The sequence below is a fragment of the Cytobacillus praedii genome, assembly GCF_001439605.1.
Classification (GTDB): Bacteria; Bacillota; Bacilli; order Bacillales; family Cytobacillaceae; genus Cytobacillus; species Cytobacillus praedii.
In genome coordinates this window covers 57,381-115,051 of the sequence record NZ_LMBX01000011.1, presented here as the reverse complement: position 1 = coordinate 115,051, position 57,671 = coordinate 57,381, and the positions used below count along the sequence as shown (strand labels likewise).

Below are 57,671 nucleotides of genomic sequence, written 5' to 3'. Positions count from 1 at the left end.
AGCTTTTTGATAAATGATTGTTCCAGAAACCAAAACAATGAGAATAATGAATATACTTGTAATAATTATCTTTTTCACAACAGTCACTCTTCTTATGTACGATAAATTGAAAATACAGCTTTATTTTGATCTTCTTTATCAAGCGCTAACCCAAACATTAAATCCTTTTCTTTTAATGTTCGATTTAACACATCAACCACTTTATAAAGATCTGGGCTTAACTGAATCTTCACTGTCGATATTACTTCAATTTTACTTTCCATAATGGAAATCCTCCTCATTGGCAACAAAATTTGCAACTTATATGTTTGATTCATACGGATAAACTATATGTACGTAACTGTTCAAGCCTTTAAAATAGTATAACAGCTAAATGATTTGCATTAAATATCAACTTAAAATTTTCTTCTAATCCATTTACGTCTTTTGGCTGCGCTAACATTAGCGCAGCATTTTTTTAGATCCATTCTGAAATTACTGGGATAATTTCATTAATCCCGCTTCTTTCAACTGGTACTTCTGGAATCGACTGTAAAAAGGCTTTCCCATACTTGGTGGTCACTAGCCTTCGATCAAAGATAAATATAAGCCCGCGGTCATTTTTGGTCCTAATTAATCTGCCGAAGCCTTGTTTAAAACGAATAATCGCTTCTGGCAATGAATAATCAGAAAATGGATTGCCGCCGTTTTGTTTAATTAGGTCGCATTTCGCCTCTGTTAACGGATCATCCGGAGGTGAAAAAGGCAAGCGAACAATAATTAAACAAGTTAAATCCTCTCCAGGAATATCTACGCCTTCCCAGAAGCTGCTTGTTCCTAAAAGGATTGCTTTATCGAACTTTTGAAAGTTTCTAGTTAATCTTGATCTGCTTCCACTTGAAATTCCTTGGGCAATAATCGCATAGTCATTTAGAAATCCTGATTCCTTTATAAGTTCGTACGTTTTTCTGAGCATTTCATGTGAGGTAAATAAAATAAGCATTCTCCCTTTTGTTACCTCTGCAATGGAAATTATATGTTCAGTAATCGAAGCTACGTATTCTTCAAGCGGAACAGCATTTACCTCAGGAAGATCATCTGGAATTATAAGCTTTACCTGTTCCTTATAGTCAAATGGTGATTGGATTTGTTGTGCTGAACAATCTGATGGCGGCAATCCAAGCTCAGTTAACATATAATTAAACGAATTTTTCACAGATAAAGTTGCAGAAGTTATGATCGCACACTTCTTTTTTTCAAAGAATTGTTCTTTTAAATAATTTTCAGCGGTAACTGGCTGTGCGTACACTGTCGTTGCATTTTGCATAGCACGCTCATCCGTTTCAATCCATGTTACAAAATCTTCAGATGGGTGTAAGAAGATTTTTTTTACAACTAAAGAGAGTTCCCTTAATTCCTCTACTAGTGACGTCAATTCTTCCATTGATGACTTTTCCCTTGCTGATAGTGATTCTTGAACTGTTTTGATGAAATCAAGTCTAGCTGAAATCATTAGAACGAAATCTTTAATGAAAAAGACAAATCGCTCTGCAGAAATTTCAACCGCTCTCCAATCTAAATTTTCTTCATCGAGGGTCAATCGGCAGCTAATTCGGTTATATCCTTTTTTCGATTTCTTTCTCTTTTTTGCATAATGGCTAACCACTTTAAAGAGTTCATCAACTTCTAGGCTTAATTCGGACATCATTTGGTTTACTTCAAAAGAATGAATAAGTTCATGCTTGTTTACCCATTCCTTTTCCAAAATTTGTTCTAACTTATGCAGCAATTGCTTTTGCTCTATTAGACCGATTTGACTCAGAAGCAAGCGAGTAGATAAATAATCAAAAGTAAAACCGAAGTGTTTTCCAGCTACTTTCATAAAATGATGCCCTTCATCTATTACAGCATGTGTATAATCAGGCAATAATTGATGATCTGTTACAAGATCGGTTAACAGTAAGGAATGATTTGTAATGACAATATCTGCATGCAAAGCTTCTTTTCTTGCTCGCATATAAAAATCCCTAGAGAGCCAGGATTTATTTTTCAAAAAGACAGTTTCATCATTTTTTATTTTATTCCAATAGAGCAGTCCCCCACTGGATAAATTTAATTCATCAATATCCCCATATTTCGTCTCTGTCAGCCAGACTAGAATCTGCATTTTTGTAAGAATCGTATCGTAATTATCTTCTTGATCCTTTAATGTTTGCTCAAACTTGGCAAGACTTATGTAATGGCTTCTGCCTTTTAACAGCACTGCTTTTATTGGAAAAGGAAGCATTTTCGCTAGTCTAGGAATATCATTTGAAAGCAATTGTTCCTGAAGGTGGGTCGTAAATGTACTAATTACTATTGTTTGGCTGCTTTCTTTCGCATAAATGGCAGAGGGAATTAAATAAGCAAGGGACTTTCCCACTCCAGTGCCTGCTTCAATCATCGCATGCTTCTCCTGATTAAATGCATCATATACAGAATCCATCATATTGAATTGGCCTATGCGGGTTTCAAATGCAGGAAAAGCTTTGCTAAATAGCTCCTCTTTCTCTTCTCTTGTCGCCGGATAATTAATTTGCTGAACTTCATTATTTTCTGCTTGAAAAACTCCTTTTTTAAGCGCAATACCATGATGAATTTCGAGAATATCTGGAATAGTTTCGATCGACGATTCCTTTTTTAGAATAATATTGTCAATAAGAAGGTCTAAATCACTTTTTAAGCCGCTAGAAAGCTTATGAAGCTGCTTTACCGTATTTAACGGCAGCTGTTCTAGTCTTTCCAAAAGACGCAATAGTAGCTCTGCTGTAACGTATGCATCGCTATCTGCTTGATGTGGACGTTCATGGTTTAACCCTTCTCTTATTGCAAGTTCAGATAATTGAAAGCTATCTGCGGTTGGCATAAGTACTCTCGACATTTCCACTGTATCCAATATTGGGCCATAAAATCCGTTATACCCTGCCTCAATTAATTCCTCTTGTAAAAATGAAAGGTCAAAAAGTACATTATGGGCAACAAAATATGCTCCTTCTAATAGGGTTAATACTTTAGGGGCAATTTCTGAAAAATCAGGTGCATTCTCAACCATGTGATCATTTAAACCTGTTAATTCTTCTATAAATGGCGGAATTGATTTTCCAGGATTGACAAAAGAAGAATATTCTTCGGTAATTTTCCCATTTTTAATGACAACTGCTGCAAATTGTATGATTTTATCGCCCTTCTTCGGAGCGTTCCCAGTTGTTTCTAAATCTATTACAACATATTTATTACCCATCTTAAACACCTCTAACATTCAGTCAATCAAACGGTATCACAAAAATGGAAAAAGAAAAAGGCATAAACCCTTCTAATTATATTTTTAGCTATATTTACCTGTATCCATACCTTAATAAGTGACGACTGCGCGACAAGCATAAGTCTAACCGTCCGTTTATTAACCTTATGGATAGTCTGGCTTGGACCAAGAGTCTCTACGAACCAAGGCTAGACAAGAAAAGCTGACCAGAGGTATCCAGTCAGCTATCGATCATCACATTTAATAAACCGTTTTTTCCGGTTCATGATTGATCATATTTTTGATTCGATTCTTTTCATCCATGATAGCAACCTTTGGTTCATGATTCGAAATATTTTCCTCAGCAATCATTGCGTAGGAAATAATAATAACAATATCCCCCTCTTGAACAAGGCGTGCTGCTGCTCCGTTCACACAAATAACACCAGAGCCTCTTTCCCCAGGGATTATATATGTTTCAAATCTTGCCCCATTATTATTGTTAACAATTTGTACTTTTTCATTAGGAACCATACCAACTGCATCCAGGATGTCTGTATCAATCGTAATGCTTCCTACATAATTTAAATTTGCCTCTGTGACAACGGCACGATGAATTTTGCCGTTCATCATGGTGCGGAACATGATGTTTCCCCCTATTTTTCATTAATTTCTAAAATGATATTATCAATTAAACGCGCTTTGGAAAACTTAACTGCCATCGCAATAATAAATTTCCCTTTTAATTCAGTTACTTCTTTCAGCATGGGATAGGAATAAATCTCGATATAATCTATCTGGGCATTGGTTTTCTCAGTAATCATTTCTGTTATGAAAGAGATCACTTTTTGCGGACTTCTTTCACCTTCAATAATAATCTCTTTTGCTCTTAAAAGGCTTTGGTAAAGAATCGGAGCCTGCTCTCTTTCCTTTGTTAGCAATTTTACATTTCTAGAACTCTTCGCCAGTCCATCTTTTTCTCTGACTGTTTCAACAGGAATAATTTCAATCGGAAAGTGAAAATCAGTTACTAGCCCTTCAACGACAGCAACCTGCTGAGCATCCTTCATTCCAAAATAAGCCTTTTCAGGTTGTACAACATGAAAGAGCTTCGTTAACACGGTCGCGACACCATCAAAATGACCAGGTCGAGATTTCCCGCATAATACATTCGTTCTTTCCTTAACTGTCACCGTAACTGATGATGGACGTGGATACATTTCCTCCACCGACGGAAAAAAGATGTAATCAACCTTTTGCTTTTGGGCTAACTCTTTATCTCTATCGAAATCCCTTGGATAAGAGCTGAGATCCTCCGTTGGACCAAATTGAAGCGGGTTAACAAAAATGCTGATGACAACCAAATCATTTTCTTCTCGCGCTTTTTCCATCAAAGTTAAGTGGCCTTCATGTAAAAAGCCCATTGTTGGGACATATCCTATGGAAAGTCCTTCTTTTTTTGCATGTAATATTGCGTTTTGCATTTCCTCGATTGTTGTTATAACTCTCATGCTTTCCCTCCGTACAAACTAAGCAATTCTTCTGCCTTCATCGTAAAGCTGTGCTGATCGCTCGGGAATATCCCTTGTTTCACTTCATTGACATAGGTCTTTATCCCCTGTTCAATATCATCGTTCAGCTGCACGTACGGCTTAACAAATTTTGCTACCCGTTCCACTCCATACGTAAGCACATCATGATAGACAAGAACTTGTCCATCTGTGTGTACACCCGCACCAATTCCAATCGTCGGGATCTTGATGTATGAGGAAATTTCTTTTGCCAATTGCTTTGGAACACATTCTAGTACAAGTGCAAAAGCTCCAGCCTCTTCACATTTTTTTGCATCCTCGATTAACTTTTTCGCTGCTTCAGCATTTTTGCCCTGGACTTTGTATCCTCCTAAAACACCGACTGATTGTGGAGTAAGTCCTAAATGGCCCACAACTGGTATGCCTGCTTTCGTTAATGCTTGGATACTATCGATAACCTCATCTGCCCCTTCAATCTTTACCGCATGTGCACCAGTTTCTTGAATTAGCCTCGCACCATTTAGGAGCGTATCTTTCATCGAAAGATGATAACTCATAAAAGGGAGATCGACAACAATAAAGGTCTCCTTTGCTCCCCGCTTCACTGCTTTTGCATGGTGGACCATATCATCCATTGTTACAGGAATTGTGGAGTCATACCCTAAGACAACCATTCCTAATGAATCTCCGACTAATATCATGTCAACCCCAGACTTCTCCGCCTGTTTCGCTGATGGATAGTCATAAGCTGTTAACATGACAATTTTTTCACCGTTTTCTTTCATTTTCACGAAATCGGTCGTTTGCTTCATTTCTTGTCCTCCTTTTTGAGGAAGAGGGTGATATAAAGCAGGAGCTATTTTTAAAAAATAAAAATCCCTCTGAAAACACCAGAAGGATTGTGAATGTAGCTCATGATTTGCGTTTCATCCCTCTGTCCCGGTCCAATATGGATCTAGGCAGAAATCTTTAATTTATTTGACAACAAATTGGTGCAGTTCAACAAGAGGATACTGCCCGAGAAAAACAATTTCGTTTTTCAAATAAAGTATATCAAATCAAGGAATCACCTGACTACAAAAATATTATTTTTCCAATTCAATGTCTGCAGAATAGACATGATGAATGGTTCCGTTAGAATCTTCGATCATTAGAACTCCATCATCCGTTATTCCTAAAGCCCGTCCAGATATGCTTCCTGTTATCGTTCTTGCGGTAATATTTTTCCCTATGCTGATAGCGTAGCTTTCCCAAAGGAGCTTAATAGGATAGAAGCCCTGATCTAAATAGATGGAATACAGCTTTTCTAATTTTACAAGAAGAACTTTTATTAGTTCTGCCCGTTCCAGCTTCTTCCCATATTCTATCGCTAGAGAAGTTGCTATCGGTTGCAATTCTTCAGGATAGTCTTCCTCCTGCTGATTTACATTGATTCCAATGCCAATAATTATCGCCTGAATGCGATCTGCATCTGCCTGCATCTCTGTTAAAATACCCGTTACTTTTTTTCCATTTAGCAAAATATCATTTGGCCACTTGATTTCTGGCGTCAATCCAGTCATTTCTTCTATCGCCTGTACAACTGCTACAGCTGTAATTAAAGTTAACTGTGGTGCCTTTGCAGGAGGAAGATTCGGGCGTAAAATAACACTCATCCAAATTCCCGTATATTTAGGAGAATGCCACTTTCGATCCATCCGTCCTCTTCCCGAAAGCTGCTCTTCTGCAATAATAACCGTTCCTTCTGGTGCCCCCTCAAAAACATGGCGCTGGGCTACTTTTTGGGTGGAGTCGACGACATCCTCCGAATGAATATGTCTGCCCATGAATTCCGTTTTTAACCCAAGTCTTATTTCATCAGCAGTTACTCTCTCAGGAGTCTTAATAATCTTATAGCCTTTTCTTCTTACAGCTTCAAGTTCAAAGCCTTCTTTTCGCAGCTCTTCGATATGCTTCCAGACTGCCGTCCTTGAGCACCCTACTAAATCGGCTAGCGCTTGTCCCGATAAAAACTCTTCCTGATTATTTGAAAATGCATCGAGGAGCTTTTTTCTTAGTTCTGATTGCACGCGATTAGCCACTCCCTTATGGATTGATTGTGATTGCTAACTTTGCGATGAATCACTGCCTTTTCAACCCTTTCTAATTTTTCCTTTATCCAAGGACCTTGCTTCTTCTGAAACCAAAGCTGTAAATCATTTCCTGTAACATTAAGCTCGCTTCGCTGTTTAATAGGCAATGCTTCATATTGTTGATATAAATCATCGATTTGGTAATTTATTTCCTGATTATGTAATAAGTTATAGATTTTTTCTGTTGAAAGAATGGTTTCCATACCCGCCTCGTAAAGGAAATCAACGGTCCAATCCATTTTCACTCTTATCTTGAGCCATTTAACAATTTGAACAACTTTTTTGATCTTCTTTATAGGCAGCTTCCAAGCTTTCAAAAAAGAATTGATTTCACTCTCATTAATTCTAAGCTGATAAATAAGAAATGCCCACATTTCTTCAATAATCAAATTCGCAGTATCGTATTTGTACATACGAGTTAACCCTTCTGAATATTGTGCCATTCCTGGTAAATACGTGTATAGTCCTGTTGCATGCAGCATTTCTAATGCATTACGGCGATTTTTTCCGGCTAAGAGCTTTTCAAATTCAATCAGCTTTCTTTCTGTTGAAATATGCTTGAGCAAATGAGCATATTGAATAAGAGCTTCTCCTGTTGTTGTTTCTATACCAAAATTAAGCTGACTAAAGAAGCGAACAGCACGCATCATTCTTAATGCATCCTCGCTGAAGCGCTCTTCTGCCTTCCCAACTGTTTGAATAACTTTATTTTCTATTGCCTGTCTCCCATAGAAAGGATCAATTAACTGCCCTGTTCTATCCATTGCAATCGCATTCATTGTAAAATCTCTTCTCTTTAAATCTTCTCTCAGCGATCGAATGAATTGTACCTCGGATGGTCTGCGGCAATCCTCATATTCTGATTCTGTTCGAAAGGTTGTTACCTCATACGTCCTACCGCCATATAGGACAACAATCGTTCCATGCTCTACACCGACATCAATCGTTTTCGGAAAAATGGCTTGGATCTCCTGAGGAGTTGCTGATGTCGCGATATCAACGTCATCTATCTCCCTTCCGAGTAATACATCTCTGACAGAGCCTCCAACAAAATAAGCTTCATATCCCTCGTCTTCAATTTTAGTTAGTAAGGGAATGGCAGATAAAAATGGCTCTTTCATATGTCCTCCCTATTCTTCAAAAGTTCATAATAGATATCTTCATATTGCGCTACAATAAGTCCTGAACGAAAATTAATATAAGCAGAATTTACTGCTTCCTTAGAAAATTTTTGATGAAGACTTTCATTATTGAGCAAAGAAACGCCTTTTAGAGCGATTCCTTCAATATCCCCTAATTCACATAAATAGCCGTTCTTTTCATCCTTAATTACTTCTGGAATTCCGCCAATATTCGTCCCTATACACGGGACACCACAAGCCATGGCTTCTAACGCCACTAGTCCAAAGCTTTCCTTTTCAGATAGTAAGAGCATTAGATCACTGATAGAATATAATTCCTCAAGGTTATCTTGCTTTCCTAAAAAGATCACTTGATCTGTAATCCCTAATTGACTAACTAACTTACAAATGACAGTCATTTCTGGACCATCTCCGACTAGAAGAAGCTTGGCAGGAATTTGTTCCGCCATTCTTGAAAAAGCCCTCACTACATCTTGAACCCTTTTTACCGCACGAAAGTTTGAAACATGGATGACGACCTTTTCTCCTTCACTAATCCCAAACTCTTCTTTTAAATAGGAAGAATTAGTTAATCTATACACACGTTCATCAATAAAATTGTAAACAACCTCGATTGCTTTATTCGGTTTGACGACATCATATGTTTGATCAATTAAAGCATTGGATACCGCCGTTACAGCATCTGACTTTTCGATTCCAAACCGGATCGCATCCGTTAAAGTTGAATCATAACCTAGAACTGTAATATCTGTTCCATGAAGAGTCGTTACTATTTTGATATCTCGATCACACATTTGTTTCGCTAAGATTGCACAAACGGCATGTGGAATGGCATAGTGCACATGCAGAAGATCCAGTTTTTCTCGATTAATTACTTCCGCCATCTTACTTGCCAAGGCGATATCATATGGCGGGTACTGAAAAACGGAATATTGATTGACTTCTACCTGATGATAATAAATATTCGGATTCATTTTATTTAAACGGAAAGGGACACTTGAAGAAATGAAATGTATTTCATGCCCTCTTTCCGCAAGCATCTTCCCTAACTCTGTTGCGATTGCACCTGATCCGCCAACAGTCGGGTAACAGGTAATGCCAATTTTTAATTTTTTCTCTTTCATTGTTCTTCTCCAAATAAATCATAATTCATAATTAGCGGTTTCTTTTGCTTGAAACCTTCCGCATATGTAATACCCACTTGGCCGCCAAACAGCCTTTCCCTTGCTTGAATCATATCAACATATCCGTTTACTAACGGCGTATTAAAGGATTGGTCTGTTTTTGTAAATTGGCTTTTATACGCTTGTAAGCTCGCTATCTTCTTTTCCAAATAGGAGGAAACATCGATAACAAAGTCAGGTTCATGAAATCCATTGATCATATAAAAAAATAGATTTTGCACCTTATGTGGAGGAAACCCCTCCTCTGAATCGTAGTTTTTTATGCCTGCAGAAAATACTGCCTCCTCAACCAAGCGTGCACAGCCGCCGTGATCTGGATGGCGATCTTTATAATATGGAGCAAACACTATTGCTGGACGATATTTACGAATTACATGAACAACTTTTCTTATGTATTCCTGATTATAAAAAAGGCCCCTGTCTGGTAAATCAAGTGTTTCTCTTGTAACAACTCCTAGAATTTCTGCTGCCTCTTTTGCTTCCATTTGCCTAATCGCAACTGTCCCATTAGATGAAAGCTCCGCTTTTGTTAAATCGCATATCCCAATGTTCTTTCCATTATCTGCATATTTCGCAATGGAACCACCCATGCCAATTTCAACATCATCTGCATGTGCTCCGAATGCAAGTATATCAAGCTTGATCTGCTCCATTTGTTTCACCACTTCTTCCATTCACAATCGTTCTCCAAGCTAAATCCCCGCGTTCAAGTCCTTTAATTAATATTTCTGCTGTGCCAAGATTAGTCGCAAGCGGGACAGAATATACATCACATAGCCGAATTAACGCACTAATATCAGGGTCATGCGGCTGAGAAGTTAATGGATCACGAAAAAAAATAACTATATCCATTCTATTATTCGCTACCATTGCACCAATTTCTTGGTCGCCTCCATACGGACCTGATTGAAAGCGATGAACGTCCAGTCCTGCCTCATTGATTATTCTTAATCCAGTCGTTCCTGTAGCAAAAAGATGATGCTTAGACAATATATCTTTATAGGCTGTCGTAAAGCTTACGAGGTGGTCTTTCTTCTTATCATGAGCAATTAAAGCTATATTCATCGTTTTGCCCTCCATCATTCAATTATGTTTTCTAGCCCATATATGAGCGTATCGATGTTCAACACTGTATCCACAGCCAGCTTTACACCTGACATAAACGAAGCACGATTATATGAGTCATGACGGATGGTCAGCGTCTGCCCTGCAGATCCAAACATCACTTGCTGATGAGCTATTAACCCTGGTAAACGGACAGAATGAATGCGCATCCCATCATAATCAGCACCTCTTGCGCCAGCTACAGTTTCCTTTTCATTTGGGTGTCCTTGATGCTTGGCCTCTCTTACTTCCGCGATCATTTCAGCAGTTTTCACCGCTGTTCCAGATGGAGCATCTAGTTTTTCATCATGATGTAATTCAATGATTTCCACATCGTTAAAATACTTACCTGCCAATTGAGCAAATTTCATCATAAGGACTGCTCCGATTGCAAAATTAGGAGCGATAATGCAGCCAAGTCCCTTTTCTTTGCATATGTCTTCAAGCTCATTTAAGTTCTCTTTTGTAAAGCCAGTAGTTCCAACCACAGGCCTTACCCCGTATGAAAGAGCTGTTTTTGTATGGAGCATGCCGAATTCTGGAGTTGTTAAGTCAATAAGAACATCCGCTTCCACTTTTTGAAAACATTCTTCAATATTCGAAAAAACAGGAATATCCAGCCCTGTAAAGCCATCAAAATCACTCAAAAGACCACCATCATTTTTATGATCAACAACAGCGACTAAATGAAAATAATCTGTGTGCTTTACAAGACTTACCGCCTCTCTCCCCATACGTCCGCGAGGACCAGCAATGACAATCTTAGTATCCATCATAAAATTTTCTCCTCTACTCTTCAATTCTCGTCCAGCGGTCCTTATCACGGGTGTTAAATTTGTTCATAACTAGGTCATGTGCTTTTTCCAGATCAATATTTAAAGAATTGGCTAAGCAAATGAGCACAAATAGCATATCACCCATTTCTTCTTCAATCGCTTTGTCTTGTTCAGAAGATTTCTTTGGTTTTTCACCATATTGATGATTGACCTCCCTTGCAAGCTCACCAAGCTCCTCTGTCATTCTTGCCAGCATCGCAAGCGGGCTAAAATACCCCTCTTTAAATTGACTAATGTATTCATCAACTTCAGTTTGAAGATCCTTTATTGTTTTCTCTGACAATTAATCCACTCTCCAGTTAAATACTTTGAAAAACGATAAAATTACCTTCTTTTATGTTAGCTAATCAACGGTTCTTTTACAAACATTTTTGCCCTTACTTGATTCCTTTAATGAACAAACTTGACTTTCCTATTCCTTAACATGCACAATTATCTAAGTGAAATTTTGGTAGTGGAGGGTTTATATGAAAATTGGACTTAAATTTAAAAATATTATTTTTATCCTTCTTGGATCGATAATTTTTTCATTTGGCATTGTACATTTTAATATGCAAAATAATTTGGCTGAAGGCGGATTTACGGGAATTACATTACTCTTATATTTCCTTTTCAAGTGGGATCCTTCCTACACGAACTTAATCTTAAACATTCCACTTTTTTTTATTGGATGGAAGCTACTAGGAAGGAACGCCTTTTTGTACACCATAATTGGTACTGTCAGCGTTTCTGTTTTCTTATGGATTTTCCAGCGTTATCAAATTAACATGCCTCTGAACGAGGATTTAACTTTAGCCGCTTTATTTGCTGGCGTTTTCATTGGAGTTGGGCTTGGAATTATCTTCCGCTTTGGCGGAACAACTGGCGGAGTTGATATTATCGCTCGATTAGTGAATAAATATGCTGGGGTAAGCATGGGAAAAACAATGTTTATGTTCGATGCTGTTGTTATTACTCTCTCTTTAATTTTCTACTTATCCTATCAAGAAGCCATGTATACGCTTGTTTGCGTTTTTGTCGGTGCAAGAGTGATTGATTTCATGCAGGAAGGAGCCTATTCTGCTAGAGGTGCGATGATCATTTCTGATCTCAATGAAGAAATTGCCGCTAAAATTATGAATGAAATGGAAAGAGGCGTAACTGTTTTAAAGGGTCACGGCTCATTTACAAAAAAAGAACGGGAAGTTCTATATTGTGTTGTAGGGAAAAATGAAATTGTCCGGCTGAAGAATGTCATTACATCCGTTGACCCGCATGCATTTGTCTCCGTTAGCGTCGTACATGACGTTCTTGGAGAAGGGTTCACATTAGATGAAAACAAAAAACCACTCGAACATTAATCTTTTGAAAATAGAAAAGAGAAGGCTGGTACAGCCCCAACAGCATAAATGAAGCTAAGATGGAAGGTTGTTCTTACCCTTCTAGCCAGCTGCTCTCTTATGACCTCAAGGGCAAGGAAGTCCCAGCTAGAAAAAAACCAGCCAATTGGCTGGTTTTAATCATTTCTTTGCATACCAGTATAAATAAGTATTAAACGAAGCAGTTCCATCACCGCAACTGCTGCTGCAGCTACATAAGTAAGTGCTGCCGCGTTTAGAACCTTTTTAGTCTCTCTTTCTTCATCATTTCGAATAACTCCAAGTGACACCACTTGATCCATCGCCCGATTGGATGCATTGAATTCGACCGGTAAGGTAATAAGCTGAAAGACAACAGCAGCAGCCATAAAGATAATCCCTAATAAAACAAAACCGCTATAGCCTGCTAGAAAACCAATCATAATTAAAATCCAGGAAAAGTTTGATCCCAGATTTGCTACTGGAACCAGCGCATGACGGAACCTTAAAAATGCATAGTCCTCTTGGTCCTGTATAGCATGACCAACTTCATGTGCTGCAATAGCTGCAGCTGCAACCGAATGTCCGTGATAATTTGCTGAGGAAAGACGGATTGTTTTTGAACGTGGGTCATAATGATCTGTTAAATGCCCTCTTGTCTCTTCTATTCCTACTTGAAATAAACCATTTGCATCTAAGATCTTTCTAGCTACCTCAGCACCCCTCATATGGGATGAAGATGAAACTTTTGAATATTTTGCATAGGAGCCCTTTACTCTAAATTGTGCCCAAAGAGGCACTAAAATAATGATAGCGAAGTAAATAAGGTATCCACCCATAATTAACCTCCCATTTCCGCTAATTCTAGTTGTTTTTTTATATTGTACACTGGCTGAAATATGAAGTCACTATTTTTGCCCTCTTGAACGGTTTTTTTCCTTTTGCTGGTCCCCTTTATACTTTCTCCAGCCAACATAAGACAATGTAAGTATAATTATGCTTCCTGTTGAAATAATCACCCACCACAGTGATGGATCTGCTTCATCATCAGACATTTCATCAAATAAAAGCTGTAAATCTGCTTGCAGTGCTTCAAGTTCCTGCTGTGTCCCTTCATCAGCTAACACTTGAGGTCGGTAACGGTCAATAAAATCAATACGACTATCTAATCTTTGAATACGTTCCCCAGTTACATTAATTTTCATACTTGGATAAATAACATCATATAAAGACAAAAAAGTATTAAATTTCGTTTGAAAATGTTCTTTATCTCCGTTGTAAGCTGCCTCTTTCATTTCTCCAAAAACAGTCATAATCGGGGTTTCCATTTCTGTCCACAGAGGCTGACTTTGAGAGGTAATGGCATCCATAACGAGTCTAAACTTTGTTACACGATTGATTTTCTCATTATGATTAATTGTTGCGTTAGCTGTAGCTTGTACCGCTTCGTCATGAGAAACGGTAACTATCCGCATCTCATCAGAAGTCAATACGCTGACTTGTCCTGATGTCGCACGGAATTGATCTGAAAAATAATCTAGCAGCTTTTTGGCATCCTCATATCGATGAAGCTTGACCATTTGCAGTGCTTCATCTGATAATTGTTCCAATCTATCAATAGATGAGGTTTCTTCCGCATATCCTGTTATAGGCAATAGAAGAAAAATCATGATCGCAATGATTATTCTGGATTTCATACTTGTCCCCCCTCAAATTACTATTAAATATGTATGAGAGATGGGACAAGGATAGACCAGAAATCCATTTTCGATTGTTTAAATTCTATCATCTATTAGTATTGGCAGTTATTTAATTTCTAGCTGAAAACGATTTTTTCTAACCGCCAAAAAGTAAGTGATCCCTAAAGAAAAAACACTTAGCCAAAAAGTAAAATACCCAATTTGTGGGGTATATAAGTCCAAAATCGTGTAGCGTGGGAGCATAAAAAATACATAATCAATGACGTCATTATGCAGTGTCCAAATACCTGTAACAATGAGATGCCACGTTTTAATACGGTAAAATGGCGCATATAACATTCCCTGTACAGCCATTGCCCCATGTGAGAATATAAGCATTAATGCGATCCAATCAAGCTCTCCTGTCACTTGAAGAACTAATAAATTCATTACAACAGCCCAAATGCCATATTTAATTAATGTAACGATGGCTAACGCTTCAAAAATTGGCCAATTTTTCCCTAAAATAAAAGCGATTAATACAAATACGAAGAATAAGCTAGCGGTGGGACTGTCTGGTACAAAAGGCAAAAATATTGGAGGTGTATCAACCAGCTGCCATTTATACCAAATATATCCGTAAATCGTCCCCGCAATATTGATCACTAACAGCAGCCATAATACCGCTTTATTTCCTAAAACAGGATAAATCCACTTCATGATTGTCCTCTTCTCTATTAATTGTTAAACTTCTTCATTATTTTACCATAGAGACCTAGACAATATATGCACACAAAATAAAAAAGCTGACGAATCAACGTCAGCCTTGTTATTTATTCACTTACGATACCTGAAATAAACTCAGCCAATTTGTCAAACTCTTCATCCGTACCTTTGAAAAGTCCAGCTGGCATCGCGCCTTTACCGTTCGTAACAATTTCTTTAATTTCTTCAGGTGTTAGACCAGTGTCAACAAGAGCAGGTGCTCCCCCGCCTCCTTGAAGGTCTCCACCATGACAAGTTAAGCAAGTATTCGCTTCCATAATCTTGTAGCCTTCTGCTTCTGTATCGATTTCAACTTCCGCTACAATTTTCCCTTGGTTAGCAGCAGCTTCCCAGTCATGGGTTGCAACGGACTGCCAAGTTAAAAATGTAATTGCAGCTACAGCCAATAACATAAATCCAGTAGCCAATGGCCGCTTTGATGGACGGCGTTCTGGTCCACGGTCGATAAATGGTGCAAGAAGCAATGCTCCGAAAGCAAGACCTGGAATGACTAAGGCACCTACAATATTAAAAGGACCTGATGCGTAAGTATACTTTAATAGTTGGTATAAGAATAAGAAATACCAGTCTGGCAATGGAATATATGCTGTATCACTTGGATCCGCGATTTTTTCAAGTGGCGGCTCATGTGCAATTGTTAAACATAAAAATCCGATTAGGAAAACGGCACCTATCATCCATTCTTTTAATAGGAAGTTAGGCCAGAATGCTTCCGTTTTGCCAGGGTATTCCGAATAGTCTTTCGGAATGTTCGGTTTTCGTTCAGCAGAAACACGAGAGTCTCCTACGAATTTCATACCTTTACCACGATGCATTGGGCGATTCCCCCTCCTTTATCTAAAAATCCTTTTTTTGTTCATCTCATCTTACAATGGTCCTGAAATACCTTGCTTACGAATCATTACAAAGTGAGCAGCCATTAATGCGAACAATGCTGCTGGCAAGAAGAATACGTGAATCGCAAAGAAACGAGTAATTGTTTGCGCTCCGACGATATCCGGTGATCCAGCAATAAGGGTTTTTAGATATACCCCAATTAACGGAACAGATTCAATAATTTGCATTGTAACTTTTGTTGCAAATAATGCTTTCATATCCCAAGGCAGTAAGTAGCCTGTTAAACCAAGAGCCAGCATAACGAAGAAAATTAATACACCGACAACCCAGTTCAATTCACGCGGTTTCTTGTAAGCACCTTGGAAGAATACGCGTAACGTATGTAAGAACATCATTACGATGACTAAACTAGCACCCCAGTGATGCATTCCGCGGACAATTTGTCCAAATGCCACATGGTTTTGCAAGTAATACACGGACTCCCATGCATTTTTAATATCTGGAACATAATACATTGTTAAGAACATTCCAGATAAAATTTGAATAACGGTAACAAAGAATGTTAATCCGCCGAAGCAATAAACGAAAGCAGAAAAGTGATGGGCAGGGTTTACATGCTCAGGCACTTCATGATCTGCAATATCGCGCCATAAAGGCGTAATATCTAAACGTTCATCCACCCAATCATAAATTTTGTTTAACAAGGATTACGCCCCCTTCTTTGGCTCTGCTTTACCTAAGTGCAGGTAACCATCTTTTTCAATGTAAGGATATACATCAAGTGGTGCAATAGGTGGTGTACCTGGAACGTTTGTACCATCTTTCGTATAAAGTCCTCCATGACACGGGCAGTAGAAATGTTCAGGTTTTGTTTTATCCCCTTCCCAGTTAACCACACACCCTAAATGCTTACAAACAGGTGAAAGTGCGACAATTTCTCCTTTGTCGTCCTTATAAACCCACGCAGTTCCAGTTTCTTCAGAATTGTACCATGCATCCTGCTGCTCAAATGTAAAGTCAACACGAGTTGGCACTTCTGTAATATCAGCAACTTTTTGCGGAGTCGGAATGTAATTACCGCCAGCTTTTGCCTGCAATACTGGATCAATTGCAAAACGAACCATTGGCATCAACATTCCAGCAGCCATGAAACCGCCTACACCAGTTAGTGTATAGCTTAGGAATTGACGTCTTGAAACACGATTTTTGCTCATACCTTTCCCCCCTCTATTATGAAGTTAAGTCCAACGGACAATATTCAACACAATATAAAACTAGGACATAACAATGATATATCAATCTTAATTGAAGGTCAATATATCGTTTGACGAAAACATGTCAACTGTGTGACTAAAATTGCCATTTACTCGCCTGACTGCCATTTTTGCAGAAACAATTGGAGCAGCTGCTTTACTTGATCATCAAGAATCGTATTTTTATATTGTTCATCCATATGCTCTAGTGGAAGGGAAGGGAGCCAAATCAACCCACCCTCGAATTGACTTTCAATTGTTTTCCAGCTGCTATCAGATGTTAAATAGAAGACGTGCTTAAACCCTTTTGACAACAGCTCTTTCTCCCATAGCTTTATATCATTTACAAGCTTATCCTCAGTGAATGATTTTAAATAAGAAAAACCAGGGAGCATAACCAGTCTACCTCTGAACTGTCTTTCAAGCTGAATGCTTAATAAAGAAATAAACTCCGACATTGCAGCCGTTTGCTTGATATCGTCTCCTAACGATACAGGAAATAAAGGCAGGACAGCTGTATCTACATATTCCTTTGATTTTATGTACATATCAATATCCTGAGAAATCCACTTCATCCATTTCACTCCATATCTTTAATTTGTCCAAAAGAATAATCTGACATTCAATAATTCTACATAATCATAACACTATAACCTACTAACTAAAAGGCTGTTTCTCACACTTGTAAAGCAAAAAATAAAAGCTTGCCACTATAGCAAGCTAATGAAAGTCTTTCTTGAGTCTGTTTAATTTTTCAGTTAGCAGTAAAAAGGTCTGTTTGTCATGATTATCAAGTGCTTCATCGATTTTTTTCAAAAGATGATCCCTCTGAAACCTTTCTAAACAGTTGTCTAAAAATCGTTCCGCAATGATCCGATCTTTTTCATTAATTCGAAGCTTCTTTGGCATGAAAGGATTTTCTTCGAGAACAGCAGCATATTGATGGATTTTGTTTGATGCATGAAAGTTTAATTGAATAAAGATTTCTTCCTCACGGTTCAGTCGGATATCATGGAATGATTTCTCCGCGTCTGTAGTCATGACATTTTCCTTATAAAAACGAAAAGGAACTTCATCGACACAATGAGTAGACATGACTAAACCCTTTGGGCAATATTGCGCTTGCTCAACAAAATGGACCTTTTCCATTAACTGGTCGTGGCTCATTAAATAGTTTAATATCCATACGCATTCTCGCCTTTTTAATTGATAATGATTGAGAAACCAGCGAATAAAATCTTTCTTCTCGTTGACAGAAACAGGGGCTGACATGATTAGAATCCCTCCTCTGCAAAATGAAATGCTTAAAGCGCCTTTGGAACATCAGACTGCCGATTGCACCTGTGGTGATTAAGTTAAGGAGCTTTCCTTAGTGCTCACCCCGAAAAGCCAAGATAAGCCTCTTGTGCTAGACGTTTACTTTACTCCTAATAAAAACACATCCTAGATTATTCCGAGAGTCTTTGTACTATATCTTGATATTCTATGTTGTTTGGTTCTAATTTTATCAGTGTATTAAAAATTTCGGCAGCCTCTGCCCTTTTTCCTTCTTCAATTAGAAAATATCCATAGTCTGAAAGAAAATCTGGCTGCTCCTTAAAAAAAGTATATGCACTATTGTATTTGTTTAATGCCTGTGAATATTCTTCAAGATGCTGATATGCGATTGCAGCATCCCATAATAGACGCGGCTCTTCTTCTTCTTGATCGTTCATCATTTCAGTAATTTCTAAAATATCCTCATACCGTTCCTGTTTAAGGAACAGCTTCGTCAACGTGGCAGCAGCTTCCGTATATTCTGGATCTAAAGCTAACGACTCCCTAAATAAGCTTTCTGCTTCCTCTTCCTTGCCAAGCTTTAGTGCAAGCTTACCGCCATTAAAATAAAGCTCTTTATTATATTCATCCTGTTTGATCCCCATCTTAATCGCTTGATAGCTATTTTCAAGCTCTTCTTCCCGTTCATAGGCTTTTGACAGATTTAAATATAAAGAATGATACTCTGGATCCAGCTCTTTTAACTCATTAAACTTTTCGATTGCGGTCCGATTAAAGCCTGCTTGCAATGCAGTGAAAGCATAGCTAAATAAAGTATTAATTTCTATTTTTTCATCCAATGCCTTTTCATAATAAGGCAGAGCTTCCTCAAATGCTCCGCCTACACTCAAGACCTCAGCCATCCTTTGATTGACATTCACACCTGCAATTACATCTTCTTTAAGCAATACCAATTCGTATGCCCTTGTAGCTTCAAGAAATTTCCCTTGCTCAGCATATAACTCTCCAAGTGCAAAATCGATAATGATTTCATCTGGCAAGATGGACTTTGCCTTCTGCAGCTTTTGTTCACTTACCTCATTTAGCCCTTCCATTTGATAAAGATCTGCCAACAGGAGCAATGATTGCGGAAAGCTTGGATCATCCTCCTGTACTCTTTCAAGAACGAGGATGGCTTCATCTTCCTGGCCAAGATCAATATGTGCTTCTGCTAGGAGGACAAGCAGCTCACCCTCTTCCGGATAAGCTTCAAGTAATCTCTCGAACAAAGCCTTTGCTTCTTCTACAAAACCAAATTGAAAAAGCTCTTCTGCAAGGACAAACCTTTCCTCATGCGATCCCTGAAGCAAAATTTGTTTCTGTTGCTTCATCGCTTCTTCATGCTGACCGTTCTCTATTAGTTCAATAATTTTATCTACTTTTTCCATAATTATTTCCTTTCAGGGACGTTTGTCTAACTTGTAGTATATTAAATAGTAAAATAGGATGGTGTGTCTATTTTAACATGTTCACCAAAGCCTGGACGAAAATCTATATAATCCTGTGCTCGAATGACTTCTCCCTTATGGACAGAATGAACGAGCATATGTCTATGATAATGAAAGAGCTCGGCTTCTTCAATATTTCTGATTTCCCTGCTCTTTAAGTATAAGTTATATGATAGCTCTAGGCCTTGATGAATACTTGATTTCTTAGGGAAAATCCCTATTTTTTTTAGAATTGGGTAAGGGACTGGTTCATTTTCTGCTATTTCTTCATTAATAGAAGGCATTTTTTCCTTTTCCATTACTCGCTTCCATTTGATTTTTGCCTCGTTTCTTTCTTTTTCATCAGAATTTACAAAAATCGGAATCAACGGACTATTGTATGGAAACATCGCCTCCCGCAGCCACCCCCAAGGAAGAGCAGCTAACTCGTCCACATGGTGTATATCCACAAAAATAGCAGGCACCTTTTCACGCTTGCATTTCCTTAATAATGCTGGCGTTAGTAATCGGGAAGGGATTCTGACACCAATAATATAGTCAATTGGACTATTTAATAATCGTGTATGAACTCGTTTAATTTCTTTCGACAACTCATGCTCATGATTTACCTTAGCCACTGTTATAAAGGTTGTACAGCCTTTTAGAATAAACTCATTAATAAAGTAATGTTTTAACTCTTGGAAAGTCAAATCTAACGGGAACTCTTTATTCAAAAGAGTTGATGTGGGGGTCATAATAAATGAAGATGCATTCATTCGAATAAAACGATACCGTTTATAATCTGGTCTAATCGATAGAATCTTCCCTTTTTCAATAAGCAATGAAGCCTTAGTCATCCTGCGTTCTTTTAATATAGTAGCATTTTCAATGATATATGTCATAAAACCCCCCTCTTATACGGTCTTATGACAAGCTATGTATTTATTAAATTAAATATGACAAAAACTATGAGCTCTCGCTCCCAGCGGACCAGTTATTGTTAGCCAACACACAAAAAGAGCTGCATAGCAGCTCAAACTAGGCAAATAACTATATTAAACTTTGCAAATGCGTAAAAAATGAAGGGTAAGATACATAGATAGCCTCTTCATTTTCTAGATATACATCCTCTTTACATATAGCCGCTGCAACTGATAACATCATCCCAATCCGATGATCCCCATAACTGGAAACTGTGCCGCCAGTTAAATCTGTTTTCCCATAAATTATCATTCCGTCTTCGGTTGCTTCGATATTAGCTCCAAGCTTTGTTAATTCAGCAACAACGGTATCAATTCGATTCGTTTCCTTCACTTTTAACTCATGTGCGTCTTTGATGACTGTTACTCCTTCAGCTTGAGTTGCTAATAATGCTAAGATCGGAATTTCATCAATCAATTTTGGAATGATCTCACCTTCTATAGTAGTGCCCTTTAATGCAGAAGTTTGAATAACGATGTCTCCACTTGGTTCAAACTCATTCTCTGTCAGCTGTGTAATCGTTATCTTTGCGCCCATTTTCTTCATAATATCAATAATGCCCGTTCTGGTTGGATTCAGACCTACATTAGTTAATTTAATTTCACTTCCTGGTACAATTGCGCCCGCTACTAAAAAGAAAGCTGCCGATGAAATGTCACCTGGAACATGGATAGCTGTACCAGTTAGTTTCTGCCCCCCTTTTATACGGATCGTTGTTTCGTTTTTCTCCACTTCTCCACCGAATTGTTTGATCATTCGTTCCGTATGATCTCTTGTTTTCACTGGTTCAATTACAGTCGTTGTTCCGCTAGCTTGTAAACCAGCAAAAAGCAGGGAGGATTTAACCTGGGCACTTGCTACAGGAAGCTCGTATTCTATTCCTTCTAAATTCCCGCCCATAATGGATAAAGGCGTGAATTCACCATGCTTTCTTCCATTAATGGCTGCTCCAAATAACTGCAATGGCTTAGTTACCCTTGTCATCGGTCTTTTTCCAATTGATTGATCACCAATTAAAACAGAGTGAAATGGACGTCCGGCTAATATCCCTAATAATAGGCGTATCGTCGTGCCTGAGTTTCCTACATCCAGTACCTCTGAAGGCTCGCATAGCCCTTCAAAACCATTGCCATGGATAATCACCTTTTCTTCCTGCCGCTCAATCATGACACCCATTTTTTTAAAACAATCGATTGTACTTAAACAATCCTCGCCTAATAAAAAATTTGTAACAATCGTTTCTCCTTGCGCTATTGCTCCAAACATGATCGACCGATGGGAAATCGATTTATCTCCAGGAATAGCTAGTTCCCCATTCAAGCTTTTCAGATTGGTTTGCAGTTTTATTGGCATTTTCATCATCCTTTCCTAAAGTATATCAAATCTAACACATTCAAAATTATGTACTATAGGCCAACCGAAGTCTCATAGCTTGTATGTAAATGAATACACGCTTCCGCACGTTCCCGATCCTCTTCAGTTTGAAAGCTAATTACTAGTACACCGTATATTTCTTCTCTAGTTTCAAGAATACGTATATTTGTAATACTTATTTCCTCTTTGGCCAGAATCCCTGTTATTTCGGAAATGATACCTGGATAATCAGGAACATCGACAAAAAGATCGTAAAAAGCTGGGATCGCTCCCTTTTGTTTTTGTGGTAATTCATCTCTAAACTGCTTTGCCTTAAAAAAATAGTCATAGATTTCTTCACTATTTTCGGTTTCCAGCATTTTTGCTACTTTTTGCATTTCTTCCTGCCAGTTTTCTAAAAGACCGAGAAGAACCCCTTTATTATGTAATAAAATATCTCTCCACATTTCAGGACTGCTAGACGCAATCCTTGTCACATCACGGAAACCGCCGGCTGCTAAACGAGGCACAAGCTTCCTCGTTTCACTTATTTTCTCTGCTTGATGCACAAGAGAAGCTGCAATTACGTGTGGAAAATGACTGATTACACCTGTTAAATAATCATGCTCATCTGGAGATAATGTGATAAATTTCGCTTTCGTCCCTGAAAGCCAGCACTGCAGCTGCTGTACTTGTTCAGCAAGAATATGATCTTCAGGTGTTAATAAGTAAAAGGCATTTTCAAACAGGATCGACTTTGCAGCAGTGATTCCGCTTTTATGAGATCCAGCCATCGGGTGTCCGCCAATGAATGCAATCCCTTTATCTGTCAGCAATTTTGACTGCTTAACAATTTCTTTTTTCGTACTGCCAGCATCTGAGATAATTACATGATCCTTTAGCTCCATATTCCCCAATACCCGCATAATTCTTTCCGTCTCTTTGACAGGTGTGGCGATTAATATAAGATCAGCTTCATTCGCACCATCTTCGATTGAAGGTGCAATTTCATCAATAACAGAAAGCATTTTAGCAAGCTTAGCCTGTTCAGAATGAACATCAAAGCCAATTATAATCGCGTCCTCATGATGCTTCTTTATACATAATGCGAGGGAACCCCCGATTAGTCCTAATCCAATTATAAATACGCGGCCATTCAAGTTCCACACCACCTTTTAGTAAAACTGCTTAAAACGCCTTCGAAACAATTAATCTTCGGATTGTTCCTTCGAAGATTATTCTAAGGAGATTTCCTTAGTGATCACCACCGACAAGCATAAGACGAATCTTCCGGAAAGACAGCCATTTACCTTTGTAGAGGATCTATCTGCTTGTGGCTTGAGGGTCGGCAAAAACGCAACGTCCTCCTAAATGCTTCAATTTAAGTGATGCCATAGGACACTGGCGAAGCTTTCCTTGTCCTAACGTATTGTCGTCCTATATGTCGGGGGCAGGCGCTGCAGCTAGACATAAATAATAAATTCAGAGGCTATATACAGCCTCTGAAAAGTTACACTTTTATCAATTTTACTGAGCTTTCGCACTCTCCAAGCATGATGCTTTATACGTTAAATAGTCTCCCATTACTTTCATGACACCCTCATTTTGCTCCTTTGAACCGACAGTTACACGAACGGATGTCGGGAAACCTAGAGCCCTGCCAGAGCGTACAATGTATCCTCTTTCAAGTAAATATTGAAACACTTCATGTCCATCTGTTTTGAAGTCAATTAAAATGAAATTGCCTTGTGAAGGATAGCACTCTAGCTTGTTTTCCTTACAGAAATAGTAGAAAAGTTCCAGTCCTTCCCGATTCTTCTGCTTACATTGCGCAACATATGACTGATCATTGATCGCAGCAACCGCCGCAGCTTGTGCTGCACGATTCACATTAAATGGTTCTCTAACTGGTTCTAAGGCAGAAATAGTAGTTGGCTTACTTATCCCATATCCTATGCGCAAGCTCGCTAGCCCATAAATTTTCGAGAATGTACGAAGAATAATCAAGTTAGGAAAATGCTGCAATAAAGAAATGGATTCACCATAATCTGAAGCATCCACATATTCACAGTAAGCTTCATCAAGAACTACCAGAACATCTTTCGGAACTTTTTCTAAAAAAGACAGCAAATGATGCTCAGGAATATAATGACCTGTAGGATTATTAGGGTTACAAATCCAAACAACAGAGGTGTCTTCATCTATAGCCGCTAGCATGTTGTCAAGATCATGTTCACCATTTACTAACGGAACTTCTCGTATTTCTGCTCCTTCAACAATGGCATTATGCTTGTATTGTGGAAATGTCTGTTCAGCCATAACAGTATTCGTTCCATTTCCTAATAAAGACCTAGAAATCATTTGGATAATTTCGTCTGAGCCATTCCCAAAGATTAATTGATCCTCGCTGACCATCAAATGTGATGCTAAAGCTGTTCTTAATTCCGTCGCGTATCCATCTGGATATAACGGGAACGTTAAAGGAGAATTAGTTAAAGTTTCGATAACTTTCTCTGAACATCCAAATGGATTTTCATTGGATGCGAGCTTGATGATCTTATCTAGGCCATATTTCTTTTTCACTTCATCGATTGATTTCCCTGGCTGATAGGGAGTTAACTGAAGCAGCTGCTCTTTCCATTTCATGATCATTCACCTTTTCTTTTTACAGATGTCAAATCTATTCTTTTATAAAGATCTATTCTCTACTTTCAAATCAGGTCTTAAAGTTATCGCATTTCTTAAATATATATGATTTATTTCTTCTTGCGGGACCATTGTATTCACATGCAACATGACCCGGATGCATTTTGGCAATCCAGATGGAACAGGAATTTCTCTCATACACATAACTGGGACAAACGTCCAGCCATTAATTAAACGGATAGCTTTTGCCGGGAATGCAGCCGTGATATCCTCTGTTACAGAAATAAAAATAGATGCAACCATATTTGCCTCAATTTTGTTTTGTTCAATGATTTCTTTTAGCAGTATTTCTGTTGCTTCGATAATTTCATCTTCTCTGTTCTCAGTTACCGTTGTGGCTCCCCTTATTCCTCGAATCACAATCATTCCCCCTTCTGAAATATATACAGCTCATTTAATAACTCTTCATCTGTCATTTCATATGAAATGGGGCTGCCAATATCCTTTAACAATACAAAATTCACTTTTTGATCGATCGACTTTTTGTCTTGCTTCATGCGGTCTAGTAATTTATTAAGTGCAAATTCTTTGGGAAGTTCTGTAACATATCCCAGCTGCTTGAGCCAGCCTTTAAAGTGTTCATGGTTAAATAAAAGACCAGCTTTCTTCCTGCTTAGCTGCAATGCAAATAACATCCCAACTGCTACTGCTTCCCCATGTGTCCATTTGCCATAACCTGCTTCAGCTTCAATCGCATGGGCAAGTGTATGACCAAAATTGAGAAAAGCGCGAATACCTGCCTCTCTTTCATCTACAGAAACAAAATCACGTTTAATCTCAATTCCTCTTGCAAGCATATAGCTTAAATCAGGCACTGCTAGCTTTTCCATTGAAAAGATGTGATTATGTAGCCAGAAATAAAAGGATGAATCATGGATTAGTCCATGTTTAATTACTTCAGCAAAGCCAGATCTTTTTTCATGTAATGGAAGGGATTCAAGAAAATTCAAGTCATAAAAAACAGCTTCTGGCTGATAGAAGGAACCAATCATATTTTTTCCCGCAGGGTGATTAATGGCTACTTTCCCGCCTACAGCACTGTCATGAGCAAGAATGGTTGTCGGCACTTGTAAAAAAGATATTCCCCTCATAAAAGTAGAAGCAACAAATCCTCCAAGATCCCCAACTGCACCTCCGCCAAACGCAATGACTAGTGATTTCCTGTCAAGCTTATTCTCAAGTGCAAAAGTTAAGCATTGATAATACACATCAAACGTTTTCGCCTTTTCTCCACTTGGTACGATACATGATCTTGTTTGGAAATCTGCCAGCGCATGCTGGATGTCAAATAAATACAAATCGGCAACTGTTTCATCCGTAATAATCATTATTTTTGATAAGGAAGGGAAGGCATTATTAATAAATGTTCGTAATTGATTAATAACACCCGTTCCAACAAAAACAGGATATGTTTTTGAAGCTGTTTGAATAGAAATTTGTTTCATATTAAAACTCCCTTGCAAAAGCTCTTTGCTTATCAACTGTCTCCTTCAATGTTTGCAAACGATCTGAGTAAAATTGATCAACTAGTGCTGCTGCAAGCTCCCATGCAATTACATTTTCGGCAACGACTGCTGCGGCAGGTACAGCACAGCTGTCAGATCGTTCTATGCTTGCTGAAAACGGTTCTTTTGATTCAATATCAACGCTTTGAAGCGGTTTATAAAGAGTAGGAATTGGCTTCATTACCCCTCTGACAATAATTGGCATACCCGTAGTCATCCCACCCTCAAGCCCGCCTAAACGATTGGTTTTCCGATAATAGCCTCGTTCCTCACTCCAGGCAATTTCATCATGTACCTCACTGCCAGGCTTACTAGCTGCTTCAAAACCGATGCCAATTTCAACACCCTTAAATGCATTGATGCTCATCATTCCACTAGCTAGTTTTGCATCAAGCTTTCTGTCGTAATGAACATAGCTTCCTACTCCAGGAGGCATTCCTTCGACAATGACCTCGACAATTCCACCAATAGAATCACCTTGTTGTTTTGCTTCATCAATGGCATCCATCATCTTCTTTTCTGCGACTGGATCAAGGCATCTTACTGGTGAGTCTTCAGTGATTTCTTTTAATTTTTCAAGAGATTCATATTCTTTAATAGCAGATGACACTCCACCAATTTCAATAACATGTGAAGCAACTTCAATTCCAAGTTCTTTTAATAATTTTTTAGCTACAGCTCCTGCGGCTACCCTCACCGTTGTTTCCCTTGCCGATGAGCGCTCAAGAACATTTCTCATATCCCGATGCCCATATTTTAGCGCACCATTTAAGTCAGCATGTCCTGGGCGAGGACGCGTAATCTTTCTTTTGATTTCTTCCTCTTCATCTGGGGCAATCGGATCCTGTCCCATTATTTTCGTCCAATGCTTCCAGTCGTTATTTTCGACAACTAATCCAACTGGCGATCCTAGCGTATAGCCATGTCTGATGCCACCTACAATTTGGACAGTGTCTTTTTCAATTTGCATTCTTCTGCCTCTGCCATGGCCTTTTTGCCGTCGCGCCAATTCAAAATTAATATCTGTATCAAGTAATGGCAAACCTGCTGGCAGCCCTTCAATAATGGTCGTCAGCTGCGGACCATGGGATTCACCCGAAGTTAAGTATCGCAAAACTCTTTCCCCCTTCAACTCATTAAAGGATTATGTACCAATATAACATAGGATAAATAATAAAAATAGTAAATAAAAGAAAATTCCTATAATTTATTTCTATATTTAATGCATTTTAACATGAAATAGCTGGTTACTCAAAAAAGAATAGCAAATCAATGAAAAAAAAAGAGGCTGGATTTCTCCAGGTCCTCAGTTACTTTTTCCGATAAAAGAATGTGTCTTCTGTTTCTAAATTATATTTTCCTGGATTAAAAATTTGCTCCGTGCTGCCCACAAAAAAGATCCCATCTTTGTTTAACGCTCCGCTAAATTTATAATAGAGCTCATCCTTTGCCTCTTCAGTAAAATAAATAAGTACATTTCGGCAGACGATTAAATCAAATGGCCCTCCAAAGCTGTCAGCTAAGAGATTTTGCTTGCGAAAAGTTACTGTTTTCTTTACTTCGTCAGATACTTTAAAGAAAGTTCCATCTTTCGTGAAGTATTTCTTCTTCATTTCCTCTGGTACTTCATTTAAGGATCTTTCCGGATACACACCCATTTTTGCTCTGGCAATTACATTTTCGTCTAAATCCGTTGCTAATATTTGGATTTGCGATAATGGCATAAAATTCGACATCACCATTGCAAGTGTATATGGCTCTTCCCCTGTCGAACAGGCTGCACTCCAAATTTTCAAACGCTTATTCTTGGCAAGCAGTTTTGGAATGATTTTTTTTTCAAGGACTTCCCATCTTTTTGCATTCCGGTAAAACTCTGATACATTAATTGTCATTCGATCTAGAAATTCATTAAGTAATTCTTTATCTTTATTCATAGAATCATAAAAATCGTTAAAAGACTTAAATCCCTTTTTTTCATATAACGATAGGAGCCTTCTTTTCATTTGTGCTTCTTTATACAAAGATAAGTCGATCCCTGTTTTCTTTTTAATATTTACAATGAAATTCTGATAATCCTGCGACATTGCCTTACTCCTCTATTCATTGCTATTTTTCATATATACACTACTAGTATAGCTGAATTCTTAGCAAATTGGAGTGTATTTTGTTGAAAAATTTCAGGAAGTGTGGATGCCCCTATACATGCCTTCTTTCCATTAAACGAATTCCAATCCCCATCATGACTACACCCATTAAAATTAAAATAGAAATCGGATATAATAATTCGCTATACGATAAGCCTGAAATGGTTGCCCCTTTTAAAAGCTCCATCCCATATGTAATGGGGATAGCCTTTGAAATGGTTAATAGTGTATCAGAGGTAATGATTTCAATTGGCCAATATGCCCCCCCAAGCATAGCAAAGCTCACACTTATTAACGGAACTAATGCATTAAATTGCCCGATTGTTTTAACGATTCCTGTTAAAAATATGGATAATGCGACAATTGAAAATAAATAAGGGATAATCAGGATTAAAGTTTTTCCGAACGAACCATAAAAGTCCACTCCTGCACCGTATTTAAAAACGACAAATATTAGGGCAATCTGTATATATCCGATAAGAAAGCAATAAAGTAAATTCCCTACATACATCTCTATCTTTGAGGTAGAAGACAGAATTAGCCTATCCCATATCCCCAATTGTTTTTCCCGCAATATTTCAACTACGTTAAACGCAACGGTATAAATGGAAAAGAACAGGGCAAATCCAAATAATGATTGGAGTCCTGGGTCATAAACCCATTGATTTTCATCAGAAAATGATGCCACGGAAAGCTGGAAAAGCTGATTTCCATTCACTTCGGTGATTTTTTCAAATGCTTGATTTGAATCAGCAGCAAGGTCAATGACTGCTTTTTCTTTTAATCTTTTTACATAATACCTCTCCATATATTGATTGATTAAATGAAAATTTTCAGTATTGCCCACTTGAAATAAAGTAAAGGAACTACCTTCAAGCAGAACACCGGCTTCTGCACTGCCTGCAGCAACTTTGTTCTTTACCTCTTTTTCATCTTCAACTATAAATTCAAATGCATCTCCCTTATTGAGTTCTTCAATGATACTATTTACTTCTTCCTCCGGCAAAGAACTATACACAGGAACTTCAACTTTTGTGAAGGATGACTTTCCTAATAAATAGGCAAATGCGATGCAAATAATTGTCGTTGCAATAAATGCACCTGGCTTCCTAAGAAGCATGCGAAAATTTGCCCATACGATTCCTCTCATATCGCTTCACCTCTTCTCGGCTGGATCAAAAATGCCAACAGTAATAATAAGACAGTTGTTATCGCCACAGACAACAATTGACCAGATACGTCACTTAAAGGAAATCCTTGCATGATTTTATAGTAAGCAGAAATCCCGGCCCCGCCTGGTGAATATTGAGAAATAATTTCAAAAAAACCACCGATTTGTGATACTGGAATAAAACTTCCACCAACAAAAGCTATAATTGGAATGAAAAAGCTCGAAAATATTTGCGTTGCACTTCTTGAATTGGAACGGTAATTAATAGCCGAAATAAAAACAGCAAACCCTCCTACCATTACACTTAATATAAAAGTAACAACAAAATAATCAATCACATTCGGCCAGCTTACACCATGGATTAGTGCCGATAAGCCAAACAATATATTCATTTGGACAAAAGTGATAATAATCGTTGAAACGAAAATGCCAATAAAAAATATCGGTACGGGTACGTTTGCTAACAAAATACGTCCATAAATCTGGCTTTCCTTTTCTTCTAATGCCATTGATGCCGAATTCCCTGCTACGTAAAACATAAACATCACGCACATCCCAATTGCATAATAGCTGACAGCATTAATTGGCTTAGTCTTCGTTACCGTCTCGGTGTTTCCCACTTTAGAAATGAAACTGTTTTGCAGCTTTTCAGGATCAATTCCCATTGATGGCAGTACTGACCATAGAGAAATATCTTCTTGAAAAGAGGTAAATATATCTTTTAACACCCCGCCCTCAAGTGTGTTTGATTCATTAAGCTTAAGATTTAATTTAGGGACTTCCTCTTCATTGAAAAAGGCATGAAGATAAAACTGTTCCGTAAAGCCTGCTGGAATTTCAAGAACTCCACTATATTTAAGAGCTTCTTTATCAGATGGCATACTTTCCATTTCTGTTACTTGAATACTTTCTTTAAATTCTTCGCTTGCAAATACGTCCTCAAGCAATATTCTTATGGGATTGAGGCTTTTTATCCCCTCAATTGCCCCAGTTTTTTCTTCAGGAGAGAGAGGCAAGCTTTCCATCTTTTTAATTATTTTTTCTTCTCCGTGGGCGATATCATCCTTTTGAATAACCGCAAGTTTAATATTCAGATCTGGAGCTTCCCCATCAATAATTGATCCTAATGCAGCTCCTAAAATAGTGATGAGTACGAAAGGCATAAAGAGGAGGATTACTAATTCGCGTGGTCTTCTCCATACCATAAGCAATTCTTTTTTAATTAATTGAGTAATCATTTTCGCTCCCCCCTAATCCCTTAATTGCCTTCCTGTTAAATGGAGGAACACATCTTCCAAAGTGGGCGTTTCAATATGAACAGAAATAATATTCGTTTTTGTTTCTTCCGCTAATTTGAAAAGGTCTTTTAGAATATTTACCTTTTTAGGGACAATTAAAGTAATTGCAGGGTCTTGAACCGATATATTTTTTACATTTGGAAGTGCTTGCAAAAGCTGCAGATATTCCCCCTTCAAGATTTCTACTTTTATTGCAATGGATTGTTCTGCAGATAAAATGGACTTTATTTCCTCCTTCGTGCCTGCTGCAATCACCTCTCCATGGTCCATAATATAAATACGGTCACATAAATACTCTACTTCCTCCATATAGTGGCTTGTATACAATACAGTAATATTCTTTTCCACATTTAATCTTTTGACCGTTTCAAGGATATAGTTCCTTGATTGAGGGTCAATACCGACTGTCGGCTCATCCATAATGATCAATTCGGGCTCATGAAGCAAGGCAACACCAATATTTAAGCGTCTTTTCATCCCACCCGAGAAAGTTTTTACCAAATCCTTTTTTCGATCTTGCAGTCCAATAATATCTAATACTTCATCTACTCTTCTCTGCAATTCCTTTTTTTTAATCCGGTGTATTCTTCCAAAAAACTCAAGATTCTCTTTTGCTGTTAAATCCATGTACAATGCAATATCTTGAGGGACTACGCCAAGAATATTTCTAATTTTCTCCGGATTCCTTAAAATACTTTCATTTTTAAGACGAACATCCCCGCTCGTAGGATTTACCAACGATGAGATTAGGGATATCGTTGTAGATTTTCCGGCACCATTTGGTCCAAGCAAACCAACCGTCTCTCCCTTTTCTAAATACAGGTTAACCCCTTTTACTGCCTTTTTATTTTTATAATGCTTAGATAGCTCAACCACTTCTAACATGATATTCCCTCCTTTGTACTTGATTAGTATAGAAATAATTTAAAACTTCCTGCACTGCCCTAAGTCACAAAAAAACATTTTATCCATGACCTAAGTCATTTTCCTTGTCATAAAAATGTACAAGTGCCATGATCATCTTCGTACAAACGCAGAAGTGCCGGTTCTTTCGATAAAGAAGACACAATAAGCACAATCGAACTGATCGTAGGGAGTGGGCCTGAAGTTTGATAGGCGATAGGCGCTCCTCCCGTAAGCTTCCGTTTATCTTCATGCGATGTTGTATGCTGCCGAATCTCTCCTCTGGTACCGTACGCAGACCAGCCTGGCGCAAAGTTATTCATTTCATCCAGTTGAAAATTTTCTATATAGTTAAAAAAGCTATGTCAATTGACATAACTCAATAATCAAAATATATGCTTATAAAAGATCATGCTTAATGGCGAAGATTGCTAGCTGAGTGCGATCTCTTACATCAAGCTTTTGCAAAATTTGTGTTAGATGATTTTTCACTGTTCCAACCGACAAGTATAGTTCATTGGCAATTTCCTTATTTGTCTTTCCTCTCCCAACTAGCTTTGTAATCTCAAACTCTCTTGGTGTTAAATGTACGTCAATCGAATCAGCCTCTGGTTTTTCCAATAGTCTTGGCAAAACCTTTGCTGCTACCTGTTCATGTAAGGCCATCCCGCCTTCGAGACAGCTATTTATTGAACTAATTAATTTTTGCCCATCGGAAGTTTTTAATAGAAAACCATCTACACCTAGCTTTAAAGCCTGAAGTGCATATTCTTCATCATTAAAAGTAGTAAGGATTAAGATCTTAATATTAGGCCATCTTACTTTAATTTTGTGGGCAGCCTCAATCCCATTCATCTTCGGCATCCGTATATCAATTAAAGCAACATCAACAAGATGATTTTCTAAATAAACAATCGCATCTAAGCCATTTTCTGCTTCTCCAACAACAGTAAATTGCTCATTTTGTTCAAGAATCATTTTTAACCCTTGGCGGACGATGCTCTGATCTTCTACTATTAATACACGAATCAATTTTATCTCTCCTTTATGGCAATGACCCTTCAGTAATAAAGGTATGATCGATTTGATAGATGCTGAGTGTACCACCCGCTTCTTCTACCCTTTGTCTCATATTTTTCAGCCCGAAGCCTTCATGAAATGGCTTTATATGATCATATGAATTTCTTATATCAAAGTATAAATGTCCTAGTGCATTTGTTCCCAATGTGACAAATACTTCCCTAGATTGTCCATATTTCATCGCATTTGTTAAGGATTCCTGTAAAACCCGGTATAAAATAATACTGTTTCGATTAGATAAAGTGAGGCTTAAAGCCCCCTGCTTTGTTGTAAAATGTACTCTTAAGTGACTATCTGATTCCAGTTTTCTTATTAACTGAATAACGGAAGAAATTCCTTCAACATCGTCAGTGTTTAAAGCCCTAACTGCTTTTCTTGTCTCTTCTAAACTTTCATTAACAATCTCCTTCATTGATTGAAGGACGTCATTTTTCTCATTTATAAGAAGGATTTCTAGCTGCATGCTTAAAGCAGTCAGCTTATGCCCCACCGAATCATGCATTTCTCTAGCGATTCGAGTTCTTTCCTCCATTCGTACTGCTTTCTCATTTTTGGCTGCGTATCTTTTTACCTTTCTATATTCATCAATAAGCTGTTCATATAATTGGGATTGATGAATGAAATTAAAATAATGGGTATTTAAGTACCAAAAAGCACAAAAAAGGAGAAAAACCAAAATTAACAGACCGGCCAGAATCCCTTTCGGTGAATGCATTGTTACAACTAAGTAAATGACCAAAACAGTATGTACAGCAATTAGTAAACTACGAAAATATTTGGGTGATAAATAAAATGCAGACTCCAATGTATAAAATATAATTAATAATATGAAAAAGAGAACGAGGGATTCTTCTAAGTAAAATGCATACAAGAATGTAATGGCATACAAGATTAAGGTAATTGGCAGCTTTTTCTTAAAAAGAGGAAAAAGAAAATAAAGCGATAAAGAAAGAGCACAAAAAAGCAGCAAAAACACGCCAGTATTCTTTGCTGGAGAAAAAAGAATGAATAGCCAAATCAAGATTAAAAGAATAAAACGAATATAAAAAGACAGCAAGTTTATTCCACCCATCAACTCAAAAAATTTAAGATGGATTTAACGTAACAAATTGGATAACATTGGTCAATATACAAAAATAGACGTATATAAACGACCTAAAAAGAAAAAAGCACTCGCTATAAGCAAGTGCTTTCAAACAGATCCATTAATTGATCCATTCATTCATTAGTTTAGCATATTCTACAAGTTCTTCCTCTTTAAAGAATAGACCGATTTCTCGCTCAGCACTTGCAGGTGAATCAGAACCATGAATGATGTTCTTACCAACTGTAACTCCAAAGTCACCCCTGATTGTTCCTGGTGCTGCATCTTTAGGATTAGTTGTTCCCATCATTTGACGTGCTGTTGCGATAACATTTTCACCTTCCCAAACCATTGCAAATACAGGTCCAGAAGTAATAAAGTCAACTAATTCACCAAAGAATGGGCGCTCTTTATGTTCACCGTAATGCTCTTCTGCAAGCGCTTGCGGAATGCTCATAAGCTTACCGCCTACAAGTTGAAACCCTTTCTTTTCAAAACGAGAGACAATCTCTCCAATTAAATTACGTTGAACACCATCAGGCTTTACCATTAAAAATGTTTTTTCCATGATCTCCACTCCTAAAACATATGTATAGTGAATTACCTAAGAAGACAACCCATGAAAATAGTAACATTTTTTTGATAATTTAGCAATATTTTCGGAAATCAGCGTTTAAAACTTCCGTTTACCAATCATATTAGCAATATCTCTTAGTGTTTTCTTTGCTCGATTATGAGGAAGTTCATTTAAGATTTCAAGCGCTTTATTTAAGTAATTGTCACTTACCTTCAATGACTTTTCAATTGCACCGGAATCCTTAATCAAGGAAATAATATGTTCTATTTCCTCACGCTCTGTCGCGGCATGTACCTTTTTAATCTTTTCGCGGATTTCCTCATTTTTCATTGCGAATAAAACAGGAAGTGTAATATTGCCTTGGTGGAGATCACCACCAGCTGGCTTTCCAAGCTGTTTCTCAGTACCAGTGAAATCAAGCACATCATCAATAATCTGATAGGACATTCCAACATAATAGCCAAATCGGTAAAGCTTTTTATGTACATCATCGGAAACATCAGCTGCAATCGCCCCTAGCTGACAGCTGACAGCAATTAAAATCGCTGTTTTTCTTTTTATCCGGCGAAAATAGTTACGTACATTTTGATCAAAATTATATTTATCTTTAATTTGCTCAATTTCACCAATACATAGCTCAACTAAAGTATTCGCTAAAATTTGATGAGCAAATGGCTTTTCAATCTTAGTCATTAACTCAAGCGCGCGTGCAAATATATAATCCCCCGTATACATTGCAATGCGATTATCCCATTTTGCCTTTATCGTAGGTTTGCCCCTTCTTAGTTCAGCATCATCAATGACATCATCATGAACAAGTGAGGCCATATGAATAAGTTCGAGCGATACAGCAACATTTTTTATTCTGCTGATATCATAATTTCCAAACTTTCCAGCTAGCAAAACAAAAACTGGGCGGATTCGTTTTCCCCCGGCTTTTAATAAATGCAAGGATGCTTGATGCAATAAAGGAGACTCTGCTTGAACTGTCTCCTCAAGTGCTTCTTCAATAATCGTTAAATCTGAATTCAAAAATGAATACATCATTTTTAACTTCATATCTATACTCACCCAGCTTATATCCTGTCTGCCGCTTCCATACATCATGTTATTATATGCACAAACATTCCTATGAAAAAGCATTCAGAAAAAATATTATTTTTCTTTTTTCCCTATATGAACAGCTGCTACTCCCCCAGTATATGGTTTATAGCTAACCTGATCAAAACCAGCATTTTCGAACATGCGGGCAAGCTCCTTCATTCCTGGGAAGTCTCGTGCAGATTCTTGCAGCCATGAATATTCTTTATAGCTTTTCGCGAATAGCTTCCCAAACATCGGCATAATAAAGCGGAAATAGAAGTAATATGCTTGTTTATAACCAATCATCGTTGGCTGGGATGTTTCAAGACAAACAGCCAATCCGCCCGGCTTTACAACTCGATGCATTTCTTTTAAGACTTGTAAATAATCCGGTACATTTCGCAGACCAAACCCGATGGTTACATAATCAAAAGTGTTATCAGGAAAAGGGAGTTCCATCGCATTTCCATGTACAAGCTTTACTTGTTTAAGATTCATTTCTTTTACTTTTTGTTCCCCGATTTTCAGCATATTTTTACTGAAATCTAAACCGATCACTTCACCTTTTTCACCAACTGCCTCAGCTAATGCAATTGTCCAATCAGCTGTTCCACAGCACACATCAAGAGCCTTCGATCCCTTTTGGACGTTCATTTTCTTCATTGTATCTTTACGCCATCTTAAGTGCTGCTGGAAGCTGATGACAGAATTCATTTTGTCATAATTCCCATATATTTTTTCGAATACATGATGGACACGTTCTTCTTTAGATTGCTGCATGCTGCTTACCCTTCTTCCACAAATGTATTTGCATAGGATTCATTCTTACTGAGTACAGACTGAATTCTCTTTACTAATAATTCGTCTATTATTGGGAACTTCATGTATTGCTTTTGAATGAGTTTTTTTGAAAAATCGATATAATGATCACAAATAGCAAGCAAATTATTATCTGTCTCATTAGAATTAAGACATTTATCATTTTTACCAGCTATATGTTTGATTGCTTCAAAAACAATTGACTTTCTTCCTTGCAGAAACAACTCTCTCTCAGCATTTAGCCTTTTAATGAATAAAAGATTGGCTGAAAAATCACTCCATTCCTTGTCATCCAAATAAGAAGCAACCTTTTCAAACAAAGAAGATTCAATCTTTTTAACATCATTCATTAACTCATCAAACGTATTAGCTGATTTTTGGTAGAGGGAAATTTTATGTTCATTTACCTCTTTTATCCCTTCAGCTAATGAATGAATCATTTCAATATCATCAATACCCGCAAGAATTTTATAATATAATCCGCTATAATATACACCAGCAAGTACAGTAAGCTGCCTAGACTTCAATTCTTCAGAATCAAGTTTGTGATTCGATACTAGCTCATGAGTATCAAGGGCAATTTGAATAAGCATGATTGTCAGGCAATATTTTTTCGCAGTTAATTCCGGGACACTCCCTTTATTAAAAAGTGAAAGAAGGAGCAAAAGCTTATCTTCATCGATTATGGGCTGTTCAATATGCTTAAGTAAATAAGGGTGCTTAATTTTTTCATTGATTTGCTCTTTCACATCTGCTAATTTAACCATCAAGTTTTGCATTCAATCACCCTTGTTTTCCCTGAGTTTTCTACTTCGTTTCAATAAGATTTCTATTTATATTTAAGGACAATAGACCCTTTACTAGTCTATTATTACGTATACATAAGGCAGAAATCATTATATCATATATTACATTTCAATGGCAGGGAATTTTCAAAGAAACCACGGCTTTGTGAGCATTTATTTACATATAACATGAAATTTATTTTTTTGATTCGCTTTCAACTTCTCCATAGGCGGTCATAATAGCTGCATTCCCTCTAATTTTTATTGCAGAAGTATGCTCAGTAAATTGAGCAATCATTACTTCTCCTTGATCAAGTTTCTCAGAATGATGAAATCTAGTATCTGACCCTCTTGTTAATCCAATCACATTTACGCCATCTTCTTTTGCTTTAATAATGACATACTCATTTCCCACTTGAATTTTATTCTCCATATAAACACCCTTTTGCAAATAGTGATTTGATTTTAGAAGTTGGCTGACCAAAAAAAATATGTGCTGTAACTCTTCTATGCAGGCACACCCTTTTGCGTGGCAGGCTGTATGCTGCCCTCAAGACGCTGAACATGCGATTAAATACTAAGGGGATACCTAGGAAGTACGACAGCATTTTTCAAGGATCTCGCCCCTCCCGCTGCAATCAACAAGTAATAATTAATATCCCGATTAAACAGTTAGAATTTAATTAATGAAAGCACTTCAGCACGTGCTCTTTCGTCATCCGCATAAACGCCTCTTACTGCAGTAGTCACTGTTTGTGAACCTGGCTTCTTCACACCGCGCATAGTCATACACATATGCTCTGCTTCTACTACAACCATAACTCCGTGCGGATCGAGCTTCTCTAAGATTGAATCTGCAATGGTTGATGTAATTCGTTCCTGCAGCTGTGGCCTTTTTGCTACTGCATCTACTGCTCTTGCCAGCTTACTTAATCCTGTTACCTTTCCGTTCCTTGGAATATAAGCAACGTGTGCTTTACCGTAAAACGGGACAAGATGATGTTCACACATAGAGTAAAAAGGAATATCCTTCACTAGTACCACTTCTTCATGGTCCTCGCCAAATACCGTTTCAAAATATTCCTTAGGATCTTGATTTAATCCTTGGAATACTTCCTCATACATTTTAGCAACTCTTTTTGGTGTATCGAGCAGACCCTCACGATTAGGATCCTCCCCGATTGCTTCTAATATTAAACGCACCGCATCCTCGATCTGCGCACGATTTACCTCTGCCATCATATATCCTCCTCAAGTTACAACTATCTAAATCTAACGTAATATGTCCATATTAGCATAATCATTTCGTTACTAGCAAAAAAAGAAATGCGGGGGCCTTTTTGCCCACAGGCGACTAGCATAAGATGAGCCGGCGTGGAGGTTCATCTTTACATCCATGCTGGTTCGTCTTTGACCTCGTGCCCCTAGCCCCTGGAGCTGGACAAAAAAAATTGCTGAAGCGGCTTGCTCACCTCCTATAAGTACAAGTCGAACTTCTCGGAAAGATGTTCTGTATCTTTCTGGAAGGATTGACTTGTAACCTCTATGATGGAATAGCGGAAGCTAGATATATACAATTTTTCTTCGAAAAAAATAAAAAAAGCAAATCACTTTAAAAAATCTTCTAGTATGTAAATGTTGTTTATTTAAAAGAAAAAACCGCGAGAATGTCGCGGTTTTTAGCTCAAGCAAAAGCTTTTAGCACATTATGTACTTATTTAACTGCATCTTTCAATGCTTTACCTGGTTTGAAAGCAGGTACTTTGCTTGCAGCGATTTCAATTTCTTCACCTGTTTGAGGGTTGCGTCCTTTACGAGCAGCACGCTCACGTACCTCAAAGTTTCCGAAACCAATTAGTTGAACTTTATCACCATTTTTTAAAGCATCTAAGATTGCATCAAAAACAGCATCAACTGCTTTAGTAGCGTCTTTCTTAGAAAGCTCACTGCTTTCAGCAACTGCATTAATTAGTTCTGTCTTATTCATGCCTTTCACCTCCTCCCAAAAATAGAAATGCTAAAAGCGTTTATACGCCCCTGAGTTAGATAATCTAACTTCAGAAAACCATACGTTCTAACATCTAAGAAGTATCTTACTTACATTTGTAAACAAATTTACTGATTTCTAAACGTTTTCATGTATTTTTGTTTAACATGCCCAATAATAAATCAAAAATGAAAAAATATCAATGCATTTGCATTAAAAAAAACCTTTAATACTAAGGGTTTAAGCACATTACATGTAATTCAGTTTAAAGATTATCACAATCATTTGCGGTTATCAAGAATATTTCATGCATTAATGGGAAACTTTTCATATATTTTGAAGAAAATATACGTTTATCCTTGATTTAAAGGGAAATTAAACAAGAAAAAGACCCCCAATGGAGTCCCTTTATTTATAAAATTATTGCAATTAATCCGCCTGAACCTTCGTTTATTATTCTTTCAAGCGTTTCTTTTAGTTTATACCGGGCATTTTCCGGCATCATCGCTAACTTCGCCTGAATTCCCTCTCTCACAATTGAGCTTAAGCTGCGTCCAAAAATATCAGAATTCCAAATAGATAACGGATCATCCTCAAAATCCTGCATCAAGTATCTGACAAGTTCCTCGCTCTGTTTTTCTGTTCCAATAATTGGCGAAAATTCTGATTCAACATCGACTTTAATCATATGAATGGAAGGAGCAACCGCCTTTAATCTAACACCAAATCTCGAGCCATGGCGAGTAATTTCCGGTTCATCCAAGCTCATATCAGAAAGTGATGGTGCCGCAATCCCATAACCTGTTTGTTTCACCATTTTCAAAGCATCAGAGATTTGATCATATTCTGTTTTTGCATGAGCGAAATCCTGCATAAGCTCAAGTAAATGATCTTTCCCTCTTATTTCTACCCCAACAATTTCTTTCAATACTTCATCATAAAGATCATCTGGAGCATACAAATCAATTTCCGCGACTCCCTGACCCATTTCAATCCCTGCTAAGCCAGCACGATCAATGAATTCGAAATCACTAAATTGATGCACAACTCGATCAACATCTCTTAGTCGCTTAATATCTTTAACCGTTTCTTTTACGGCTTCTTGATAGCTTTCTCTTAACCAATGATCTTCATGTAAAACCATAACCCAGCTTGGCAAATTCACATTCACCTCAAGCACAGGGAATTCATATAATGCTTCACGCATGACATTTAATACATCCGATTCCCTCATCCCTTCAACACTCATAGCTAAAACAGGAATATCATATTTTTCAGCTAATTCATTTCTAAGTGCTTCCGTATTAGGATGATGCGGCTGTACACTATTGATGACCATAATAAATGGCTTTCCTACTTCTTTAAGTTCATCAATTACTCTTCCTTCAGCTTCAAGGTAGTTGCTGCGCGGAATTTCACCAATTGTCCCATCCGTAGTAATAACAACACCAATTGTTGAATGTTCCTGAATGACTTTCCTTGTACCAATTTCCGCTGCCTCATGGAAGGGAATTGGTTCTTCGTACCATGGGGTATTGATCATTCTTGGACCATTTTCATCCTCATAGCCCTTTGCACCAGGTACAGTGTAGCCAACACAATCAACCAAGCGAATATTTACATCTAATCCCTCATCAACATGTACGGTAGCTGCCTGGTTTGGAACAAATTTCGGTTCAGTAGTCATGATTGTTTTACCGGCCGCACTTTGTGGGAGTTCATCCTGGGTGCGAGCGCGATCAGCTTCATTGCTCATATTCGGCAATACAACAAGCTCCATAAATTTTTTTATAAAAGTTGATTTGCCTGTCCGTACAGCTCCAACTACACCGAAATAGATATCACCACCAGTTCTTTCGGCAATATCTTTGAAAATATCTACCTTTTCCAAGTGATCCCCTCCTAAAATCTGTGGGATAAATTATCCTATCAATTACGTTTGGACATTATATGTTTATGATGTTGTCCTACTCCGTTATGACAGTTTTTTTTAATCACCCCGTTTGAAAATAAAACTAACATACTTTATTTCCCATTCATTACAGTTAAGTTTATAATCACAACGAAGAAAAAACCCTTCTCCTACAATATATTTTGCAGAAGAAGGGTTATGACTATTTCGCCAAAAAGATTGGCTGTTTCGTATTCTCGTCAATTGTATATGGCAATGAATAAGCGGGTACAAAGGCTGAATCTTCAACAAGTATCCCTCTGATATCTTCACCTGGCTTAAAATTCATTTTTTTTGTTTTTACTGCTTCAAAAAGATCACTTGTATAATCAACATATACCTCCCCATCACCTGTTACAACAAATGGCAGTGGAAGTCCTGTGTATGGGCTTTTAGCTGTTGGATCTTCTTTATATCCCAATTTGCTAAAGTCCAATGAAAATACATGGTCAGCAATTTGTTCTTTATATGGCGGATACCCTTGAGTTTTTATACGCAGTTTAATGTCACGTATTGTTTCAGCCATTCTCAAATCAAAAATTTTAACTGTTGGGTTTGTTTCTACATCAACAAGGACATATTGAAATATGCCCCCGGATTCAAATGCATTTCCTGGTGGTTCCGCCATATACTTTGGAACGACCATTTTAAAATCAATTGGATATTTTTGATAGATAGGAGTCGTTTGATCCCTCGTTTTAATTGGAAGAAGTCCTCCCGTATCCTCTTTATAATTATCAATTACTGATTGAACAGCTTGAATCTGGTCCTCGTATGGGATTTGATTTTCTGCAAGTCTTTCTTTAGGATACATACATCCTGATAATACTGAAATAATTAATAGGAGCAAAGAAAGAAGCCGTAATTCTTTTTTCAACCGAATCAATCCTTTTTGGCTATGTATTTATTGTACTTTTATAAAACGGCCACAGTATTTCCTTATCTACTCAGGGGTGGGACCGCTAAAGACAACAAGAAATATAATAATTCCTGATACAATCATTAAGATATAGGCAACTAAAGCGGTAATAAATTTAAAAACCCCACCTAATTTATAACGACTAAAAAATATCAGTATTATGGCCAAAAACATAAACCCCATAGACGCAAGTGATATCCACATTTTCATTAATGATGGTGACATGATTTCAACTCCTTTTTCCGAGAAGTATTATATCATATCCCCATGACGATTGGCACCTAAAGTAAAACTTCAAACAGCAAGGATTCCTTCATCCACTATAGATTATTAGTTGAACCAATCTGGATTACATGTGCTGTTTTATCCCTAAATTAGAATGTTCTCCCCCACTTCTTAAGGGGAGTTCTGCTGCCCATCATCTAAGAAATTAGAAATTTTTGCCCTAAAATACTCTTAACGAAAAAAAAGCTAAGTTAAAGAGGGGCAATTCTTTAACTTAGCCTGTGACTAAATAACCCTAAAACCCTGTTCAATTCACCAGTTTGCTTCGATGCATTGTATGCAAATTGTTTCTCTTGCGTATCCTCGAATGCCCATATTTCAAATAAATATTTGTATTGATACTCATTTTTATATATCCAGAACGTTTGTAAGGTCATCCATTTCATCTTTTTTCCCACGAGCCATCAGGCTGTCAACTGCATCTTTTGCATTTACATTATTAAATAGGACGTCATAAAGAGCATCTGCGATCGGCATGTTGACTTCATATTTCACTGCGAGTTGCTTTGCAGCCTTTGTAGTTCTAACTCCTTCAACGACCATTCCCATATTATCCAAGACCTCTTGAAGGTTCTGGCCTTTCCCAAGCAAATGACCCGCTCTCCAATTGCGGGAATGGACACTCGTGCAGGTTACAATTAAATCGCCTATTCCTGTTAACCCTGAGAAAGTTAAAGGACTTGCCCCCATTTTCATTCCTAAGCGGGCAATTTCAGCTAAACCACGTGTAATTAATGCAGCCTTGGCGTTATCTCCATAGCCTAAGCCATCCGTAATTCCCGCTGCCAGAGCAATAATATTTTTAAGTGCTCCCCCGATTTCAACACCAACTATGTCTGGATTTGTATATACTCGGAAATTATTATTAATAAATAAATCTTGAACTTGATCCGCAGCTGCCATATTTTTTGAGGAAACAGTGACTGTTGTTGGGTGCCTTAAGCTTACCTCTTCCGCATGGCTTGGTCCTGAAAGTACAACTACGCTTGCTAAAAGGTTTGCAGGCATTTCTTCTTCAATCATTTCAGATATGCGCAACAGCGTATCTGGTTCAATCCCTTTACTCACGTGGACAACAGTCAGAGGTTCTTTTCTAATGGCGCTAATTTTGCCAATTACTTCCCTAATTGCTTTCGTAGGAACCGCAAGAATAATTGTATTAACCCCAAATAAGGCTTCCTCCATAGAAGCAAAGCCTGTAATTCCTTCTGGCAGGAGGATATCTGGCAGGTATTTCTTATTAATATGGTGTTCATTTATTTCCTTAATTTGTTCAGGGTTATGTCCCCAGAGCTTTACTTCATGATTATTATCTGCTAACACCATTGCTAAAGCAGTTCCCCAACTGCCAGCACCAATGACAGCAATGCTTTCTCTTTTCCGCTCCATTAGATCACACTACCTTTAAATGATATTGTCTATCTAGCACGGCTTGTCTTATGCCTTGTAGCATTGTAGCCTTGTTGCCCCTGTGCAAGCCACATTCGCTTTTCTCTGTCCAGCTACAGCAGCTAGGGGGCTCGAGGTCATAAGNCCATTCCATCATAGAGGTAATTTACAACCTCCATGCCGGCTTGTCTTATGCTTGTCGCCCCTGGGCAAGCTGCTTTCGCTTTTCTCTGTCCAGCTGCAGCAGCTAGGGGCTCGAGGTCATAAGCCATTCCATCATAGAGGTAAANTTACAACCTCCATGCCGGCTTGTCTTATGCTTGTCGCCCCTGGGCAAGCTGCTTTCACTTTTCTAATTATTTTCTCTCTCTCGCGAAAATCTTAATCGGGGTTCCTTCGAAACCGAAAGCATCTCTAATTCTATTTTCTAAGAATCGCTCATAGGAGAAATGCAGAAGTTCTGGATCATTTACAAACACGACAAAAGCAGGTGGCTTTACAGCTACTTGTGTTGCATAATATATTCTTAGACGTTTTCCTTTATCTGTCGGAGTTGGATTCATAGCCACCGCGTCCATAATGACATCATTTAACACACTAGTTTCTACACGCAGTGCATGATTTTCACTAGCTTTATTAATCATTGGAATCAAGGTATGAATACGTTTTTTAGTTTTTGCGGATAAGAAAACAATTGGAGCATAGTCAAGAAATAAGAAGTGCTCACGAATTTTTTGTTCAAATTCTTTCATCGTCTTCTCGTCTTTTTCGACAGCATCCCACTTATTCACAACAATAACGACTGCTCTGCCCGCTTCATGCGCATACCCAGCGATACGCTTATCCTGCTCAATGATGCCTTCCTCTCCATCGATAACAACGAGAACGACATCTGAACGTTCAATTGCTCTTAACGCTCGTAGAACACTATATTTTTCTGTTGTCTCATAAACTTTTCCCTTTTTACGCATACCAGCTGTATCAATGATGACATATTGATCTCCATTAAACTTCAGCTCGGAATCAATCGCATCTCTTGTCGTGCCTGCAATGTTACTTACAATCACTCGATCTTCACCAAGAATCGCATTAACAAGAGAAGATTTTCCTACATTCGGACGACCAATTAAAGAAAACTTAATCACATCATCATCATAATCCTTTTGACCAGATTTCGGAAAATGCTTGGCTGCTTCATCAAGTAAATCACCAAGTCCTAAGCCGTGAGAACCTGAGATAGGGAATGGTTCACCGAATCCTAAGGCATAGAAATCGTAAATTTGATCTTTCATTTCCGGATTATCAATTTTATTTACCCCAAGTACTACAGGCTTTTTTGCTTTATAAAGGATTTTTGCTACCTCTTCATCTGCAGATGTTACCCCTTCTCTTCCGTTTGTAAGAAAGATAATTACATCTGCTTCATCAATTGCAATCTCTGCCTGCTGGCGAATTTGCTCTAGGAAAGGCTCATCCCCTATATCGATTCCACCTGTATCAATAATATTAAATTCATGTGTTAACCATTCCCCTGAACTGTATATACGATCCCTTGTAACACCAGGAATATCTTCAACAATTGAAATTCGAGAACCTACAATTCTGTTAAAAATCGTTGATTTTCCAACGTTTGGACGTCCGACAATTGCCACTACTGGTTTTGCCATGAACATCACCCCTTTACCTTTATTTCTTTCAAACATTACTTAAACATTCGAATATATCTAACCTGCAGCTTAAGAACGTACAAAAGCAATTCTTTTAAGAAATGCGCAAGCGCCTTGATCGGGAGGTGCTGGAGCTAGACAATTCTCTAACTCTAAAGTTGCACTCTTTCTTATTTTATAAAATAAACCCTTCTTAAATAGAAGGGCCTAACTTCATTATATTATCAAAGCAGTACCTTCCAAGCAAGAACAAATGCGCAGGCGCCATAGGAACATTCGAAATACCGATTGATCCTGCAATGATTGCTCGATAAGGGCTGCCCTTTGTTCCCACTCCTTTCAAGCACAAGCCGTGCCTCACTGAAAGATTCCCTTTACCTATAGTGAGAGGTTTGGCTCGTGAACTCGAACGGTTAAATGCTTCTCCCAAATGATGACCTTTAACTCATGCAATGTAAATGCTCTTGAAGCATTCCTTGTCGAGGCAGGCCAGCTGATTACACATTAATGACAACTTAAAATTACTTTCTCCTTAATCGCACAAATTTAGCTGAATGGTTAATGTTTAACGATCACATACAATTCTTCATTTAATGCGTGGGCAATACCGTCAAGAATAGCTTCCAGATTTGCGGCAATTGATTCCATTTCTTCTTTGTTTTCACAAGAGAATACCGTTGCACCACTTGGCACCTTAGAAGGATTTGTCGTAATAACAGCTAGAATATATTTTTCCAGAACCATCACGTTTGACTCCTTTCTTCTGAAGCATTCCTTTCTGTTGGCATACGGATCGCATTTTCTAAGGTCGGTACAGCCCCGATTATCTTTAAAGCCTTAGCGATATTTTTCTCCTGCGGTAAGACAAACACACCTACTCTCCCATCATTTAAATCTCTTTTAGCGAGAGGCACAAGTGCAGGTGTTCCTGAATCCCGGTATACACCCAAAGCAGTCGACACATCATGGAGAATCGCTTGTCTCTGCCCTAAATTGGCAATGGTTGAACGAGCATTAAAATTCTTAGGTTTAAGTATAAATCCCATTCCATATTTTAAAACTTCTTCTTGCCTTTGCGGAAGTCCGATGTTCATTATATAAATATTATCAACATATAAACCTGCACCATCAAAGCGAGGTTTAATATATTCAACGTCTACAATATCACCTATTTTGCCCCCGGACATAAGCACTCTTGAGATAATTAGCGCAATCACTGCAAAGATGAGACCCACCCAAATATTGAATAATAAATAACCAAGAACACTGACAAGGGAAGTAAAAATGACCAGATAATTTCGGCTTTCAAAAGCAATAGCTATGCCTTCGATATACGTCTTTCCTCTAGGTACCATTTCGTAGCTATCTAACTCAGTTAATGTATTTCTCTCCATATTCCTTACCTCTCGAAATTGGGAAGCTGCTAATGTTAGAAAAGTAATCGCTGTAAATTCTTCATTAAGGATAGATGGAATGGCAACTGATCCAAGACCAGCTGCTATAAAACCAAGTGCCGTATGAATAATTTTCCCATGAAGATAAGTTGGATACTGGCGATAGTCAGTCCTTAGCATATATATTCTTGTTAATGTGCCAATGGTGATCCCGAATATAATCGGTAATGTATATTCATTCATGATAGTTTTTGTTTCTCCCTTTCCAGTTGATTAAAATGTCTTTCATAGAATGAAGCTAATAATTCAATCCCATTCCATAAAACAATGAGCATAATTGAAAGTGAAAGGACATCTAAGAATGTCAGTGAAGCAATTACATGCGGAAATGAATATTTACTTAATATAAGTGCATACAAAAACTCACCTTGGATTGCACCAAGCAAGACGATATACATTCGATAGATTTTCTTCTCTTGTAATACAAGTGACATGATCAGAAGTATAGCTGCAAGCATCCAATTGCGCGGAAAAATAAGCCATACTGGGTCAAATAGCGAAAATAAGTGGAAACATACATATGCAAGCATAATAATAAAGGAACAAATAAAGAAATAAATCATCTTTTTCCAGTCTAAACTTGAGCAAAAGTAACCTAATGGAATGCACAGGAATAGACCGGCAATCGATAAATCAAAATTGATTACTGTTACCGTGTATGGAGAGACAATAATTAATAATAAAAGAAACAATGATAGCATGAATCTAGATTGGCCATTCTTCTTCATAAAAAAGGTTGTTATTATCCAAAAAAACCACGATACCCAATAAAAGGTTAATCCTTCCAAAACACTCACCTCCTACTATTCCCATTATGGCTGTCTACTATGTACTTTAATCTATAACTAAAGAAATAAATAAATTTAGGATTAAATTTCTCATGCTCGTCTCATGTTATAAAGAGGGAGGTGTTTTTATGGGAAAAGATCGTCAGGAGAGAAAATTACAACAAAGTAAAAGGGTGGAATCAGATCGTGATCAAGCCCTTCATTATCCTGGAGCTACGAAAATGCAAAGCCCTGAAGAGGCAAGAGACTTGAATAATAATAAACGATAAGAACAAATGCAAAATCGCCTTCGGAACAATCACAACCTTGATTGTTCCGAAGGCGATTATTCTTAAAAGCTTCCTTGTTGCTCACTCCCGACAAGCATAAGTCGAGCATTACGAGAAATGGATGTACTTTACCTTATTATGTGGATTGGGTTAGAGTCGAGCCCTTAAGCAGTAAATAATCAAGCTTATGACTTCAGAGTTAGCTACAACTCAACCTGGTTTGCATTGTCGGCACTTATTCTCTGTATACGTCATGGCAAGCGATGGAAATAACTCATACAAACTGTTTCCATAAGGGTTACAAATTGTTATTGTTACAAAAAAAAGTTCTCGCACTATGCGAGAACTTTTTTTTGCAGATTATCTTTGGCTGAATTGCTTCGTATCAATATTTCTTTCATTTAACCAATGGTGGGTCTTTCCAGAAATAATAATCGGGACTAGTTGAAGCTCCTTTATATTCCTTGCACCAAGCGCAGTCATCATCATGGCAATTTCTTCATGTAGAAGGTGAAGCTCTTCAATAAGAGCATTCACTCCCTCTTTCATAAGGATTTTTAAGAAATAGCCAGCCACACCAACAGCATCCGCTCCAAGAGCAATGGCCTTTGCTATATCCAAGCTATTCTGCAGCCCGCCCGAGCCTAACACCGATAAATCTTTACCCGTAGCTTTTGCTTCAGCAATAGATACAGTGGTTGGAATTCCCCAATCATTAAAAAAGGAAAATGCACTTTCCCGGCGATTATTTTCAATCATAGCAAAATTTGTGCCGCCAAACCCCCCCACATCAACTGCAGACACACCAATTGATAGGAGCTTTGCTACTGTTTCTTTATTCATACCAAAGCCAACTTCTTTTACAATAATTGGGACATTTAAACTTTTTACAATATCCTCAATCCGAGAAAGAGCAGAGCAAAAATCCCGATCTCCTTCAGGCATTGTCAACTCTTGGACAACATTTAAGTGAATTTGGAGCGCATTTGCTTCAATCATATCAACCGCTGTTTTTGCTTGGTCAATTGTTGCCTCACTTCCTAAATTTCCAATCACAATTCCATCCGGATAGGTTGTTCGTATTACTCGATAGGACTCCGCTTCTGCTGGGTCCTTTAGTGCAGACATTTGTGAGCCGACAGAAATCGCCATCCCCAGTTCTTTAGCAGCAACAGCAAGGTCACGATTGATATTTAGCGTACGATCCCCTCCGCCTCCAGTCATTGCATTGATAAAAATTGGCGAACTTACGGAAAGTTCGCCAATTTTTGTGTCCAGCTTGACCTGCTCTAAAGAAGTATTTGGCAAGCTTTGATGGATAAAGGTAATATCCTCAAAGCCAGCTTTTCTATCCTGCCCAGTTGCTAGAGCAAGACGTATATGATCCCATTTTCTTTTTGATCTAGACACCATCTATCACCATTATTTTTTCAAATTCTTTAATTGATCCCCAATCATTTCTCCTAGCTGGAATCCTTTTGATTCCTCTGGCAGCTCGTAATCAATTACATATTCTTGTTCTCTTTCTTGCAATTCTTTAATACTTAAGGATAATCGCTGATCTTGTTCATTTACATCCAGAACCTTCACCTGAACTTCCTGGCCCTCTTTTAATACTTCATGTGGTGTTCCAATATGTTTATGAGAGATTTGCGAGATATGAACTAAGCCTTCTACACCAGGGAATAGTTCAACAAATGCACCATAGGAAACTAATCGTTTTACAACACCGTTAAGCGAGCTTCCTTTTGGAGCTTTCTCAGCAATATTGCTCCACGGTCCAGGCAATGTTTCTTTTATGGATAAAGAAATTCTTTCATTGTCACGGTCAATACTCAACACTTTCACTTGAACCTTTTGTCCTTCTTCAACAACTTCTGATGGTTTGTCAACATGTTCATATGAAAGCTGTGAAATATGGACAAGCCCGTCGATTCCGCCAATGTCAACAAACGCGCCAAAATCAGTTATTCTTTGAACGGTTCCTTCAATGACTTGACCCGCTTTCAATGAGTCAAGTATTTGATGTTTTTGCTTTCCTTTTTCCTCTTCTACAACTGCACGATGAGAAAGGATTAAACGGTTTTTATCTTTTTCTAATTCTACGATCTTAAATGTCATCGTTTTCCCTTTATATTCAGAGAAATCTTCAACAAAAAATGCTTCAACAAGTGATGCTGGAACAAATCCGCGTACACCTAAATCAACAACAAGTCCACCTTTAACAACATCTTTAATTTCTGCTTCAAAAATCTCGCCATTATTAAATTTCTCTTCAAGCTCCTGCCAAGATTTTTCCGCATCTACTTTACGCTTTGATAAGATTAATGCTTCTTCTTCCACTTTTAAAACTTCAAGGTCAAGCTGATCACCAACTGCAACTGCATCACTAGCTTTTTCAACATGAAGGCTTGATAGCTCACTGATTGGAATAATGCCATCCAATTTGCTGTCACTAATATCAATGATGACTTGTTTCTCTTCCACTTTTGTAACAAGGCCAGAAACCTTATCGCCAACTTCGAAATTTCTCACATCTACTTGATTCATCTCTTCTGACATATGTATTCCTCCTAATTTAAAATGCGAAAAGTGATTTAGTTAGATGCTTAAGCTACATAACATCCTAACTGTTATACACCTATTCTATTTTAAAAAAATGCCTTTTAATTAACTTCTTACAAACGACTTCTTTTGTCAAGCAAGAAGGCCTAGCGATGCTCGTCAATCAATCTGCGAATTTCACCCATAATTATTTCTGTTGTCTCTTCAGCAGAAGCCTTTCTTTCACGTAAATTTTCCATGTTTATCGGTTTTCCATAGACTACCTTTAACTTTTTAAAAGCCTTATAAGGGCCAATAATTGCACAAGGGACAATAGCTGCTTCTGTTCGCAGCGCAAAAAAGCCTGCACCTGCTAATCCTTTTTTTAATTCGCCAGTTTGGCTTCGTGTTCCTTCTGGAAACAGTCCTAAAACATGGCCTTCTTTTAAAACAGCAAGTCCTTTTCTTAGTGCCTCTCGGTCACTCATTCCCCTTTTAACAGGAAATGCATTTAAATGCGGGACGAGCTTTCCAAGTATGGGAACACTAAAAAGTTCTTCCTTAGCCATAAAATGTACAGGCCTTGGGGCATTGATGCCAACAACAGGAGGATCAAAATTGTGAATATGGTTTGAACAGAGCAGGACACCGCCTTCTTTTGGAAAATGCTCTCTCCCAATTACTTCAAATCGATAGATAGGTTTCAATACCCCATATACAACCGATTTTGCAAAAGAGTAAAACGTCACGATTCATCCGATCCTTTCATTAGCCAGGTTCATAATTTTTTCTACAACCTGTTCAATCGATAATGATGTTGTATCAATTTCAACAGCGTCCTCTGCTTTTTTTAATGGAGCCACTTCACGTTCTGAATCCAACTTGTCTCTTAAAGAAATCTCTTCCTTTAATTTCTCCAAATCAGACGAAAACCCTTTTTGGATATTCTCATTATGTCTGCGAATCGCCCTTTCCTCCACAGAAGCTAATAAGAAGGCCTTCACTTCTGCATTAGGCAGCACATGTGTGCCGATGTCTCTTCCATCCATAACAACACCGCCATTTACTGAAAAGCTTTGCTGTCTTCTGACCATTTCTTCTCTAACCAGTTTATGTTTAGCAGCAATGGACACAGAATTCGTTACTTCAGATGTTCTGATTTCATTAGTTACATCCTTCCCATCTAGGTAAATGAATTGACCATCCTTTCCAGGCTGCAGTTCAATAACCGTATCATTTAATATTTTTATTAGCTCGTTTTCATCTTCTAAGTTACTATTGTTTAAGATTGCTTTATACGTCAATGCCCTGTACATAGCCCCTGTATCAATATAAATATAAGAAAGTTTTTCTGCTACGATTTTTGCAACTGTACTTTTCCCGGCTGCTGCTGGTCCATCAATTGCAATTGAAATTTTATTCTTCATAGTGCCTCCTAAAATAGCCTTGATGCTCTATTTTTGTTTTTATTTTAACATATGATGATACAAAATGAGCCTTTTAATCTTTACTTAAAAATAAAAAGTAAGCAGACAATTTGCCTGCTTACTTATTTCCCTTTAAATGTTTCAAGCAATTCCATGAAATTATTATCTGTCACACCTTCATACTGGCTGATTTGATTTAATTCCGGAAAAGCATTCAATTTGTGAAAAAATATTTGTGTAACAATTAGAAATAAACATTGTATAATGGCAATCTTCACTAGAATTCTTTCAAATGTCTTCATCACAATCGCTCCGCTTTTTGTACTTTACGATTAGTATGCGATTATTTTGAAAAAATTATTCCTTACTTTTTTATTCTAACCCTTTTTTCTTATACGCGAGCTGTCTATCAAAACAAAACCGAAGCAGCATTTGGCGGTCACTAGGGGTAGTATCTACAAATTGGACAGAAGCGACAGACTTAGAATCCTTTTTCTCCAGCACTCTAACTATTTTGCTCTTCAACTTTAAATAATGAATTTCTCCATTTTGCATTGGCAATACAAACAAGTTTTGTACCATCATATTTGGTTTGATAACAGATGAATTTTGGCAGATAATCGCTGCTCCACCAGCACTAATATCCTCTGTAATAGATATCATTGGAGAAAATTCCATATGTATAGGATGCATGGCAACATCCACAGCTGTTTCCACTCTGACAAATTGTCTCCGCTGTATTCTAACTAATTGTTCTTCACCAGGATATGAAAGAACAATCATAGGAATCATCTGTTTCACCCTGCTAAGGACTTCCGTTTCAAATAAATACACCGATCCATCCTCAGAAACAAATGTCCCCTTTAACTGCGTGCCATCCATCAAAAATACCGTTCTATTCGTATCCATATTAATTGGGTAGTCGATATATATTTTGCTCTCTGACTTTTCAACAATCTTACATTTATATTTTTCAGTTTTTTCAGAATGACTAGGTTCTAACAATAATACATCACCAATATTAATCATGCAGACCACACTTTCCTCTTCAAAAGGTTCATCTTGATACTTAATTATGACATGGATACACTGTTTTGTCATTCATATAAAAAGGAAAAGCCAAGTGGCTTTTCCTTTAGACAACATCCTCAAATATTTGTTCTGCATTTTTCAGTTTTTCTACTCGTTCTTCATTGCCATTGTCTGCATTTATAAACACACGATACGTATCATCCCCTAATGTGCCAAGGAACTCATAGCACAGAACTTCTTGATTTATATCATTTATTATTACTGCCATACCTTCTTCCATGACCTTCACTTGGGGATTGATTTTTGAACGTGCATCTTCTTTTGTTATTGCAGGTTTAGGGATATCACGAACATGATGAGCTCTCAAATAATCCTCTGCTGAAAAACCCAATAACTTTCCATTGTCCAATGCTATTTTTATCTTTATAGAATCTGGATAAATTCTAATGTTATTTTCGTTCGTAACGAATGTAAATACACCTACATTATCATATTGTGAACTTTCGAATAAATCCAAGCTTTCGAACTCATTTTCTTTCAAAAATTGTATCGCTTTTTTACTGGCATCATTCAAACTGATCGCTTGTTTTTTCACATCTCTTGCAAGGATATACCAGATGGGATACCCACCTTTTTTGGTGATATCCATACTTGCTTCATTCTTTGTTTTTTTGTCTTGTACTGTGACACTGAAGAAGCCATATTTCGATCCATCTCCATTTTCAGTTACCTTTACATTCACATTGTTACCGAAGGCAGCATATTTTTTCGCAATATTCTCTGCTTCTCTTTTTGTAATTTCTTTGCCTTCAAGGTATTTGAAATTTTCGTCCTTTTTCTGCATATTTACAAATGCAGGTCCAAAATCTGTCTCTCCATAGCCATCAACAGTTTTTTCTACTGTTTTAAACCCGTCAATAATAGTATTGTCTGCAGGTTGAGAGTCTGTTGCCAATGCCATTTCCACGTCCATCCAGCGAAGATTATTTTTAAGCACCATATGCTGGACTTTCCTTAAATCCTGCTGAATCTCCCCAGCCTGTGAATACAATTTCTTTAAGGATTGGTATTCCTTATTAGACAGAGGCTCCTTATCTAAATCCCTTACTGCTGTCTTATAACTAAAGTCCCCAATGTTTGCAAGAAATTCCTCAGTCTTATTAAAAGGCAGCAAGGTTAATGGAAGCTGCCCAACATTTGAATGTGCCTCTGATGTTAGTTTCCAAACATCAGCCAATGCTGGTGATAAGGAATTTCGTGAATTCATTGCTAATGTTGTCCCAATCTTGTCATGTAAAACAGCTATTTGATAGGTTAAATCATGAAAGGCTCGTTGATAATTATTTTCTGCATTAATCAGAATTGCATTCTTTTCTCGATGCTCTTGGTACCCCCAATAAGCCGTTCCTGCAACACCTAATGTTAGTACACCAATTAATATTCCTCTTAGCAAAGTTCTTCACCTCTCTATTTACAGAAAATATGTTTCCCGATCTGCTTTATTTGCGGACGGGACCAAATCCATCCGCTAGTAGCTGTGTCAGGATTAAAATAATAAATGGCGTTTCCTGTTGGATCCCATCCATTTAATGCATCCAGAACGGCTTTCTTAGCTGTTTCATTCGGTGTTAGCCATATTTGTCCGTCCGCTACAGCCGTAAATGCACGCGGTTCAAAAATAACGCCTGAAACAGTATTGGGAAAGGAAGCACTATCTACACGATTTAAAATGACTGCAGCAACAGCTACCTGACCTGTATATGGTTCTCCCCTCGCTTCTCCATAAACAGCATTCGCCATTAATTGGATATCATTTTGAGAAAACCCATTAGGGATGTTAGTTGCTGTTGGTTTTTGTTCCGCTTTTTGCCCGCCACTATTGTTGTTTGCAGGTGCCTTCGGCTTCTGTGCCGTTTGTCCTGCTGGCTTTTTCTGCTTTTCTAAATCCACTCCCCCATAATGAGTAAATTTATTTCCTTTATTTATTTGTTCTTTCACAAATTCCTTATTGTATTTCGACGCATCTACAAGCTTTTTCTTCGTTTTTCCCCCTGCCATTCCATCAATATCTAGCCCGAATTCATATTGAAAATTCCTTAGAGCCCAATACGTTCCCCATCCGAACACCCCGTCAATCTTCCCGTTATAAAATCCAAGATATTGCAGCCTTGACTGAAGTTCAATTACATCATCCCCTACAGCGCCTTGTTGAATGACTTGATTTGTAAAGGCCGTTACCTTCCTATCATTTCCGCTGATAGGCACAAACAACATGCAGAGAGAAATGATTAAAATTACTTTCGATATAAACAAATTCTTTTTCATGGAATTGTAACCTCCAAAGGAAATCTTTATCTCATTATCTCTATATTTTGTAGTAACTAACTTTTTATGCAATGATACTAGTTATTATTGTGTAATAAAAAAACTCTCCATTTTTTACAATGAAGAGTTTTTTAATAATGAAACTGATTTTCTATATGTTTGGTATTTAAAGCTCGTGCCATTTTTACCTTCCTTAAGCCTAGCCACCAAAGGAAAATCATGAATGGAAACATAATGAACATCCAGTTCTTTTGCGTTATTAAAATAAAATCATACGTTCCATGAAGAATAAACGGAAAAAATAATGATAAAAAGATCCATTTGACTTTTTTGGTTGCTGTAAATTTCCCTTTTCCGATATAATAACCCATAATGACACCAAATAAGGCATGACTGGATACTGGTAAAAGTGCTCTTCCTATAGCATGGTCCAACCCGTGGGCAATAAGGTAAAAAATATTTTCTAATGTTGCAAAACCTAATGAAACAGATGCTCCATAGACAATTCCATCATATGGTTCATCAAACTCTACATGCTGGTACACAGCATAAAATAAAATAAACCACTTAAAAAATTCTTCCAGCATACTGGCTGAGAGGAAAGCATTTATAAAGCTTGATTGAATCAAGTTTTCTGTCTCAAGTACATACTGAATAAACGCGATTGGAAAAACAAGCAGCGCGCCGAAAAAAAAGGTTTTGAACACCATTGAAATGGGCTCAGAGCTATATTGGTCCTTCAAATAAAAGTAGCTTAATAATGCAAGTCCTGGAGCAATCCCTGCAGATAATATTCCAAGCATGAGCTGCCCTCATTTCGATTTTGTTTTCTTTAATCGTAACATGATATGTAAAGATTGAAAATGGTTTTTCAAAATATGGAATTGAAATGTGAAAAGTCCCCCATATAGTGATAGTGATGGATGGAGTGGAGTGGAGGATTCCATAATCTGTATCCAAGCCTCTTTGGGATAAAAATCATTGTTCACAGCTGCCAGCACATTATAATGACTGAGAAAAAACACAATGAGTGATATCGATTCGATTTTGAATTATCATTGCAAGGGAGCCAAAACTGCATTTGGCACCTGATACTCACCTAAAACTTCCGCTTTTAAGCGTGAAATAGTACCGCTGTCGAAGTCTTTCTTGTGAAACAAGACAGTTACCTAAAATCAACCTTGGAGGAATGTAAGATGCAGAAGAAAAAGATACTTGTAATCCATACAGGCGGAACGATATCTATGAGTGAAGATGCCTCAACAGGTGCTGTGAAACCAACCGAAAATAATCCTTTAACACAAAAAACAAATGAATTATTAACTTTAGCTGACATTGTTATCGAGGAACCATTTCACCTTCCTTCTCCACATATTACTCCTCTTGAAATGTATGAGCTAAAAAAAATTATTGATAAATATATTGCTTTGAATGAAATTTCAGGTGTAGTTATTACCCATGGAACAGATACATTAGAGGAAACAGCTTATTTTCTTCACTTAACTATTGAAACATCCATGCCAATTGTAGTGACAGGTGCCATGCGTTCAAGCAATGAAATAGGCGCTGATGGACTTTACAATTTAATATCATCTATTCGAGTTGCCTCTTGTGAAGATGCAAAGAACAAAGGTGTACTTGTTGTCCTTAATGATGAGATCCATACAGCAGAAAATGTAACAAAAACTCATACAAGTAATGTTTCCACTTTCCAAAGCCCGCAATATGGACCTATTGGCATTGTTACGAAGAGAGGGGTATTTTTCCACCATCTTCCGACTGTAAATGAATATTATCCAATTTCCGGAATCTCCAAGAGGGTCGCATTAATTAAGGCCCACGCCGGAATGGACTCTACTCTGTTATGGGCGATCAGAGATTTGGAATTTCATGGTGTAGTTATAGAAGCACTAGGACAGGGTAATTTACCGCCTGCTACCGTTGACGGGATTAAATCACTTATTGAGAAGAATATCCCAATCGTTATCGTTTCCCGCTGTTTTAACGGAATTGCTCAGGATGTTTATGGATATGAAGGCGGCGGAAAACATTTAAAAGATTTAGGAGTTATTTTTTCTAACGGTTTGAATGGACAAAAAGCAAGACTGAAACTTTTAATTGGACTAGAGAGCACTCAAAACATAATGGATATTGAAAAAATATTCCAAGTCTAATAGCTTAAACGAAAAGAAATCGACCATCCAGCCGATTTCTTTTTGTTTACACTTTATTCTTATTTTTGATTGCCTGTGCAATAAGTCCACCATGGAAACGGCCATTTTCAATAAAAATTTCATTGGCATTGTTTCCTGCTGCTATG

General features: G+C 37.7%; 64 protein-coding genes (2 of these 64 cut by a window edge). 3 read left to right on the top strand and 61 right to left on the bottom strand.

The window, feature by feature from the left end; genetic code table 11:
* From ASU02_RS13555 to ASU02_RS13500, 13 genes are all read right to left on the bottom strand, one after another.
* Positions 1-78, bottom strand: the 5' end (the start) of a protein-coding gene (locus ASU02_RS13555; protein ID WP_057764444.1) for a cell wall elongation regulator TseB-like domain-containing protein. It extends 396 nt beyond the left edge of the window; the window shows 78 of its 474 coding nt (coding positions 1-78); it begins with the start codon at positions 76-78; its stop codon lies beyond the left edge, outside the window.
* A gap of 14 nt (positions 79-92) precedes the next feature.
* Positions 93-263: a YpmA family protein gene (locus tag ASU02_RS25870; protein WP_075209175.1), complete on the bottom strand. Its 171-nt coding sequence runs from the start codon at positions 261-263 to the stop codon at positions 93-95.
* A gap of 194 nt (positions 264-457) precedes the next feature.
* Positions 458-3,259, bottom strand: a complete 2,802-nt coding sequence (gene dinG / locus ASU02_RS13550; protein ID WP_057764442.1) for an ATP-dependent DNA helicase DinG — start codon at positions 3,257-3,259, stop codon at positions 458-460.
* 261 nt (positions 3,260-3,520) lie between these two features.
* Positions 3,521-3,904, bottom strand: a complete 384-nt coding sequence (panD, locus tag ASU02_RS13545; RefSeq protein WP_057764440.1) for an aspartate 1-decarboxylase — start codon at positions 3,902-3,904, stop codon at positions 3,521-3,523.
* A gap of 11 nt (positions 3,905-3,915) precedes the next feature.
* Positions 3,916-4,770, bottom strand: a complete 855-nt coding sequence (gene panC, locus ASU02_RS13540; protein ID WP_057764438.1) for a pantoate--beta-alanine ligase — start codon at positions 4,768-4,770, stop codon at positions 3,916-3,918.
* On the bottom strand, positions 4,767-5,603 hold the full coding sequence (gene panB / locus ASU02_RS13535; RefSeq protein ID WP_057764436.1) for a 3-methyl-2-oxobutanoate hydroxymethyltransferase: 837 nt from the start codon (positions 5,601-5,603) through the stop codon (positions 4,767-4,769). The genes panC and panB overlap by 4 nt, the downstream gene beginning before the upstream one ends.
* Before the next feature lie 273 nt (positions 5,604-5,876).
* Positions 5,877-6,860 carry a biotin--[acetyl-CoA-carboxylase] ligase gene (locus tag ASU02_RS13530; protein WP_082631792.1) on the bottom strand — a complete coding sequence of 328 codons (984 nt, stop codon included), beginning with the start codon at positions 6,858-6,860 and terminating at the stop codon, positions 5,877-5,879.
* Entirely contained in the window at positions 6,845-8,044 is a 1,200-nt protein-coding gene (locus tag ASU02_RS13525; protein ID WP_057764432.1) for a CCA tRNA nucleotidyltransferase, read from the bottom strand. The genes ASU02_RS13530 and ASU02_RS13525 overlap by 16 nt, the downstream gene beginning before the upstream one ends.
* Positions 8,041-9,189: an N-acetyl-alpha-D-glucosaminyl L-malate synthase BshA gene (gene bshA, locus ASU02_RS13520; protein WP_057764429.1), complete on the bottom strand. Its 1,149-nt coding sequence runs from the start codon at positions 9,187-9,189 to the stop codon at positions 8,041-8,043. The genes ASU02_RS13525 and bshA overlap by 4 nt, the downstream gene beginning before the upstream one ends.
* Positions 9,186-9,923, bottom strand: a complete 738-nt coding sequence (gene bshB1 / locus ASU02_RS13515; RefSeq protein ID WP_232426251.1) for a bacillithiol biosynthesis deacetylase BshB1 — start codon at positions 9,921-9,923, stop codon at positions 9,186-9,188. The genes bshA and bshB1 overlap by 4 nt, the downstream gene beginning before the upstream one ends.
* Positions 9,883-10,314 (bottom strand): methylglyoxal synthase, encoded by a 432-nt coding sequence (gene mgsA / locus ASU02_RS13510; RefSeq protein ID WP_057764427.1) that lies wholly within the window; start codon positions 10,312-10,314, stop codon positions 9,883-9,885. Before mgsA ends, bshB1 begins: the two co-directional genes overlap by 41 nt.
* Positions 10,315-10,328: 14 nt before the next feature.
* Positions 10,329-11,129 (bottom strand): 4-hydroxy-tetrahydrodipicolinate reductase, encoded by an 801-nt coding sequence (gene dapB, locus ASU02_RS13505; protein ID WP_057764425.1) that lies wholly within the window; start codon positions 11,127-11,129, stop codon positions 10,329-10,331.
* Between the two features lie 13 nt (positions 11,130-11,142).
* Positions 11,143-11,472 carry a nucleotide pyrophosphohydrolase gene (locus ASU02_RS13500; protein WP_057764423.1) on the bottom strand — a complete coding sequence of 110 codons (330 nt, stop codon included), beginning with the start codon at positions 11,470-11,472 and terminating at the stop codon, positions 11,143-11,145.
* Positions 11,473-11,656: 184 nt separating this feature from the next.
* Between ASU02_RS13500 and ASU02_RS13495 the strand changes: the two genes are divergently transcribed.
* Positions 11,657-12,529, top strand: a complete 873-nt coding sequence (locus tag ASU02_RS13495; protein ID WP_057764421.1) for a YitT family protein — start codon at positions 11,657-11,659, stop codon at positions 12,527-12,529.
* Positions 12,530-12,684: 155 nt separating this feature from the next.
* Here ASU02_RS13495 and ASU02_RS13490 read toward each other — a convergent pair whose 3' ends face one another.
* The 38 genes from ASU02_RS13490 to ASU02_RS13305 all read right to left on the bottom strand — a co-directional run bounded on the left by ASU02_RS13490 (position 12,685) and on the right by ASU02_RS13305 (position 47,754).
* Positions 12,685-13,365 carry a zinc metallopeptidase gene (locus ASU02_RS13490; RefSeq protein ID WP_057764419.1) on the bottom strand — a complete coding sequence of 227 codons (681 nt, stop codon included), beginning with the start codon at positions 13,363-13,365 and terminating at the stop codon, positions 12,685-12,687.
* Between the two features lie 69 nt (positions 13,366-13,434).
* Positions 13,435-14,223, bottom strand: a complete 789-nt coding sequence (gene ypjB, locus ASU02_RS13485) for a sporulation protein YpjB (protein WP_057764417.1) — start codon at positions 14,221-14,223, stop codon at positions 13,435-13,437.
* 108 nt (positions 14,224-14,331) lie between these two features.
* Positions 14,332-14,925 carry a lipoprotein heptaprenylglyceryl N-acetyltransferase LhaT gene (gene lhaT, locus ASU02_RS13480; protein ID WP_057764415.1) on the bottom strand — a complete coding sequence of 198 codons (594 nt, stop codon included), beginning with the start codon at positions 14,923-14,925 and terminating at the stop codon, positions 14,332-14,334.
* A gap of 113 nt (positions 14,926-15,038) precedes the next feature.
* Positions 15,039-15,806, bottom strand: a complete 768-nt coding sequence (locus tag ASU02_RS13475) for a menaquinol-cytochrome c reductase cytochrome b/c subunit (protein ID WP_057764413.1) — start codon at positions 15,804-15,806, stop codon at positions 15,039-15,041.
* A gap of 51 nt (positions 15,807-15,857) precedes the next feature.
* Complete coding sequence (gene qcrB, locus ASU02_RS13470; protein ID WP_053476792.1) at positions 15,858-16,532, bottom strand: menaquinol-cytochrome c reductase cytochrome b subunit; 675 nt, start codon at positions 16,530-16,532, stop codon at positions 15,858-15,860.
* 3 nt (positions 16,533-16,535) lie between these two features.
* Positions 16,536-17,042: a QcrA and Rieske domain-containing protein gene (locus ASU02_RS13465; protein WP_057764411.1), complete on the bottom strand. Its 507-nt coding sequence runs from the start codon at positions 17,040-17,042 to the stop codon at positions 16,536-16,538.
* A gap of 149 nt (positions 17,043-17,191) precedes the next feature.
* Positions 17,192-17,656, bottom strand: coding sequence for a YpiF family protein (locus ASU02_RS13460; RefSeq protein WP_057764409.1), 465 nt, complete (start codon positions 17,654-17,656; stop codon positions 17,192-17,194).
* A 145-nt stretch (positions 17,657-17,801) separates the two neighbouring features.
* On the bottom strand, positions 17,802-18,353 hold the full coding sequence (locus ASU02_RS13455; protein WP_057764407.1) for a ReoY family proteolytic degradation factor: 552 nt from the start codon (positions 18,351-18,353) through the stop codon (positions 17,802-17,804).
* 176 nt (positions 18,354-18,529) lie between these two features.
* Positions 18,530-19,786 carry a tetratricopeptide repeat protein gene (locus tag ASU02_RS13450; protein WP_057764405.1) on the bottom strand — a complete coding sequence of 419 codons (1,257 nt, stop codon included), beginning with the start codon at positions 19,784-19,786 and terminating at the stop codon, positions 18,530-18,532.
* A 41-nt stretch (positions 19,787-19,827) separates the two neighbouring features.
* Positions 19,828-20,727 (bottom strand): hypothetical protein, encoded by a 900-nt coding sequence (locus ASU02_RS13445; RefSeq protein WP_057764403.1) that lies wholly within the window; start codon positions 20,725-20,727, stop codon positions 19,828-19,830.
* A gap of 148 nt (positions 20,728-20,875) precedes the next feature.
* A complete protein-coding gene (gene aroA / locus ASU02_RS13440; protein WP_095396716.1) occupies positions 20,876-22,159 on the bottom strand; it encodes a 3-phosphoshikimate 1-carboxyvinyltransferase in 1,284 nt (427 codons plus the stop codon).
* 53 nt (positions 22,160-22,212) lie between these two features.
* The gene (locus ASU02_RS13435) at positions 22,213-23,319 is read right to left on the bottom strand and encodes a prephenate dehydrogenase (protein WP_057764399.1); all 1,107 of its coding nucleotides are present in this window, start codon (positions 23,317-23,319) and stop codon (positions 22,213-22,215) included.
* Between the two features lie 367 nt (positions 23,320-23,686).
* A complete protein-coding gene (gene hisC, locus ASU02_RS13430; protein ID WP_057764397.1) occupies positions 23,687-24,805 on the bottom strand; it encodes a histidinol-phosphate transaminase in 1,119 nt (372 codons plus the stop codon).
* Between the two features lie 42 nt (positions 24,806-24,847).
* The gene (aroH, locus tag ASU02_RS13425; RefSeq protein WP_057764395.1) at positions 24,848-25,225 is read right to left on the bottom strand and encodes a chorismate mutase; all 378 of its coding nucleotides are present in this window, start codon (positions 25,223-25,225) and stop codon (positions 24,848-24,850) included.
* Between the two features lie 2 nt (positions 25,226-25,227).
* The gene (aroB, locus tag ASU02_RS13420; protein WP_057764393.1) at positions 25,228-26,310 is read right to left on the bottom strand and encodes a 3-dehydroquinate synthase; all 1,083 of its coding nucleotides are present in this window, start codon (positions 26,308-26,310) and stop codon (positions 25,228-25,230) included.
* A 1-nt stretch (position 26,311) separates the two neighbouring features.
* Positions 26,312-27,484: a chorismate synthase gene (gene aroC, locus ASU02_RS13415; protein WP_057764391.1), complete on the bottom strand. Its 1,173-nt coding sequence runs from the start codon at positions 27,482-27,484 to the stop codon at positions 26,312-26,314.
* A gap of 196 nt (positions 27,485-27,680) precedes the next feature.
* The gene (locus tag ASU02_RS13410; protein ID WP_057764389.1) at positions 27,681-28,454 is read right to left on the bottom strand and encodes a CheR family methyltransferase; all 774 of its coding nucleotides are present in this window, start codon (positions 28,452-28,454) and stop codon (positions 27,681-27,683) included.
* A gap of 112 nt (positions 28,455-28,566) precedes the next feature.
* Positions 28,567-29,664 carry an ABC transporter permease gene (locus ASU02_RS13405; protein ID WP_057764387.1) on the bottom strand — a complete coding sequence of 366 codons (1,098 nt, stop codon included), beginning with the start codon at positions 29,662-29,664 and terminating at the stop codon, positions 28,567-28,569.
* On the bottom strand, positions 29,661-30,923 hold the full coding sequence (locus ASU02_RS13400; protein ID WP_057764385.1) for an ABC transporter permease: 1,263 nt from the start codon (positions 30,921-30,923) through the stop codon (positions 29,661-29,663). Before ASU02_RS13400 ends, ASU02_RS13405 begins: the two co-directional genes overlap by 4 nt.
* Positions 30,924-30,935: 12 nt before the next feature.
* Positions 30,936-31,868: an ABC transporter ATP-binding protein gene (locus tag ASU02_RS13395; protein WP_057764382.1), complete on the bottom strand. Its 933-nt coding sequence runs from the start codon at positions 31,866-31,868 to the stop codon at positions 30,936-30,938.
* Between the two features lie 107 nt (positions 31,869-31,975).
* On the bottom strand, positions 31,976-32,209 hold the full coding sequence (locus ASU02_RS13390) for a hypothetical protein (protein WP_057764380.1): 234 nt from the start codon (positions 32,207-32,209) through the stop codon (positions 31,976-31,978).
* A gap of 76 nt (positions 32,210-32,285) precedes the next feature.
* A complete protein-coding gene (locus tag ASU02_RS13385) occupies positions 32,286-32,918 on the bottom strand; it encodes a response regulator transcription factor (RefSeq protein ID WP_057764378.1) in 633 nt (210 codons plus the stop codon).
* A 13-nt stretch (positions 32,919-32,931) separates the two neighbouring features.
* Complete coding sequence (locus ASU02_RS13380; protein WP_232426250.1) at positions 32,932-34,023, bottom strand: sensor histidine kinase; 1,092 nt, start codon at positions 34,021-34,023, stop codon at positions 32,932-32,934.
* A 148-nt stretch (positions 34,024-34,171) separates the two neighbouring features.
* Positions 34,172-34,618, bottom strand: a complete 447-nt coding sequence (gene ndk / locus ASU02_RS13375; protein WP_057764376.1) for a nucleoside-diphosphate kinase — start codon at positions 34,616-34,618, stop codon at positions 34,172-34,174.
* Between the two features lie 105 nt (positions 34,619-34,723).
* The gene (hepT, locus tag ASU02_RS13370; protein ID WP_057764374.1) at positions 34,724-35,686 is read right to left on the bottom strand and encodes a heptaprenyl diphosphate synthase component II; all 963 of its coding nucleotides are present in this window, start codon (positions 35,684-35,686) and stop codon (positions 34,724-34,726) included.
* Between the two features lie 96 nt (positions 35,687-35,782).
* The gene (locus tag ASU02_RS13365; RefSeq protein ID WP_057764372.1) at positions 35,783-36,490 is read right to left on the bottom strand and encodes a demethylmenaquinone methyltransferase; all 708 of its coding nucleotides are present in this window, start codon (positions 36,488-36,490) and stop codon (positions 35,783-35,785) included.
* 5 nt (positions 36,491-36,495) lie between these two features.
* Complete coding sequence (locus tag ASU02_RS13360; protein WP_057764370.1) at positions 36,496-37,308, bottom strand: heptaprenyl diphosphate synthase component 1; 813 nt, start codon at positions 37,306-37,308, stop codon at positions 36,496-36,498.
* A 202-nt stretch (positions 37,309-37,510) separates the two neighbouring features.
* Positions 37,511-37,747, bottom strand: coding sequence for a trp RNA-binding attenuation protein MtrB (mtrB, locus tag ASU02_RS13355; RefSeq protein WP_057764369.1), 237 nt, complete (start codon positions 37,745-37,747; stop codon positions 37,511-37,513).
* A gap of 239 nt (positions 37,748-37,986) precedes the next feature.
* Entirely contained in the window at positions 37,987-38,553 is a 567-nt protein-coding gene (folE, locus tag ASU02_RS13350) for a GTP cyclohydrolase I FolE (protein ID WP_057764368.1), read from the bottom strand.
* 475 nt (positions 38,554-39,028) lie between these two features.
* On the bottom strand, positions 39,029-39,301 hold the full coding sequence (locus ASU02_RS13345; RefSeq protein ID WP_053476815.1) for an HU family DNA-binding protein: 273 nt from the start codon (positions 39,299-39,301) through the stop codon (positions 39,029-39,031).
* Positions 39,302-39,713: 412 nt separating this feature from the next.
* Positions 39,714-41,192 carry a stage IV sporulation protein A gene (spoIVA, locus tag ASU02_RS13340; RefSeq protein WP_057764367.1) on the bottom strand — a complete coding sequence of 493 codons (1,479 nt, stop codon included), beginning with the start codon at positions 41,190-41,192 and terminating at the stop codon, positions 39,714-39,716.
* A gap of 223 nt (positions 41,193-41,415) precedes the next feature.
* The gene (locus ASU02_RS13335; RefSeq protein WP_057764364.1) at positions 41,416-42,129 is read right to left on the bottom strand and encodes a hypothetical protein; all 714 of its coding nucleotides are present in this window, start codon (positions 42,127-42,129) and stop codon (positions 41,416-41,418) included.
* A gap of 66 nt (positions 42,130-42,195) precedes the next feature.
* Positions 42,196-42,396: a DUF2768 domain-containing protein gene (locus tag ASU02_RS13330; RefSeq protein WP_057764362.1), complete on the bottom strand. Its 201-nt coding sequence runs from the start codon at positions 42,394-42,396 to the stop codon at positions 42,196-42,198.
* Between the two features lie 408 nt (positions 42,397-42,804).
* Entirely contained in the window at positions 42,805-43,845 is a 1,041-nt protein-coding gene (locus ASU02_RS13325; protein ID WP_057764360.1) for an NAD(P)H-dependent glycerol-3-phosphate dehydrogenase, read from the bottom strand.
* A 356-nt stretch (positions 43,846-44,201) separates the two neighbouring features.
* On the bottom strand, positions 44,202-45,512 hold the full coding sequence (gene der / locus ASU02_RS13320; RefSeq protein WP_057764357.1) for a ribosome biogenesis GTPase Der: 1,311 nt from the start codon (positions 45,510-45,512) through the stop codon (positions 44,202-44,204).
* Between the two features lie 558 nt (positions 45,513-46,070).
* The gene (locus ASU02_RS13315) at positions 46,071-46,256 is read right to left on the bottom strand and encodes a capping complex subunit for YIEGIA (protein WP_053476821.1); all 186 of its coding nucleotides are present in this window, start codon (positions 46,254-46,256) and stop codon (positions 46,071-46,073) included.
* Positions 46,256-47,149 carry a YIEGIA family protein gene (locus ASU02_RS13310; RefSeq protein ID WP_057764356.1) on the bottom strand — a complete coding sequence of 298 codons (894 nt, stop codon included), beginning with the start codon at positions 47,147-47,149 and terminating at the stop codon, positions 46,256-46,258. The genes ASU02_RS13315 and ASU02_RS13310 overlap by 1 nt, the downstream gene beginning before the upstream one ends.
* A complete protein-coding gene (locus ASU02_RS13305) occupies positions 47,146-47,754 on the bottom strand; it encodes a YphA family membrane protein (protein WP_057764353.1) in 609 nt (202 codons plus the stop codon). The genes ASU02_RS13310 and ASU02_RS13305 overlap by 4 nt, the downstream gene beginning before the upstream one ends.
* Positions 47,755-47,882: 128 nt before the next feature.
* Between ASU02_RS13305 and ASU02_RS25865 the strand changes: the two genes are divergently transcribed.
* Complete coding sequence (locus tag ASU02_RS25865; RefSeq protein WP_082631790.1) at positions 47,883-48,023, top strand: YpzI family protein; 141 nt, start codon at positions 47,883-47,885, stop codon at positions 48,021-48,023.
* 360 nt (positions 48,024-48,383) lie between these two features.
* On the opposite strand, the gene fni is transcribed toward ASU02_RS25865, so the two are convergent.
* From fni to prsW, 9 genes are all read right to left on the bottom strand, one after another.
* A complete protein-coding gene (fni, locus tag ASU02_RS13300) occupies positions 48,384-49,433 on the bottom strand; it encodes a type 2 isopentenyl-diphosphate Delta-isomerase (protein ID WP_057764352.1) in 1,050 nt (349 codons plus the stop codon).
* Positions 49,434-49,445: 12 nt separating this feature from the next.
* Positions 49,446-50,585: a 30S ribosomal protein S1 gene (rpsA, locus tag ASU02_RS13295; protein WP_057764350.1), complete on the bottom strand. Its 1,140-nt coding sequence runs from the start codon at positions 50,583-50,585 to the stop codon at positions 49,446-49,448.
* Between the two features lie 149 nt (positions 50,586-50,734).
* The gene (locus tag ASU02_RS13290; RefSeq protein WP_057764348.1) at positions 50,735-51,316 is read right to left on the bottom strand and encodes a lysophospholipid acyltransferase family protein; all 582 of its coding nucleotides are present in this window, start codon (positions 51,314-51,316) and stop codon (positions 50,735-50,737) included.
* Between the two features lie 3 nt (positions 51,317-51,319).
* Positions 51,320-51,994, bottom strand: a complete 675-nt coding sequence (gene cmk / locus ASU02_RS13285) for a (d)CMP kinase (protein ID WP_057764346.1) — start codon at positions 51,992-51,994, stop codon at positions 51,320-51,322.
* Between the two features lie 122 nt (positions 51,995-52,116).
* Complete coding sequence (locus ASU02_RS13280; protein ID WP_057764345.1) at positions 52,117-52,296, bottom strand: YpfB family protein; 180 nt, start codon at positions 52,294-52,296, stop codon at positions 52,117-52,119.
* A 70-nt stretch (positions 52,297-52,366) separates the two neighbouring features.
* On the bottom strand, positions 52,367-53,023 hold the full coding sequence (locus ASU02_RS13275) for a flagellar brake protein (protein ID WP_057764502.1): 657 nt from the start codon (positions 53,021-53,023) through the stop codon (positions 52,367-52,369).
* Positions 53,024-53,129: 106 nt separating this feature from the next.
* On the bottom strand, positions 53,130-54,479 hold the full coding sequence (gene ypeB, locus ASU02_RS13270) for a germination protein YpeB (protein WP_057764343.1): 1,350 nt from the start codon (positions 54,477-54,479) through the stop codon (positions 53,130-53,132).
* A 14-nt stretch (positions 54,480-54,493) separates the two neighbouring features.
* Positions 54,494-55,351, bottom strand: a complete 858-nt coding sequence (gene sleB / locus ASU02_RS13265; RefSeq protein ID WP_057764341.1) for a spore cortex-lytic enzyme — start codon at positions 55,349-55,351, stop codon at positions 54,494-54,496.
* Between the two features lie 131 nt (positions 55,352-55,482).
* Positions 55,483-56,154 carry a glutamic-type intramembrane protease PrsW gene (gene prsW / locus ASU02_RS13260; RefSeq protein ID WP_057764339.1) on the bottom strand — a complete coding sequence of 224 codons (672 nt, stop codon included), beginning with the start codon at positions 56,152-56,154 and terminating at the stop codon, positions 55,483-55,485.
* 393 nt (positions 56,155-56,547) lie between these two features.
* On the opposite strand from prsW, the gene ASU02_RS13255 reads away from it, so the two are divergent.
* Positions 56,548-57,525 carry an asparaginase gene (locus ASU02_RS13255; RefSeq protein ID WP_057764337.1) on the top strand — a complete coding sequence of 326 codons (978 nt, stop codon included), beginning with the start codon at positions 56,548-56,550 and terminating at the stop codon, positions 57,523-57,525.
* Between the two features lie 46 nt (positions 57,526-57,571).
* On the opposite strand, the gene ASU02_RS13250 is transcribed toward ASU02_RS13255, so the two are convergent.
* On the bottom strand, positions 57,572-57,671 hold the final stretch of the coding sequence (locus ASU02_RS13250; protein WP_057764335.1) for a YpdA family putative bacillithiol disulfide reductase. 872 nt of this gene lie beyond the right edge of the window; the window shows 100 of its 972 coding nt (coding positions 873-972); its start codon lies beyond the right edge, outside the window; its stop codon occupies positions 57,572-57,574.

What these genes read in the sequence shown, in the direction of transcription:
- ASU02_RS25870 (WP_075209175.1), bottom strand. Translation starts at nt 263, where the DNA reads ATGGAAAGTAAAATTGAAGTAATATCGACAGTGAAGATTCAGTTAAGC.
- dinG (WP_057764442.1), bottom strand. Translation starts at nt 3,259, where the DNA reads ATGGGTAATAAATATGTTGTAATAGATTTAGAAACAACTGGGAACGCT.
- panD (WP_057764440.1), bottom strand. Translation starts at nt 3,904, where the DNA reads ATGTTCCGCACCATGATGAACGGCAAAATTCATCGTGCCGTTGTCACA.
- panC (WP_057764438.1), bottom strand. Translation starts at nt 4,770, where the DNA reads ATGAGAGTTATAACAACAATCGAGGAAATGCAAAACGCAATATTACAT.
- panB (WP_057764436.1), bottom strand. Translation starts at nt 5,603, where the DNA reads ATGAAGCAAACGACCGATTTCGTGAAAATGAAAGAAAACGGTGAAAAA.
- ASU02_RS13525 (WP_057764432.1), bottom strand. Translation starts at nt 8,044, where the DNA reads ATGAAAGAGCCATTTTTATCTGCCATTCCCTTACTAACTAAAATTGAA.
- bshA (WP_057764429.1), bottom strand. Translation starts at nt 9,189, where the DNA reads ATGAAAGAGAAAAAATTAAAAATTGGCATTACCTGTTACCCGACTGTT.
- bshB1 (WP_232426251.1), bottom strand. Translation starts at nt 9,923, where the DNA reads ATGGAAGAAGTGGTGAAACAAATGGAGCAGATCAAGCTTGATATACTT.
- mgsA (WP_057764427.1), bottom strand. Translation starts at nt 10,314, where the DNA reads ATGAATATAGCTTTAATTGCTCATGATAAGAAGAAAGACCACCTCGTA.
- dapB (WP_057764425.1), bottom strand. Translation starts at nt 11,129, where the DNA reads ATGATGGATACTAAGATTGTCATTGCTGGTCCTCGCGGACGTATGGGG.
- ASU02_RS13495 (WP_057764421.1), top strand. Translation starts at nt 11,657, where the DNA reads ATGAAAATTGGACTTAAATTTAAAAATATTATTTTTATCCTTCTTGGA.
- ASU02_RS13490 (WP_057764419.1), bottom strand. Translation starts at nt 13,365, where the DNA reads ATGGGTGGATACCTTATTTACTTCGCTATCATTATTTTAGTGCCTCTT.
- ypjB (WP_057764417.1), bottom strand. Translation starts at nt 14,223, where the DNA reads ATGAAATCCAGAATAATCATTGCGATCATGATTTTTCTTCTATTGCCT.
- lhaT (WP_057764415.1), bottom strand. Translation starts at nt 14,925, where the DNA reads ATGAAGTGGATTTATCCTGTTTTAGGAAATAAAGCGGTATTATGGCTG.
- ASU02_RS13475 (WP_057764413.1), bottom strand. Translation starts at nt 15,806, where the DNA reads ATGCATCGTGGTAAAGGTATGAAATTCGTAGGAGACTCTCGTGTTTCT.
- ASU02_RS13465 (WP_057764411.1), bottom strand. Translation starts at nt 17,042, where the DNA reads ATGAGCAAAAATCGTGTTTCAAGACGTCAATTCCTAAGCTATACACTA.
- ASU02_RS13460 (WP_057764409.1), bottom strand. Translation starts at nt 17,656, where the DNA reads ATGAAGTGGATTTCTCAGGATATTGATATGTACATAAAATCAAAGGAA.
- ASU02_RS13455 (WP_057764407.1), bottom strand. Translation starts at nt 18,353, where the DNA reads ATGTCAGCCCCTGTTTCTGTCAACGAGAAGAAAGATTTTATTCGCTGG.
- ASU02_RS13450 (WP_057764405.1), bottom strand. Translation starts at nt 19,786, where the DNA reads ATGGAAAAAGTAGATAAAATTATTGAACTAATAGAGAACGGTCAGCAT.
- ASU02_RS13445 (WP_057764403.1), bottom strand. Translation starts at nt 20,727, where the DNA reads ATGACATATATCATTGAAAATGCTACTATATTAAAAGAACGCAGGATG.
- aroA (WP_095396716.1), bottom strand. Translation starts at nt 22,159, where the DNA reads ATGCCAATAAAACTGCAAACCAATCTGAAAAGCTTGAATGGGGAACTA.
- hisC (WP_057764397.1), bottom strand. Translation starts at nt 24,805, where the DNA reads ATGAAATGGAAAGAGCAGCTGCTTCAGTTAACTCCCTATCAGCCAGGG.
- aroB (WP_057764393.1), bottom strand. Translation starts at nt 26,310, where the DNA reads ATGAAACAAATTTCTATTCAAACAGCTTCAAAAACATATCCTGTTTTT.
- ASU02_RS13410 (WP_057764389.1), bottom strand. Translation starts at nt 28,454, where the DNA reads ATGTCGCAGGATTATCAGAATTTCATTGTAAATATTAAAAAGAAAACA.
- ASU02_RS13405 (WP_057764387.1), bottom strand. Translation starts at nt 29,664, where the DNA reads ATGAGAGGAATCGTATGGGCAAATTTTCGCATGCTTCTTAGGAAGCCA.
- ASU02_RS13400 (WP_057764385.1), bottom strand. Translation starts at nt 30,923, where the DNA reads ATGATTACTCAATTAATTAAAAAAGAATTGCTTATGGTATGGAGAAGA.
- ASU02_RS13395 (WP_057764382.1), bottom strand. Translation starts at nt 31,868, where the DNA reads ATGTTAGAAGTGGTTGAGCTATCTAAGCATTATAAAAATAAAAAGGCA.
- ASU02_RS13390 (WP_057764380.1), bottom strand. Translation starts at nt 32,209, where the DNA reads ATGAATAACTTTGCGCCAGGCTGGTCTGCGTACGGTACCAGAGGAGAG.
- ndk (WP_057764376.1), bottom strand. Translation starts at nt 34,618, where the DNA reads ATGGAAAAAACATTTTTAATGGTAAAGCCTGATGGTGTTCAACGTAAT.
- hepT (WP_057764374.1), bottom strand. Translation starts at nt 35,686, where the DNA reads ATGAAGTTAAAAATGATGTATTCATTTTTGAATTCAGATTTAACGATT.
- ASU02_RS13365 (WP_057764372.1), bottom strand. Translation starts at nt 36,490, where the DNA reads ATGCAGCAATCTAAAGAAGAACGTGTCCATCATGTATTCGAAAAAATA.
- ASU02_RS13360 (WP_057764370.1), bottom strand. Translation starts at nt 37,308, where the DNA reads ATGCAAAACTTGATGGTTAAATTAGCAGATGTGAAAGAGCAAATCAAT.
- mtrB (WP_057764369.1), bottom strand. Translation starts at nt 37,747, where the DNA reads ATGGAGAATAAAATTCAAGTGGGAAATGAGTATGTCATTATTAAAGCA.
- folE (WP_057764368.1), bottom strand. Translation starts at nt 38,553, where the DNA reads ATGGCAGAGGTAAATCGTGCGCAGATCGAGGATGCGGTGCGTTTAATA.
- ASU02_RS13345 (WP_053476815.1), bottom strand. Translation starts at nt 39,301, where the DNA reads ATGAATAAGACAGAACTAATTAATGCAGTTGCTGAAAGCAGTGAGCTT.
- ASU02_RS13330 (WP_057764362.1), bottom strand. Translation starts at nt 42,396, where the DNA reads ATGTCACCATCATTAATGAAAATGTGGATATCACTTGCGTCTATGGGG.
- ASU02_RS13325 (WP_057764360.1), bottom strand. Translation starts at nt 43,845, where the DNA reads ATGGAGCGGAAAAGAGAAAGCATTGCTGTCATTGGTGCTGGCAGTTGG.
- der (WP_057764357.1), bottom strand. Translation starts at nt 45,512, where the DNA reads ATGGCAAAACCAGTAGTGGCAATTGTCGGACGTCCAAACGTTGGAAAA.
- ASU02_RS13315 (WP_053476821.1), bottom strand. Translation starts at nt 46,256, where the DNA reads ATGGTTCTGGAAAAATATATTCTAGCTGTTATTACGACAAATCCTTCT.
- ASU02_RS13310 (WP_057764356.1), bottom strand. Translation starts at nt 47,149, where the DNA reads ATGAATGAATATACATTACCGATTATATTCGGGATCACCATTGGCACA.
- ASU02_RS25865 (WP_082631790.1), top strand. Translation starts at nt 47,883, where the DNA reads ATGGGAAAAGATCGTCAGGAGAGAAAATTACAACAAAGTAAAAGGGTG.
- rpsA (WP_057764350.1), bottom strand. Translation starts at nt 50,585, where the DNA reads ATGTCAGAAGAGATGAATCAAGTAGATGTGAGAAATTTCGAAGTTGGC.
- cmk (WP_057764346.1), bottom strand. Translation starts at nt 51,994, where the DNA reads ATGAAGAATAAAATTTCAATTGCAATTGATGGACCAGCAGCAGCCGGG.
- ASU02_RS13280 (WP_057764345.1), bottom strand. Translation starts at nt 52,296, where the DNA reads ATGAAGACATTTGAAAGAATTCTAGTGAAGATTGCCATTATACAATGT.
- ASU02_RS13275 (WP_057764502.1), bottom strand. Translation starts at nt 53,023, where the DNA reads ATGATTAATATTGGTGATGTATTATTGTTAGAACCTAGTCATTCTGAA.
- sleB (WP_057764341.1), bottom strand. Translation starts at nt 55,351, where the DNA reads ATGAAAAAGAATTTGTTTATATCGAAAGTAATTTTAATCATTTCTCTC.
- prsW (WP_057764339.1), bottom strand. Translation starts at nt 56,154, where the DNA reads ATGCTTGGAATATTATCTGCAGGGATTGCTCCAGGACTTGCATTATTA.
- ASU02_RS13255 (WP_057764337.1), top strand. Translation starts at nt 56,548, where the DNA reads ATGCAGAAGAAAAAGATACTTGTAATCCATACAGGCGGAACGATATCT.